Consider the following 57,671-nt stretch of genomic DNA (forward strand, 5'->3'; position numbering starts at 1 on the left):
ATCGTCCGCATCGATTCAACGAGCGTGCGTTGATCATCGTTGTACCCCTTGGGTGCCACCAAACATGCCCTGACACAAGTGTGTCTTTATGGGGAGGCCGCGGGAGGAAGTCAAGAAAAATGTGGCGTGTAGGTTTTGGTCAAACGCTGGCGCGTTCGGCATCTGTGATGAGGTGAGTCCGCACGTTCTTATTGGCTGTCGCTGAGCGAGGGTGCTTCACCTTCCCGCACCGTGGGAGGGTCGGAATCGAGGAACGAGATTCCGGGGAGGGGGCTCTTAGCCGGCGCGCCCTCCCCTCGCTAAGGCTCGACCCTCCCGGAGGGAGGATGAAGCTGCGTTGCCGCGGCGTTGGTCCGCTTGGCTTATTTGTAGGTCAGCCAGGACGAGATCGTTTCGGTCCACGCCCATCCGGACACGGTGCCGACGACGTACAACACGAACGTCGCGTATAGCGCCAACAACCAAGTCGCCTTGGGTCGGCCCATGCGGATCAGACGGGCGCCGTCGTCGGCAGTCGTCCGGGGGCCGATGAAGTAAACCAGGAACGCGGCCGTCGTCAGGATCAGCAACAGTGACAAAATCTGCGACGTCGGTTGTGCGATTTCCGGAGGCATTTGGATCGGTCCAAAAGCCAACGTGTAAGCGAACAATGGCAACCCGAGTGCAAAACCGATGTCGAACACATTGCTGCCCAGGGCGTTGGCCACCGCGTCGTCATAGTCGCCGTCGCGGGCATCACGGATCGACATCACGGTGTCGGGAACACTGGTCGCCATCGACGCAAAAATGACCGCCACGAACACCGACGCCATGCCCAAGCCCTGGAACTGAAACCCAAGAAGCGAGTACCCCGGATTGTCCACGTTGGCCGGGCCACTGCCCAGCCAATGGCAGGCCATCACCAAGACGTAACAGGCGACACCGATCACCGCGACGGACGTCAATAACATCGGCCAAGCGTTCCAGGTTTCGCTGTGGATCCGCTGGGTGTGCTTTTCGCGAATGAAGGCGCGTTCCAGATCCAACAGCGGTCCGCCGGAAATCCAGTAGAAGACTTTACCGATCCATCCGGCGGGTTGATCGTCGTCATCACCCTCAGCTTCGTCCGCGTCGGTTGCCGTGACGTTACCGCTTGGATTGCGACGCATCGATAACAGCATGTACGCCAGGTAAACCAGGTACATCAGGATCAGAATGCCGCCTTGCCACCAATCCAGTGTGGGGCGCGTCAACAGGATCAGAACCGCGACTTCGCAGATCAACAATGCCAATCCGTCACGCAGGATCACTTTGCTGTGAACATCGATGGAGGTGACTTTTCGACCGGCGATCGTGGCACCGATGACCGAAAAAATGCACGCCGCGGGAATGATCATGCCGTTGAACAGGGCGCTGCCGGCGGTGGTTCCCAGCCCGATCGCAAAGCCTTCTTCGTCTTTCAGGAAGAACAATGCGATGAACGTGGTCAGCAATTCAGGGATGGAACTGCTGATCGCATTGATGGTGCCGCCGCGGACGCCTTCGGAAAGGTTGCGTCCCAAGTATTCCGACGCGATTTCGAACCCGTCGCAGGCACGCCAGATGACCAGGCAGGTCAACAGAATCACCAACAGCGGAATGACAATGCCCATGAAGTTCGTTCAGCGATGGTACGAAAAGAGAAACCGCCCACGCGACGTCCGCACGATATCGGCGGAAACGATTGTCGGTAACAATCAAGCGTCGGTGTCTTCTTCCAGTACGGGTGGTTGCACCGGAGCGGTGATGATTTCGGCGATCTGGCCGTTCTTTTGGATTTCGGTTCCACGCCCGCCGCGCGACGTGACGCGGTACTTCGCCGTGCTGATCGTTTTCTTGGCACCACGGTTGGTCACCACGGTCATCAAATCACGGTCCCCCGTGCTGGCCTTGAATCCCAGAACGCGGTCGTCTTTCGCCAAGCGGATCAACGTCACGCCTTTGCCGGGACCGGACAAGTAGTTGATTTCTTCGGCGTCACAGATCATCGCCCGGCATTGTTGTGTGACGGCCAAGACGACTTCGGTTCCGTCGACGACTTGGACATCGATGACGTCCGCACCGGCGGGGACTCGGGCGAACCGGCGACCGGACCGCGTGGATGGTTCGACGAAGTTTTCCAAGCCGAATCGCAGGGCGAACCCGGCACTGGTGGCCGCCAGGGCGTGCGCCGCGGGACAGTAATCGGGATGCTTGGGGTCTTCTTTGACTTCCCCGATCATCCGCGGGTCAAAGGACACCGCGGCGACGATTCGTTCGCCGTCTTTCATCTTGAACAGCTTTTGGATCGGTTCACCGAATCCGGTGGACGCCGGGATGTCGATCAGTCGCGTGGTGTAACAAACGCCCATGGATGAAAACAGACCCAAGGTTGCACGCGTGCTGCCGCCCAGGACGGTCAGCACACTGTCGCCCTGGCGGACGCGACTTTTGGACGGGTCGGCGATCTGTTTTTGTCGTTTGATCCAACCGTCGCGGGTGATCATCACGTGACAATCTTCGGCGACGATGAAATCTTCTTCGGTGTATTCGGCGACTTCGACGTCGGCGTCGATCCGCGTACGCCGTTTGGCGGCGTCATCGCTGGCGTGGTTCTTGATCAGTTCGTTGATCTCATCACGAATGATTTGCCAGCGGCCGGATTGATTGGTGTCGCGTGTGTCTTCCTTCAACAGTTTGCGGATCTGGCGGGCGCGACGATTCTTGTCCTTCAGTTCGTCCAAGATCAGATTGATTTCCAACCGAGCAAGGCGATACAGCTTCAGTTCCAAAATCGCATCGGTCTGTTCCTCATCTAGTCCGCCTTTGGATGCGGGGAACCGCTTCATGATCTTTTGCGCCGCGTCGGCTTTGCCATCGCTGTTGCGGATGATCTTGATGATCGTATCCAAGGCGTCGAAGATCAGCGCGAAGCCTTCCAGGATATGAATCCGTCGCTCCAAGGCTTTCAGTTCGTTGGTTAGCCGTTCGGTGACGACGTCCAAGCGGAACTTCAGGAAGTACCACAAGATCTCTTTCAACGACAGCTTGTCTGGTTGGCCGACTTCCGGGTTGGTGGTCGGGACCAGACAGGTCAAGTTGACGTTGAAGTTGGATTGCAGTTGGGTGTGTTTGTAAAGGTACGCCAAGACCTTGTTTTCGTCGGCGTCCTTCTTCAATTGCAATTCAATGCAAATGTCGGCGGTCGACAGGTCACGCACCTCTTGGACCAACGGCAGCTTGCTGCTGTAGACCAGTTCGCCGATGCGTTCGACCAGGGTGGATTTATTGACACCGAACGGGATCTCGGTGATCTGCAGGATCTTGCCGGCCTTGGTGGTCTTGGCCGGTGCGGCGACGCCGCGCAATTTGATGCTGCCGCCACCGGTCGCGTAGATCTCGCGCAGTTCTTCCTTGGTGTTGATGACTTGGCCGCCGGTTGGGAAATCCGGGCCTTGGATGGCATCGCGGGCGACCAGTTGGTAGTCCTTGATTTCCGGGTCTTTCAACAGTTTCAACAGCGCGCCGCAGACTTCTTTCAGGTTGTGCGGCGGGATGTTGGTGGCCATCCCCACGGCGATGCCCGTCGCGCCGTTGACCAACAGGTTGGGCACGCGGCTGGGCAGGACGACGGGTTCTTCGCGGCTGCCGTCATAGTTGGGTTTGTAGGCGACGGTGCGGCTGGCCAAGTCCGCCAGGATTTCCGACGAAATCGCCGTCATGCGGCATTCGGTGTATCGCATCGCCGCGGCATTGTCGCCGTCGATGCTGCCGAAGTTGCCGCTGCCGTCGATCAGGGGGACACGCATCGCGAACGGCTGGGCCATGCGGACCAAGGCTTCGTAGATGCTGCTGTCGCCGTGGGGGTGAAAGTTACCCATCACGTCGCCGACGACTTTGGCGCATTTGCGGTGCTTGGCGGTCGAATTCAGCCCCTGTTGGCTCATCGTGTACAGGATCCGCCGCTGGACCGGTTTCAGCCCGTCGCGGACATCGGGCAGCGCCCGGCTGGTGATGACCGACAGACTGTAATTCAGATAGCGGGCTTGGGCCGCCTGTCGCAGCGGCGTGCCGATTTGTAGGTCGGCATCATCCGATGGGCCTTGCGCGGTCTGGCTGCGTTTGCTGTTGCGTTGAGATCGACGTTTCGCCACTCGCGAGGGTTCCTGACGGGCGTTGGGGGACGGTCGGTCCGCGGTCGGTCACAGATGCGGGAGATGTGAATCTGTGTCGTTTGCGGGATGGATGCGGTTTATAGCGGTCAGACCCGTTCCGGCGGAACCGCCGATCGGGCAAGTGGTCCGCGTTGCCCCGGCCGGTGGGTGTGGGCAAAGATCGACTGGCAGGGGGGATCACGCGGTCGAATCGGATTCATCGGCTGGGCGGGATTCAGTGCCTGGGGCGGGCCGCCGGGTTTTGTCGATCGCATCGTGCCCGGTTGTAAAGGTCATCGGCGTCACGCGTGATGTCCGAAACAGGTCGATAGTCCGAGACAGACCGGGTCCGATCGATGCCGCAGGAGGCGAGTGTCGGAAGCGGAGCACAGGCTGGTTTGGTGACCTTGGGCTGACAGTCCGTTTAGCGGTTACCGACAAGGAAGGAAAGACGAACGATGGAACGTTCTTGGAAGCATCTCGCTGCGGTCGGCGCGGCGATCGTCGGCTCGATCGGCTGGTCCGCGGTTGCCGTGGCCCAATCGTTTGACGGCCAGATCATTAGCTCGCACGTGGTCAGCGACGAAGTCGTCGGCACCACCGGCTCGGTCGACGGCATGGTCGTCGATGGGGGCGTGGTCGATGGCGGAACAGTCGTCAACGGCTCGATGGCCGGCGGTTCGGTCGCCCAACGCCGCGACTATGGCCAACCCGACCTGTTTTACAACTACTACACCCAGGGCAACGCCAATTCGGCCAACGCCCAGATGTACGTGTCGCCCGTTCCGGTGCCCGCGTTTGTCGGACACACGTTCAACACGTATCAGCCGTGGTATCCCCATCATTACCTGTATTGGCATGTCGACCGTTACCACAACAACTATGACAACGGTCGCGGAATGAATCGCACCAAAGCGGTGTATTACAGCCCGCCCGTCCGCCAAGCGGCCAGTAACTTCTATTGGAACGTGCTGCGGATTCCCCGCTGATGCCGACTTTTGGGTGACCCGGTTCCGAGGTGACCCGTTGCGATTGAGTTGTTCCGTGGTGGCGTCGTCTCGCGAAATCGGGGCGTCCTGCGACGGCGCGGATCGTGACGGCAGGTGCCCGTTGTTGGACCGCATCACCGACCCCAACTACTGTTCACTGAAAGAACCAATACCCACGTGATCTGATCGGGAACCGACCGATGACCAAACGCATTCTTTTCGCCGTCGCCGTGTTGGGCGGTCTGTTCGCCACCAGCGGATCCGCTCAAGCGGGTGATCCGTACGGCATGACGCACATTTGGAAGATGAACCAGGCGGCCAATCGCCCCTGGCACGGCGCGTATCAGTACCAGCAATACGGTCAACCGACCGCGCTGGTCGTTCCGCCGACCGCCCACATGCGTCAGACCTATTCATGGGGCGTCAGCCAAAACCTGATGTACCCGCTGAATCACCAGTTCGGACGTAGTGCCAGCTATCCTGGCGCCGCCGCGCCGGGCCAGTTTTTGAACACGCCCAATTGGCCCAGCCACACCGATCAGTTCGGCATCTACTACGTCCGCGGTCCGTGGCGCTAAGCCGTCCGAACCGTCGCCCTGCCGGTCGGTTGCGACCGGTCCAGTGGTGTGAATGACTTTCAACAGGCGAGCCGTGCCGGAAGAAATTCTGGGACGGCTCGTTTCGGTTCATGCCGGTTGATCGTTATTCCGATGCTTGTTGGGCGGCTTCGATCCGATACATTTCGCGCCACGGCAATTGAATGCCGCCGTCGATCGTCAGGGTGCTGCCGGTGACGTACTGGCTGTGCGGGTGGCACAGAAAGACCACCGCGTGTCCGATTTCGGCGGGTTCGCCCAGCCGTCCGGCCGGCAGCGTTTCGGCCTGCTGTTGAAGCGTTTCTTCGGTGAAGAACTTTCGTTCGCCCGGCGTATTGATCCAACCCGGATGGATCGTGTTGACGCGAATGTTGTGGCTGATCAGTTCGACCGCCGCCGTCTTGGACATCTGGTCGTTGGCCGCCTTGGCCATGTTGTAGGCCATCGAACCGGGCATGCCGCTGTGGGCTTGGGGGCTGCTGATGACAACGATGTTGCCGCCCTGGCCACGTCGGACCATCGATATGGCCGCCGCGCGGGTCGTGTAAAACGCGCCCCACATGCTGACGTCGATGGTTTTTCGAAACCCGTCCAGGTCCGCTTCGATCATCGTTTGGCGATCGCTGTAGGCGGCGTTGCTGACGAAGATGTCCAGGTGGCCCAAGTGATCCAGCGATTGTTTGATCAGCGTTTCGGCACCTTCCTGACTGGCCAGGTCGGCGCCGACCGCATGAGCCGGGACGTCGTGACGCCGGCAGCCTTCAATCGCTTCGGCGGCCTCGGACGCGTGCCGGTGATAGTGAACCACGCATTCGCACCCGGCGGCGGCCAGCTGCTGGACGATGCCCCGGCCGATCCCGCGGGACGAACCGGTGACCAGTGCTTTCTTTCCCTCCAGCGGCCGTGCCGGGTCGATCGCAGGCAATTCGTAGGCGGGCGTGGGCATTTTGACAGAAATCCTGCAAGGCGGGTGATGGCGGCCGGGCGGGGAACAGTCCCGCGTCAAGTCCGAATTATGGCCTTTGCACAGCCTTCGCGACAGCGATCGAGACCCAGAATGCGGTGAAATGGCGACATGAGAATGGAAGGATTGTCGCACCTTGTGAAGGAAATCGTCAAAAATGAAAAAGTTTTGCCGTGAGCCTGTTGATCTGCTTCTTCGTTGGAAGCATTCTTTCACCTGAGGGCAGAAAACTTTCACCGGAGGTCCCGCCGTTTTGGCCACCTTGTCCCAGAATCGCCGCGAAAAGCTTCGCCAGTTGGTCCAGACGCAGGGTTTTGTGTCGTTGGGCGACTTGGCGTCGACGCTGGAGGTCAGCGAATCGACGGTTCGTCGTGACTTGGAATCGCTGGAACAGGCGGGGCAGGCGCGTCGGACCCACGGCGGCGTTTTCTGGACCGGCGAAGGCGACAAGATGCCGGTCTTCGCCAACCGCCGGGATGACCGCTGGGCGGCCAAGCGGGCGATCGGCAAGTTGGCGTCAGAGATGATCGACGACGACGAAACTGTGCTGCTGGACGGTGGCAGCACGACCTACGAGATCGCCCGGCACCTGGTCGGACGACCGTTGCAGGTGGTGACCAACAGTTTGCCGGTGGCTTACCTGCTTTCAGCCAGCGATTCGATCGACTTGATCATGATCGGCGGCTGTGTCCGGGGGCGTACGGCGGTGGCCATCGGGCCATTGGCCGACTTGATGCTAGCGCAAATCAACGTCTCCAAGGCGTTCTTGTCGGTCGCCGGTGTGACCGAACGAGGCTACTTCAACAGCGACATGATGCTGGTCGAAAGCGAAAAACAAATGCTGAAGGCTGCCGACGAAGCGATCGTTGTGGCCGACAGCAGCAAGTTCGGTCGCGTCAGCCTGTCGCGGATGTGCGGATTACAGGACGTGGCCCGAGTGGTCACCGACGATGGCTTGAATTCACAGTGGAAAGGCTGGCTAAAAGCTGCCGGCGTCGAACTAGCCTTGGCTAGTGGCGTTTCACGAAGCGGACAGGACGAATGAACAATCCAACAATCGATCGCAATCAAATCGAGTCGATGGTGCGGGCCGCGATTCGCGGTGCATCCGGAGCGACAGGTCAATGCACCGGAGCCGCCGTGGCGGAACAGCCGCCCGGTTGGGTCGACGGCAAGCCGAACCTGCGTGTCAGCATTTCCGCGCGGCACTGTCACTTGACCGACGAACATGTGGAAACCCTGTTCGGCCCCGGAAGTGTGCTGGAGCCTGAAAAGGATCTGTACCAAGACGGCTTTTATGCGGCCAAGCAGACCGTGATGGTCGTCGGCCCCCGCCGTCGCATGTTGCCCAACGTGCGTGTGCTGGGCCCAACGCGTGGTGCATCGCAAGTGGAATTGGCGTTCACGGATTCCATTTCGCTGGGCATCGACGCGCCGGTTCGCCATAGCGGCAAGATCGACGGCACGCCCGGTTGCGTGCTGGTCGGCCCCGCCGGCACGGTCCAGTTGGACCAGGGTGTCATTCGCGCGGCCCGTCACGTCCACATGAACTTTGCCGACGCCGATCATTTCGGTGTGCAAAACGGCGACATGATGCAACTGATCGTCCGCAGCCCCGACTGTGGCGTCATCTTTGAAGACGTTCTGGTGCGGGCCGATGAGGCGGCCAAGCTGGAGGTCCACATCGATACCGATGAAGGCAATGCCTGTCATTTGGATGCGGCGACCGAAATCAAGCTCGTCCGCCAAGGCGGCGGTGCGTGTGGCTGCGGCGGCTGAGGCCGGCCCGCGGCACCATTGTCGATCCCCGATCGACAACCATCTTTCACCCCTTTTTCCCTCTCGTTTCGTAAGTTCCTGAAGGCAACAACATGGCAAAAATCAGCGAAGCGCTCGGCATGATTGAAACCAAGGGCTTTGTGTCCTTGGTCGAAGCCACCGACGCAATGATGAAGGCGGCCAACGTCCAATTCCTCGGCTGGGACAAGGTCGGTTCCGGCCTGGCCAGCGTGTTCGTCACCGGCGATGTCGCTGCGGTCAAAGCGGCCACCGATGCCGGTGCGAGTGCGGCCGGTCGCGTCGGCGAAGTCGTCAGCGTCCAAGTCATCCCTCGTCCGCATGAAGACCTGGAAAAGGTTTTGAAGCTGCCCGCCGCAGCGAAGAAGTGATTGGAACAACGCCGACGCTGATTGACGGCGTTCCGGCGGTTCACCACGGTTGCCCGGCCCTGTCACAGACGGCAAAGGCAACGCCCTGCCCTTTTCCTAGAACATTCACGCCAACAACAAATTCAGAATCATCATGAATGACGCTATCGGATTGATTGAAACTCGTGGGCTGATCGCCCTGGTCGAAGCCACCGACGCGATGGCCAAAGCCGCCAACGTCGAAATCACCAAACGCATCGATTTGGGTGGCGGCTTGGTCACCACGGTCGTCAGCGGCGACGTCGGCAGCGTTCGCGCCGCGGTCGAAGCCGGTGCAACGGCCGCTTCGCAGATCGGCGAATTGATCAGCAGCCACATCATTCCCCGGCCCAGCGCGGGGTTGACCGACGCTTTTTTCAAGTAGGCCGGGGCGGTCGCGATTTTGAACCGACGATTCGTGCCGGCATTCAAACACATGTCGATGCATCGGAGCCCGGTTCGCTCGGATCTTTCCAACATCCCATTGACGAGACGGTTCCTGTGCTTGTCCTTGTAGCCAACTTGGGTTCGACCAGTTTCAAGTATCGCCTGTTCAATATGGACAGCGGCGATTGCTTGGCCCGTGGTGCTGTTGAACGCATCGGTGACGATGAAAGTCGCTGTAGCGTGACGATCGGTGATTGGTCCGACACGATGGTCATGCCGGTGCCCGATCACGGCGTCGCGGTGGCCGCGTGTTTGCAGCAGTTGACCGATCCCCAGCACGGTGCGATTGCCGAAGCCGGGCAAGTGGCCGCGATCGGTTTCAAAGCCGTTCACGGCGGACGAATGTCGGGCACGTTCGTGGTCGATGACGACGTTTTGGACGCGATGGCGGAAATGAACGCGGCGGCGCCCGCGCACAACCCGCCGTACATCGCGGCGATGAAGTTGTTGCGACAGCGGTTCCCCGACCTGCCTTTGGTGGCGGCGTTTGAAACTGAGTTTCATCGCACGATTCCCGATTCCCGATCGACGTACGCGATTCCCAAACCATGGACCGATGAATTTCAGGTCCGGCGCTGGGGATTCCATGGTGCCAGTCACCAATACATCGCCGAGCGGATGGCGGAACTGTTGCAACGCGACGACGCGAAACTGATTTCCTGTCACCTGGGTGGAAGCAGCAGTTTGACGGCGATTCGTGCCGGCCAAAGCGTCATGACGACGATGGGCATGACGCCCCAAACGGGGCTGCCGCAAAACAATCGGGTCGGCGATTTCGATCCTTTTGCCCTGCCGCTGATCATGCAACGCACCGGCGATTCGCTGGACGTGACGCTGCAGCGGTTGGCCAGCGAAGGCGGATTGCTGGGCATCAGCGGACGCAGCGGTGACATTCGCGACTTGGAACAGGCGGCGGATGCCGGCGACACCGATTCGCAGTTGGCATTGGACGTTTACGTCGAAGAGATTCGCCGGCACCTCGGCGGCATGATGGTCGCGCTGGGTGGCGTCGATGCGATCGTGTTCACCGGTGGGATCGGCGAAAACAGCCGACGCGTTCGTCGCGGTGTTTGTGCCGACTTGGAAAGCTTTGGCATCGTCTTGGATGACGCAATGAACGAATCGGCCGACGACGAAACTCAACTGAGTGCCGACGATTCGAAGACTCAGATTTGGACCGTTCCGACCAATGAAGAATGGATCGTCGCCAAACGTGCGATGAAAGCCTTGGGCCGTCACGCCACTTAACTGTTTCCTCCGTCCCCCGCATCCCCGTGTCACGGAATGTTCATCGCCAAAGTCACCGGTTCGGTCGTCGCAACACAGAAGGTCGGTTCCATGACCGGCCACAAGTTGCTGGTCGTTGAACCCTATCGATTGGAACCGGATCAGCGCAAGTCACTGATCACGACCGGCCGGACGTTCATTGCCGTCGACACGATCGGCGCCGGGGAGAACGATTTTGTGTTGATCACCCAAGGCAGCAGCGCACGTCTGACGCCGGAGACAAAAACTTTGCCCATCGACGCGGTCATCATCGGCATCGTCGACAAGGTGCACATCGACGACCGCGAAGTCAGCGTTGATCGCGACTGACGCGATCGGTCGCTGATGGCGGCGTTCTTGAACCCGACACCACCACGAAACCGAATCCCAAGTTCCTGACATGCAATTCGACGAAAACCTGATCCGCAACGTTGTGTCCCAGGTGCTGGCGGAGGTCGGCCCCATGCCGACCACCGATGGCAGAGTTGCCTTGCGACCCGATTCTGCCCCGGCATCGGCGGGCCAGCACGGCATCTTTTACGACGCCGAATCGGCGGTCGCTGCCGCTCGCGAAGCTTTCGAACAACTGCGACGCGGGACAATGGAAGACCGCAAGCAGATCATCGAAATCATTCGCCGGATCAGCATCGCCCAGTGCGAAGAACTGGGGCTGATGGAGATGGACGAAACCCAGGTGGGACGTCCCGAGCACAAGATCGAAAAGCTTCGCACGCTGGGCGAACGATCGCCGGGTGTGGAGATGTTGGAAACCAAAGCTTTCAGCGGAGACCACGGGCTGGCAATCATCGAACGCGCCCCGTTCGGCGTCATCGCCGCAATTACTCCCGTCACTCACAGTTTGCCCACCATCACGGGCAACGCCGTCAGCATGATTGCCGGAGGCAACGCCGTGGTGGTCAACCCGCACCCGTCGGGCAAACGGGTTGCCGCCGAGGGCGTTCGACGATTCAACGAAGCGATCTATCGCGAAGTCGGCATCGACAATTTGATTTGCGTCATCGCCGAACCGACGTTGGAATCGGCCGATGCGTTGTTCAAGCATCGTGATGTCGCATTGATCTGTGTCACCGGTGGGCCGGCCGTCGGACGTGCGGCCCTGAACAGCGGCAAACGGGCGATCGTCGCCGGACCGGGAAACCCGCCGGTGGTGATCGACGAAACCGCCGACTTGGACAATGCGGCCCGCTGCATCATTCAAGGGGCTTCCTACGACAACAACTTGCTGTGCATTGCGGAAAAGGAAGTCTTCGTCGTCGAAAGCGTTTTCGACGCGATGATGGAAGCGATGCGTCGTGCCGGTGCGGTTCAGCTGAACGCGGCACAAATCGATGCCTTGACCGCGAAGGCCATCACCACCGCCGGTGACGATCATCACCACGTCGCCGCCAAAGAATTGATCGGCAAGAACGCGAGTGTTTTGGCCGCCGCCGCGGGAGTCCAGGTTCCCGATTCGACCGAACTCGTCTTTGGCGAAACGGATGAAAATCATCCCTTTGTCAGCGTCGAACAGATGATGCCGTTCGTGCCATTCGTCCGCGCCCGTGACGTGGACCACGCGATCGCCCTGGCCAAGCACTACGAACACGGCTTCCGTCACACCGCGATCATCCACAGTCGCAACGTTCGCAACATGACCAAGATGGGCCGCGAACTGGACACGACGTTGTACATCAAGAACGGCCCCAGCATGGCTTCGCTGGGATTGGGCGGTGAAGGCTACCTGTCGTTCAGCATCGCCGGTCCGACCGGCGAAGGCGTCACGAACCCGAACACGTTCACCCGCGAACGCCGCTGCAGCATGATCGACGAACTTCGCGTCATCTGATCAAGCCGTTTCACGCCATCCTGAATTTACCACCAATATGCAAACCGCCAACGTTCTCGGATCGACCCACGCGACGATCAAGCATTCCAGCTTGACCGGTCGTCGTTTGGTCATCGTCCAGCCGTTGGGAGTGGGCGGCGACAGCGACGGCCCGCCGCTGTTGGTGGTCGATTCGTTGGGGACGCGCAAAGGCGATCGCGTGATCATTTGCAGCGACGGCAGCTATGCCCGCGAAGTGACCGGCCACGAACAGACACCGGCTCGCTGGACCGTGATGGGGATCTGCGATGACTGATTCCCATGTCACCACGATCGACGAAGCCTTCATTCAACGGGTCGCCCAATTGGTGATTCGTCGTTTGGCCCAAATGCAATTGGCCAACATGACGGCGCCGGTTGCGGACGCGGCACGCCCCGCCCCGCCGCCACAAGCATCATGCGACGAAAAGGTCGTCACCGATGAAGCGGTGGCCGGTCGACCGGTGGGAACCACATTGGTCATCCGAAGCGACGCGATCGTGACACCGCTGGCCAAAGACACCGCACGGCAACGTCAGATTCGGCTGGTCCGCGGCGACCAGCCCGACGGGAATAAAGCAAAGGCGACGTCATGAAGCTGGCACGAACCATCGGCACCGTCACGCTTTCGCGATCGCATCCGGCGATGAAGGCCGCACGGCTTCGCTGTGTGGAGATCGTCGATTCGGTCCAGCGAATCGAAACGCAGCCCCTGGGTGGCGACACCGTGGTGGCTTGGGATTTATGTGGCTGTGGCGACGGCGATTTGGTCGCCCTGGCCGAAGGCCCCGAAGCCGCCCAGCCGTTTCGGCCCGACGTCAAACCGCTGGACGCATCGATCGTCGCAATCCTGGACGAAGTCGATTTGTAAACGCACACCAAGACCAATCAAGAATCACTGACCACTGAGTTTCACCAACCCCCGGCACCTGTCATGCAAAACGTTCACAAAATCAAGCAAGACATTTGCGACATCGGTCGTCGCATCTACAACCGCCAATTCGCCGCGGCCAACGACGGCAACATCACGGTGCGTATCAGCGAGAACGAAGTGCTGTGTACTCCGACCTTGCACTGCAAGGGCTTTTTGAAGCCCGATGACATTGCAACGGTCGACATGACAGGCAAGCAGATCTCTGGTCGCAAAAAGCGGTCCAGCGAAGCGTTGTTGCACATCGAGATCTATAAGAACCGCCCGGATATCAAGAGCGTTGTGCACTGTCACCCGCCACACGCCACCGCGTTTGCCATCGCTCGCGAACCGATCCCACAGTGCATCTTGCCGGAAGTCGAAGTCTTCCTGGGTGACGTTCCGATCACCAAGTATGAAACGCCCGGTGGTCAAGAGTTTGCCGACACGATCATCCCGTTCGTTAGCAAGACCAACGTGATCATCTTGGCGAACCACGGCACGGTCAGCTACGGCGAAACGGTCGAACAGGCGTACTGGTGGACGGAGATTCTGGATTCCTATTGCCGGATGTTGATGCTGGCCAAGCAACTGGGCAACGTTTCGTTCTTGACCGCCGGCAAGAGCCAAGAACTGTTGGATCTGAAGGGCAAATGGGGATTCTCCGATCCACGGAACACCGACGAGTACAAAGACTGTGACATCTGTGCCAATGACATCTTCCGTGAGTCGTGGGCGGCATCCGACGTCCAGCGTCGCGCGTTCCCCGCACCGCCGCCGATCAAGGAAACCACCAAGCAAGTCGCCGATGCCAACGGCATGGACGAAGACCAGTTGGTGCAACTGATCACCAACGAAGTTGTCCGCCAGTTGCAGTCGGCTTCCTAGTCACATTCACGGTCCTGCCGCGCGGCCACCGGTTGCGTCGTGGCATCGTTCATCTGCCCGCGGCGGCGCACGCCATCCGCGGCCTCTGTCGAATCCATTCATCCCTTTGATTCCCCCACAGCGTATCCATGAAAGTTTCGATTATCGGTGGCGGCGGTTTGGTCGGTTCCTGCGCCGCGTATGCTTTGCAATGCGGCGGCCTGGCCAGCGAAATCGCTTTGTTGGACGTCAACCAAGAATTGGCGGTTGGTCAGGCGCTGGACCTGCAGCACGGCGGCCCTAGCGTGGCGGATCAACGGATCGCTGGCGGAGGCTACGAGCACATTCCCGACAGTGACATCATCTGCATCACCGCGGGCTTGCGTCGAAAGCCCGACGAATCGCGTTTGGATCTGATCAATCGCAACACCGATTTGTTCGTTCAGATCGTTCGCGATGTGAAGGCGGCCGGTCCCAAGTCGTCGGCCATCGTGTTGGTCGTCAGCAATCCGGTGGACATCCTGACCTACGTCGCCGCCCAAATGCTGGACCTGCCCGAATCACAAGTCATCGGGCTGGGCACGCAACTGGACACGATCCGATTCTGCAGTCTGATCGCAGAAGAATTGAACGCACCGCCGACCCAGACTCGGGCGCTGATTTTGGGTGAACACGGCGAATCCATGGTGCCGATTTGGAGTAGTGCGACGATCGCCGGATTGCCGCTGGACAAGTACCCGGGGTGGAACCCCACGTTGGCGAACAAGTTGTTCACACGCACCCGGGGCAGCGGCGCGGAAGTGATCAAAAGAAAAGGTGGCGCGGGATTCGCAGTGGGGATTGCCATCCGTGACTGCATCGATGCGGTCATTTTGAATCAAAACCGCGTCATGCCGGTGAGCAGCATTCAAAATGGTTGTTACGGTATACGTGATGTCGCTCTTTCGGTGCCGACGGTCCTGGGACGTCAGGGTGTGGTCGATCGGATGGAGATCGATCTTTGGCCGAAAGAAGTCCAGGGCTTGCGACAAAGCGGCGCGTCATTAAGAAAGACGCTCGAATTGGTGATGCAACGGGTAGCCTAGGCAGTTTGGTGAACTAGGCTTGCATGGGTACACCGATGTACAGAAGTCCGTGCTTCGGGACGGGGTGCGCAGGAGTCTAGAGAGGATGCAATTAACGGCTGCGTTCCTGTTCTTTCCTCGCACTCCCTCCCGAAGCACGTACTTGGGCCGAACACCGTTCAGCGATTTTGTAGCCCTTCATCAAAAGAACGTTAAGGGTTAACGATCGGACTCTTCGGCTAACCGCAGCCCTTCGGAAATATCATGATTCGATGCGCCATCAAATGGAATGCGCACGAAAGGGCTTGCGGGGATTTTTCTTCGTCCGCCATGCTGGCGGGCTTGTGGTGTCACCGATCCGATTAGATCTGGTTATCGCCGGTCGGTGCGATGTCGACGCCGGGGTTGGCCGGGGCCAGCTTGGCTCGTGGCTTTTCGGCAACGGTGCCGGGCACCAACCACGGTCCGGTGGCGTTTTCTTTGATCAACCGGATCAGTTCTTCGTTGTCGATCGATTCGACTTCTAGCAATCGCTGGGTGACCGCTTCCAGGACTTCGCGGCGTTGTTCCAGGATATCACGGGTGTGTGAAAGTGCGTCTTCGATGATTCGCGAGACTTCCTTGTCGATCATCTTGGACATTTCATCGCTGTGGCTGGATTGATAGCCGTCGTTGCCGCCACCGGCCAGGAACGGTGACCGGGTGCTGCGTCGCAGGTTGATGCGTCCCAACCGGCTCATGCCGTAATCCATGACCATGCTGCGGGCGATTTCGGTGCAGCGTTCCAGGTCGTTTTGGGCGCCGGTGCTGATGTCTTGAAAGATCATTTCCTCGGTCAGTGTTCCGGCCAACAACACCCGCATCTGACTTTCCAATTCGCTCTTGGTCATCAGATAGCGTTCCGATTCGGGACGTTGCATCGTGTATCCCAGGGCGGCCAATCCGCGGGGGATGATACTGACCTTGTGAACCGGATCGGTGTTGGGCAACGCGGCGGCGACCAACGCGTGGCCGGCTTCGTGATAAGCGACGCGGATTTTTTCGTCCTCGTTCATCACCCGCTTCTTCTTTTCCAGTCCAGCGGTGACGCGTTCAACAGCCTCGTTGAACTGTTCCAGTCCCACGGCCGACTTTCCGGCTCGGGCGGCCAGCAGCGCGGCTTCGTTGACCAGGTTGGCCAAGTCGGCACCGACGAAGCCTGGGGTGATCGACGCGATTTCTTTCAGTTCGACGCTGTCATCCAGGCGGACTGATTTGACATGGACTTTCAAGATTTCTTCGCGACCAGCGACGTCGGGGCGATCGACCAAGACGTGGCGGTCGAAACGGCCGGGACGCAACAGAGCCGGGTCCAAGGTTTCGGGCCGGTTGGTCGCCGCGACGACGATCACGCCGCTGTTGGAATCGAAGCCATCCATTTCGACCAGCAGCGCGTTTAGCGTCTGTTCGCGTTCATCGTGCCCGCCGACGATGTTTCCGCTGCGGCTTTTACCCAGGGCGTCCAATTCGTCGATGAAAATGATGCACGGCGCGCGGTTGGTGGCTTGGCTGAACATATCGCGGACGCGGGCGGCACCGACGCCGACGTACATTTCCACGAAATCGCTGCCGGACAGGCTGAAGAACGGTGCTCCGGCTTCGCCCGCGATCGCCCGAGCCAACAGGGTTTTGCCGGTTCCGGGAGGCCCGACCAGCAGCACGCCTTTGGGAATGCGTCCGCCCAGGGCCTGGTATTTTTCGCTGTTCTTTAGAAAGTCGACGACCTCGCGGACTTCTTCGACGGCTTCGTCGATCCCCGCGACGTCTTCGAACGAAATCGGCAACTCTTCTTCGCCGTACAATTTGCCCTTGCTGCGTGAAAACTGCATCGGCGACCCCACCCCGCTGACGCGTCGCAGCATCATGATGCCCATCACGATGAGCACGCCCAGGATCAACAGTTGAGGCCACTGGTTTTCCAGGAAACGGCTGGGGCGTTCGGTCGTCCAAACGACGCCGCTGTCGTTCAGCAAGGAGATCAGTCGTGCCTGTTCTTCGTCGCTGTCCAGGGTCCGGTTGGTGACGAAGTCGACCCGCTTGGCTTGGCTTTGGGTATCACTGCCGTCGGCACCCAGGGACCGGTACAGCACCGTGCCGGTGATTTCTTCGTCGGCCACGTTGATTTCACGCAGCTGGCTGTATTCGACCAAGTCGCCGCTGGGGCGTTTGGCTTGGATCGAAATCGGTCCATCCTGCGATTCCTGGCCGGCATCGACCGGCGGGGCGACTTGCTTGCTGAGCAGTTCCATCAGATCGCGATAACTCATCTGATGCTGCGAATTACCGAACAGCATCGCGCTCAGCAGGATGGCCCCGGTGACCGTCAGCAGAACCAGCCAGACGTTGGATTGGTTCTTGCGATCGTTCTTTCCGCGGCGTTTGTCGTCGGCCATGGCGTGCTACTCTGGGGCGATGCGATCAAGAGGTTCAGAATCGGTGGAGACGCCGGGGGCGGCGGTCGGTCTTCATTTTGATCCGGCATTGTTTGCCTGGACGGCCCGATCGGCAAGCGATACCGCCGTCACGGATTTTTAGTGGACGGTCGTAGCGGTCTTGGCGATCGTTCATGATGGTGTCGGCAACTTCCGCGCCGCAAAGCGTTCGTTCACCGATCACGGCGAAAGTTTGCCCGGCGGTGGACGTTCGGTCGATCGGAAACGACCGCGATCGCACTGCATTTTCAACCCGCCCAGACTTCCCCGTAAGGATCGATGGCTTTTTCAGAACCTGATTCCGCCACGATGATCGACGCGACGCAATGCGAAGCCTCCGATCCGCCCGCCCGCCGGGTCTGCATCTTGGGGGCCACCGGCAGCATCGGCCGTTCCACCATGGAGGTCGTGGCTCATTTACGCAAAGTCGACCCGGAATACCGTTGGCAAGTCTGGGCGGCATCGGGTCATCGAAACCTGGACACCTTGGCCGAAGTCGCCTTGTCGGCCGATCCGGTGCCTCGCCGCCTGGTCGCCTCGTGTGCCCAGACGCACGCCCGTGTTAGTGGTAATGGCGAATCGCCGCTTGCACGATTCAGCGGTGAGATTCTGGCCGGCCCTGACGCATTGGTACGTGTCGCCACGGACCCCGAGGTGGACGTCTTGGTCGCGGCCATCGTCGGACGTGCGGGGCTGGAGAGCACTTTGGCGGCGGTCCAGGAAGGCAAGCGTGTTGCGTTGGCAAACAAGGAAACGCTGGTCGTCGCCGGGCCGATCGTTCGCCAAGCGGCCCAGAAAAGTGGAGCCGAATTGTTGCCGGTCGACAGCGAACATTCCGCCTTGTTTCAATGCTTGGGAGACCGCCCCGACGACGTCGAAAAGCTGATCCTGACCGCCAGCGGTGGCCCTTTCCGCGACTGGTCGATCGAACAAATGCGGCAGGCCAGTGTCCAGGCGGCACTGAATCATCCGACGTGGGACATGGGGGCCAAAATCACAATCGATTCGGCCACGATGATGAACAAGGCGTTGGAAATCATCGAAGCCCGGTGGTTGTTCGATGTGCCCGCCGAGACGATCGAAGTCGTGGTGCACCCCCAGTCGATCGTGCATTCGCTGGTGGAATTTCGCGACCACAGCGTGATCAGCCAGTGGAGCCCACCGGATATGCGGCTGCCGATTCAGTACGCGCTGACCTATCCGCGTCGGTTGCCGGGCGTTGCCAAGCGTTGGAGCCGGCAACAACCCTGTCAGCTGGAGATGTTGCCGGCCGACCGAGAACGCTTCCCTGCTCTGGACTTGGGCTTCGAAGTCGCTCGGGTCGGGGGGACCGCCGGGGCGGTGGTCAATGCGGCCAATGAGGTGGCGGTCGGTCTGTTCTTGGACGGCCAAATTCGCTTTACTGACATCGTCAAGAGTTGTCACCAAGTCCTTCAGCATCACCAGTTTGACGCGACGCCGACGCTGGCCGATCTGGTTCAAATCGACCAGTGGGCCCGTCAGGAAACGTTGCGGTTTGCCGATGGTCTGTGAATCGGATCAAGCGGTTGCCGGGCCGGTGGTTGGCGGGGGCCGGATCGACCGTGGGTGATTTCCGTTCCGAACAAGGGACGGATGCCGGAACCGTGGTTCGATTCGCCGACGTGGTTCCGCTGGCCCTGTGGTCCAAGCCGAAACCGCGGGGCCCGCAGCCCCGTAGTGACGAGGCCCTGACACACAATGCTTTGACACACGAATTGAATACCGTGAAACCAATCCCAGGAAATCGACCGGCCGTCGACGAAAGGACCGTGCAATCGGACTGTTCCCCCGCCGGGCAATGATGCGATTCGTCGTCCCGCCGCTATCGTGATTTCCGTTCCCATCCCCCCCACGATCCAAATGGATGCCCGTTTCCGGTCTGTCGCCGGCCTAGTGATTTGGCGACAAGACGGACCGAAACGGATCCCGCCGTCGGCGATACCGCGGCACGGAGACTTTGATGTTTTCATTTACAGGAATAAGCGTGACCGAACTTTGCGATGCTTGGTCTTTGATGCTGGCTGCCGGCGAAGATCCCGGATTTGTGGCCGGTCTGTTGGCCCAGGTTTGGTTGTGGGTCAAAGTCGCGATCGGGATCGGGCTGGTGATCTTCGTGCACGAGCTTGGTCACTTTCTGGCGGCCAAGTTCTTTGGTGTGAAGTGCGAAAAGTTCTATGTCGGTTTTGACGTCCCGATTCAATTGGGACCGATCAAGTTGCCCCGAACGCTGGGCAAGTTCCAGTACGGTGAAACGGAGTACGGCATCGGAATCTTGCCGCTGGGCGGCTATGTCAAAATGTTGGGCCAGGATGACGATCCACGGAACGCGGAAAAGGAAGCCGAACGAATCAAAGTCGACGGCGATGATGAAGCGACCGAACCACAATTTGATCCCCGCAGTTATCCGGCCAAGCCGGTTTGGCAGCGGATGATCATCATCAGTGCCGGCGTGATCGTGAACGTCATCACGGGCATCTTGTTTGCCGCGATGGCCTACGGCTTTGGTGTTCCCTACACGCCCGCGGTGGTCGGTGGCGTGACGCCCGGTGGCGCGGCCTGGACCGCGGGGGTTCGCCCCGGCGGTGAAGTGGTCGCGGTGGCGGATTTGCGATCCGAAGACCAGCTGCATTTCAACGAAATGAAGTTGGAGATCATGGAACAATCGTTCGATGACCCCGATCAAGCCGTCGGCGTTCAGATCCGCTATGGCGATGACGTCAACGAATACAAGTTGGTGCCCCAACCCTACCCCGACGACCCCGACATGCGGATGATCGGGATCAGCAACGCATCGTCGGCTCAGTTGATGCCCGGCCAATCCGTCTATCCCGGTTCAGTCGCCGCCGACGTGATCGACGATGACTTGGCCGGCGCGACGGTCGTCGCAATCGATGGCCAGACTGTCGATTCGGAAAGCGTCGCTCCGGCGACCTTGATCGATCAATTGCTGCTGCGTCGCGCCGACCAGGACGTGAAGTTGACGTTGCAACCGGTCGGCGACGATTCACCCCGCGATGTGGTTTTGGCTCCGCAACCGATGCGTGGGGTTGGCGTCTCGTTCCGTCCCGGGCCGATCACCGCGGTTCGAAAGGACAGCCCAGCGGAAAAGGCGGGCGTAAAAGTGGGCGACGTGATCACCGCGGTCGACGGGAACGAAAACGTCGACGCCTATGACTTGGTGTTGCGATCGTCCTTGGATTCGGTCATCGAAACGCCGATCAGTCTGACGGTGGTTCGCGGCCAGGGTGCCGCCGAAGAAACCTTGGAATTCGAATTGCAGGCCGACGCCGATGCGGCCGGTTTGTCACCCATTTCGCCGGCCGCCAGCGACATCGCCAGCGGATCGCTGGGCATTGCGTTTCGGCCACGCCCGTTCGTCGCATCGGCCGATCAAACGGATGCCGATGAACAACTAAAACCGGGCGACGAATTGAAGGAGGTCCGTGTGCAGTGGGCCGATGGCAAGGTCCCTGAATCGGTTCAGCAACAGTTGTCCGACGAAGCGTTGTTGCGACTGACCGAAGGCTGGGAATTCGGTAGCCCCAGTTCGCTGAACAGTTTCGTCACCCTGGTCCAGTGGTTACCCGAAGGTACGCGTTTCCAAGCGTTCGCCAAAACCGCACAGGACAGCCGAGTCATTGAAACGGAATTGGTCGTCGGCCCCACCGATCTGTTTTGGCATGAACGCGGGTTGGTGTTTCAGCCCACCGCCGGTGTTCAACGTGCCCATGGTATCGCCAGCGCGTTTCAGTTAGGGCTGCGTGAAGGCGGTCGACGCTTGAAAGACGTGTTCGGTTTCCTGGGCTTGCTGGTGCAAGGCAAGGTCAAAGCAAAGTATGTCGGCGGTCCCATCCGTATCGTTCAGATGGCCGGTGCCCAGGCGGAACAAGGCATTTCCAAACAGCTGTTGTTCCTGACGATGCTAAGCATGAACTTGGCTATTCTGAACTTCCTGCCGATCCCCGCGCTTGATGGCGGCCACATGATGTTTTTGACGGCCGAACTGATTCGCGGCAAACGTGTCGACGAACAGTTGGAAATGAAGCTGACTTTGGCCGGGGTCTTGGCGATCCTGGCATTGATGATATTTGTCTTTGCCAACGACATCATCCAAAGCAGCTGATCGCAGGGCGGCAGAAATAGCCCCACGCAAAAGATCGGCCGCGCACCTGTCGTGGCGGCCGATCCAATCCAGATGTTGACGAAATCGACGGTCGCTTACAGCTGATCGTTCAGATAGTCCAAGCGCCGCTGGGCTTGGTCCGATTTGCCGACTTTGTAACCCACCCGGAGCTTCGCGTCGGATCCGTCTTGGCGATTCAGAAAGTCGCGAACGTAGACGGCTGTGTTCAGGATCGATGATGCTTCCGGGTTGTTGTCCGCCGACGCCAAAGCGTCACGCAGTGTCGGCCAGGGATTGAAATTGTCGTCGACGATGGCCAAAAATTCCGCGGCCCTTGTTTGCACCAGCGGCTGATCGGAATTCAGCAACGGTCGGGCGTCGTCGGCCAGCGATGACGCCGTCTTGCCGAACTGGGATGCCGCCGTCAGCGCCCAGTAAGCCTGCCATGGGTTGTCACCGGCCATGCGCTGCTCAAGCAACGGCTGTGCTTTGTCAAAGGGTTGCAGGGCCAAATTGGCGGTGTCCAACAACGACGCGATTTCCGACCGGTGTTCTTGGCCGAACGGAACCGGTGCGTCCATCGCCTGTTCATACAAGACCGCTTCGGGCATCAGGCTCAGATCGGGCATCGATGTCAAACGCTGCATCAGTCGCGATCGCATTTCGGTCAGCTTGGTTTGGTGCTTCGGCGATGCAGCCAAGTTTTGGACCTCGTGCGGATCTTGGCTCAGGTCGAACAACAACTCTGCAGGTTTGGCAGCGAAAAACTGCGACTGGACATCGTTCAGTTTTCCGGCCTGGTGCAATTGACGCCACTGGGTGAACGCCATTTGTTTGTAGCGATAGTTGTTTTGCAATCCGTCGGGAAGATAGCCTTCGAAGCAACGCATGTATTTCCAGTCGCCGACACGCAGCGTCCGCACCATTTCGTATTTTTCGTCAAAGCGGTCGGCGTAACCGAAGGCTTCGTCGCGCCGGTCGACGGCGGCTGCATCAACATCCGGGCCCAAGAACGGTTTGCCGTCGATCGAATCGGGAACGTCGACGCCGGCCAATGCCAAGACCGTCGCGCCGAAATCGACAAATTCGACAAAGCCGTCGGTGCGGGTGCCCATGGCGCGTCCGGCCATTGATTTGACGTTGTCACCGACACGAACCACCAGCGGCACATGTAGACCCGATTCATAGGCATAGCCTTTGGAACGTGGCAGGACACCGCCGTGATCACCGAAGTAAAAGACGAAGGTGTTTTCCAGTTCTCCCGCCGTCTTCAATTCCTCCAGCACGCCACCGACAAGGTCGTCGATGATCATCATCCGGTCGTGATAACGGGCGCGGGTGTAGCGAAACAGGTCCGTGTCGGGAAAGTACGGTTGCAGGCGAACCGCGTCGGATGACGTCTGATTCGGCTTTTGCATGTCGGACTTGCTGAAGTGCAGGCGGCTTTCATGCGAATCCGTAAACGTCTGGACGTGAAAAAAGGGCGTCTGGGCGTTGGGGCGGTTCTTCCAACTGGCGTTGCGTCCCGATTGGTCCCACGGCTCGGCGCGTCGCTGGGCGTTGTAATCTTCTTTTGCGTTATTGGTCGTGAAATAGCCCGCCGCACGCAAATAGGCAGGAAACATTTCGACGTCCGTCGGCAACTGTGCCAACTTGCTGCGGCGATGGTACTGCGTTCCGATACGGGGGCCGTAACAGCACGTGATCAGCGTGGTTCTGGCGACGCTGCAAACCGGAGCGTTGGAAAACGCACGGTCGAACGTGATGCCATGCTGGGCCATCGATTCGATGTGGGGGGCCGGTGCGCCGTCATCGTCGAAGTGCCGCAAGTAGTGTTTGGAGTTGTCCTCGGACATAATCCAAACGATGTTTGGGCGAGACGATTCTGCCCCAGCGGGTCGCGACGTGATCCCCAGAGTGATCCATCCGCATGCAAGACAGACAGTCAAACGAGTCAGTGAGGCAACGATCCGAGATGAACGATCCATGGTGTCGGTTGGTGATGTTGGGTGAACGGGTGGCAAGACGGGGATGTCCGAAACGTCGGACGTATTGTAACTGTCGTTCCGAAACGACGTCGCGTCGAGCGATTTCGCGGTCACTCGGCCGCCGCGTTTGGCCGGCCGGAATGTCGATCGTCATGGTGCTGGCCACTGCTGGTGCCACCACGTCGATGGGCCAAGACGACCAGACCGCGGTGGAAGACAAGCAACAGCCACCGGAATTGTCGCTGCGCAGTCTGTTTCACCCCGACGATAAGCACGACTACGACGGCAAAATGCCCGTTTATCGTTGGGTCAAAGCGGGGCCCGGCACCGATAGCGACAGCCGTCTGATCGTTCGCCGCAAAGACGAATGGAAGATTTGTTCGGACGATGGGACCGAATCACCGTGGGAATATCCCCAACGTTTGCGTGAACGAATCGCCCAGATCGATGCCGCCACCGACAAACAGATCGACTCCGCGGTCGACCAAGCCGTAAGGTCGACCTCCTATGTCGGCCAGACCGTCTTGGTGCGGGTCGGTGGATCGCTGGCCGTTGTGGATCCACAAGGCGAAACGCGTTTGCTGACTCGCGATGCAACGTCTTGGAACGACGCAACATTGGATCAAAGTCATCGCCGTGTCGCTTTCACTCAGGATGGCGATTTGTTCGTCGTCGATGTGTCCAGTGGGCGATCCCACCGGATGACCGACGACGCGTCGGAGACGATCTTAGATGGCCGATTGGATTGGACTTACCAAGAAGAGATCTTCGGTCGCGGGAACTATAAAGGGTTTCGGTTCAGTCCCGATGGAAATTGGCTGGCGATGTTGCGGATCCACATTGATTCGATCCAGCCCTACACGCTGGGCGATTCGCGGACCCAGCGCGGATCGGGTTTGGTCCGGCGGTACAGCAAAGCGGGTGATCCGATTCCCCATGCGGAGCTGTATCTGTGGGATTTGCGGGAAATGGATCGCGGGGTTTGGCCGCCGCCACGTTTGCTGGCCAAATCGACCGAGCAGGATCCTCAGATCATCACCGGCATGTGGTGGCACCCATATTCCCAGTGTTTCGTCTACAGCATTAGCAATCGGCTGCAGACGTGGCGCGAACTGCGGTATGTCGATCACCGGTACCTGTTCGGTGGGACCCAGAACCAGAAACGCTGGCTACGCGAAGAAAGCCCCGCGTGGGTTGAACCGCCGGAGAAGCCTGGGTTCCTGGCCGACGGCGGAATCATCTGGAAAAGCAATCTGCCCACCGGCAGGGCGCGTCTGTTTCGCCTGGCCTTGGGCGGCAAAACGGTGACGCCCCTGACGCCACAAGCAATGAACGTCAACGAATTCAAAGTGGATCCCAGCGGGCGTTCGTTGTGGTTGACCGCCGGTGAAGACGGCGCGACTTGGCACCAGGATATCTATCACGCTGAATTGGCTTCGCGGGGCGATGCGGAAGATCCCAGCACGGGCCAGAGTTCTGACGATCAGGGGCCGACGCCGCATCGCTTGACCGACGGTAACGGATGGTACGACTTCAAAGCGGATGCTCGGGGAAAACGCGTGGTCGTCAGGCACAGCACGGCCCAGCGTCCGGCGTCTTTATCGCTGTGGTCGCTGGCTGACACGGCCGGCCCGGTCACCAGGGTTACCTTGCACGAAAGCCAATTGAATTTGCCCGGCGATTGGATTCGTCCCGAGCTTTTTCAAATCGAAACCGACGATGGTGTGAAATTGCCGGCTCAGCTGAAACGTTCGCCCGCCGCGACGGATGCTCAGCCGGGACCGGTCGTCATCGAGGTTTATGGCGGCCCCAGGGCACCGATCGTTCGCGACCGATGGGCGGGCAATCGTTCGCTGTATCACGAATTGCTCGCTCGCGACGGCATCAGCGTGCTGATGGTCGACAACCGGGCCAGCGGTGGACGCGGGATTGCCGACACCTGGGCGGTCCGCGGCCGATTGGGCCAGGTCGAATTCGCCGACGTCCAGGCGGCGGTCGATTGGTTGAAGCAACAAGCGTGGGTGGATTCCGACCGTTTGGCGATTCGAGGCTGGAGTTTTGGAGGGTTTCTGACCCTGTACAGCATGATCCACAGTTCGGATTTTGCCGCGGGAATCGCCGGTGGATCGGTAACCGATTGGCGTGAATACGATTCGTTTTACACCGAACGGTACATGGGGCTGCCGGACGAAAACGACGACGGCTACACCCAGCACGGTTTGTTGGACAAAGCGGACCAGTTGACCGGCCGCGTGCTGCTGATTCACGGCGAGGTCGACGACAACGTGCATCCGTCGAACACCATGCGGATGGCTCACGCCCTACAAAAGGCGGGCAAACAGTTCGATTTGATGATCTACCCGGGGGCCGCACACAGCGTGCACGATCCCCACCAAAGTTGGCACCTGAACCGGCTGACCGACGGGTTTTTGCGGCGACATTTGCGGCCCGGGCGGAAATGACGGCTCGGGGTATAAGACGAACGGCCCGATCGGCCAAAAATCGACCGCAAAGCCCTATCGGTCGACGCGACCGGTCGCTATCTTACGCGACTCGAAATTCAGCAAAATTGTGGAGTCAACGAACATGTACGCCATCTTTACCGACGGCGGCCGTCAATATCGCGTCGAACCCGGCATGGAATTGGACGTCGATTACCGTGAAATTGCCGAAGGCGAAACGCTGACCTTTGACAAGGTGCTGGCCGTCGGCGGTGACGACGGGTTGAAGCTGGGCGCGCCGACGGTCGACGGTGCCAAAGTGACCGCTTCGGTCCTGGGAACGCACAAGGACAAGAAGATCTACGTCCAAAAGTTCCGTCGTCGTAAGAACAGCCGTCGTCGTACCGGCCACCGCCAAGTTCACACGCGGATCAAGGTCGAAGAAATCTCCGCCTGATCGACCCTTCATGATTGCCGGGCCGGTCCACGCTGTGTTGGTCCCGCCCGGTGGTCAGACTCTTTGACGCCGTTGATTTTCCGGCGTTCTGGTTGCGTGGTGGGAATGGCTTTCTTGGCCCTTTCCCAGCCCTAAGGTTTTTCGCTGATCGCGATCAGATATTCTTGGCGTTTGCCGTCCTCCTGGATGCCGCTGCGGATGTACAGCGTGTCGTCCACCGCGACCGGGCTGGCAAAGATCGATTCGCCGGTCTGGTTCTGGGCTCGCATTTCGAATCGATCTGGATTCGCCGCCAACACGTACACCTCGCCCCGTTCGCTGGCCACCAGCAGTTCGTCCCCCACCAGCAATGGCGATGCACTGATGCCGCCGCCGAACAGTCGTTCTTTCCACATCTCGCGGCCGTCGTGGGTCCGCCAGCAGTACGCCACGCCGCTGTCAGCGACCGCATAGACATAACCGTCGTTGGCCAGCAGCGATTGTTCGTAGCACATCACGCGGTTGGACCACAGTTCGCGATGTTCGCCGGCGGCATTGATGCACCAGGTCCCCGGCGTCGGGTTGCCGCCGCTGACCAGCAAACGGCGATCGTCCCAAACGATCGTTCCGCAGATCGCTTCGGTCGTCGTTGGAACGCTCCACCGGCGTTGACCCGTGACCGGATCGTACGCATCCATCGTTTCGGCACCGGCGATGACCAGCAAACGTTCGCCGGCGATCGGTGCGACGATGGCGGAAGCAAAGTTCAGGTTGATCGGGCGTTCGATCTTCCAGGCCGGTTTGCCCGTGTCCAAGTCCAAGGCGTAGATGCCGCTGGCGTCGCCATCGAATTCCGCGGCAACGATCAGCAATTCGCCTTCGATGATCGGGCTGGCACCGTAGCCGAATTCGAACGCTTGGGGTGCGAAATCGCAGACGCGGCGCTGCCAGACTTGTCGGCCTTGCAGCGTCACCGCCGTGACGTGGATCGCATTGCGATTGTGGAAGCTGACATAAATGTGCTGGCCGTCTGACGCGGGGCTGGGGGACGCACCAGAATTGTTCGAATGCATTTGGATCGGGCCGACGTTTCGGTGAATCGCCCACTTGTTCAGGATCCTGCCCGTGTTGCGATCCAGTCGAACCAGGGCCTGGACATCAGCCGATGGGTCGTGGGTGGTCAGGTATATCCAGTCGCCGACAACGATCGGTGTGCTGTGTCCACGGCCGTCGATGGCGGTTTTCCATTGAATGTTCTGGCCCGTTTGGACGTTCCACCGCAGTGGCAAGGTCCAGTCCTGTTGCGCATGGTTATCGCTGGTCGGGCCACGCCACTGCAGCCAGTCGGTCGCCCGAGTGTCCGTCGCGAACAATCCACCCAGAATCGCCAGTCCCCACCCCAGCGCGGATGCGCCCCATCGAAAGTGCTTTTGCATCACGCCAACCTGAACCCTGTGCCGAAGAGAAGTCGATAAGTCCTATCACGGTAGCGGACAATCAACTTCGGGAACAACAAGTGTCGGTTAGGTCGGATGGTCAGCCGGTCGGGGGAATCGGCGCAACCGCCTCGTTTCGTGACGGTTCGGGGGCCAATCAGCAAGAGCCGCCGCTTAGAAGAAGCGTTTCAGGTGTTCATCCGATGGTTTGGGCGTGACCAAAGAAACGACGATCATGGTGACCAGCGAACTGGCAACCATCACGACGACCGGCATGATTTCATACCGCTGATCGCCCAGCGGCAATTCGAGGTGGAATTCACGCAGACCGCCCGGCGTTTGCAGGCCGTTCCAGAACAGGATGCACCAGCTGATGATCGCCGCAAAGATGCCGCTGATGGCTCCCGCGGCGCTCAGGCCGCGCCAGTACAGGGCCGCGAAGACGATCGGGAATAGGGCGCTAAAACCGCTGAAGCACCAGACGCCGAGTGCGAACACGCTGGTCGGATTACCCAGACTTAACAAATACGTCACCGCAACGATCGCGATGATGAACACGCGTGTCAGGAACACTTGTTCCTTGTCGCTGACATCGCCCTTGTAATGACAGTAAACGTCGTTGCTAAAGATCGTGCCGATGCACAAAAACTGGCTGTCCAAACTGGACATGATCGCGGCCAGGATTCCCGCCGCCAGCAAACCGCCAAGCATCTGGCCGGTTTGGGTTTTCACCAGGAATGCCAGGATCGCGTTCGGGTTGCTTGGCAGCGGCGGTTTGGCGGGGATCAAATTGCCGGTCGCCCAGATTCCGACCAAGACGCAGGGGACCCAAACGATCATGATGAACAACGGGTGACAAACGACCGGCACCTTGAACGAATTGGCGCTCTTGGCCGTCATCCAGTGCTGAAACAAGTGTGGGAACATGCCCACCGACAGTGGAATCAACAGGTACGTGAAGAACTTGGTCTGGCTCATCTCGATCCGCGTGACTTTATTCAGCGGAACCGATTCTCCCAGGGCCTGCAGGTTAGCCAAGAAGCTGTCCTGACCGCCCAGTCGGTTGGCGATGACGTAGAACGTCACGACGCCCAAGACCATGAAAACCAGGGTTTGAAACGTGTTGGCCCAGGTGGTGCCACGCATGCCACCAAAGAACACGTAAACCAGCACGACCATGCAGATCACCAGTGACCCCAGCCACGGCGGAATTCCACCATGCAGGGCTCGATTGATTTCGCCGGACGCATCGGTCGCCGGGAACCATTCGGGTGAAAGACCCGCGGTCAGCGATTGGACCACCGAACCGGCGCTGATCACACCGACCAGCAAATAGGGAATGATGAGTCCGACCAAGATCGGGAACAGCAACAGGCCGACGAAATCGCTGTTCAAGCGATCGCGAAAGTATTCAATCTGGGTTGTGTAATTGTGCCGACGGGCCAGTTTCCAAACTTTCACCCCGATCAGAAAAAAGCACAGCGAATGGACGATGCCGCTGCTGCTGGCCAGCATCCCATAAACGCCGATGCCCTCCTTGAAAGCTTCGCCGCTGCTGCCGACCAACGCGAACGCGGTCATCGTGGTCCCGAACAGACTCATCAACAGCAAGAACGGGCCGATCGAATGGCTGGCGACCTGGTAATCTTCACGCGTGCCTTTGAACAGGCGGCTGGAGAACACGCCCAGCAATAGCAGCAGACTCAGATAGCAGATGATGATGATCAGCTGAGGCAATCCCTGGTGCATCAGTGGGTTCCTCCGTCTTGATCCGTGTGGCCGGTCAATTCATCCGCATCATCCAGTGGCCAAGCGATCTTGGTTGCCAAAAACCAAGTCGCCGATGCCGCCATTGAAATGCAGGCGTGGTACAGCAATCCGATCGGCATGAACCCCAAAACCAACGTGTCGTCGTCCCAAAACCAATTGTCTTGATGGATGATCAACAGCAAAACCACCAGGGCTGCGATGATCCACGGGCCTTTGGACGTTGGTCCGGAAGAATCCGGGCCCGAAGGCTGAGGGGAAGAATCCGCCATTGACTGACACCGTTGGGGATACCGGGGCGAGGGATGCAGAGGAAGGAACAGCAGTGTAGTTGAGTCGTCAGGGCGGCGAAATTAGGCTTCAGCGATGCAGAATTGGGAATCCCTGTTGACCGTCGCCGTCGTGATCGGCTTGATGGCCGGTTTGGCGCTTCGCGTCGCCGCCGCCGAGTTGTTGGCGTTGGCTGCGTTGGCGGTCCTGGTCGTCGCGGGCAGTTTGGTTCCCGGCGCGGCCCTGCCCACCCCGGCCGAAGCTTTCCAGGGATTCGGCAGTGAAAGTCTGGTCACGATCGCGTTGCTGTTTGTGGTCGTGGCGGGACTGGAACTGACCGGCGGTGCGGAATTGGCGACCGGTTGGTTTCTGAACGGGGCACGAAAACCCGTCGACGCTCGGATGCGTTTGCTGGTTCCCGTCGCCGTGGTCAGCGGTTTTCTGAACAACACGCCGGTGGTTGCCGGCATGCTGCCAGTGGTCAATGACCTTTCGAAGAAGATTGGCGACAGCAGCAGCCGATTCTTGATGCCGATGTCCTATGCCGCGATTCTGGGTGGGATGTGCACGCTGATCGGCACCAGCACCAACATGGTGATCCGCGATTTGTATGTCGGCCAAACCGGACAACCGTTGGGATTCTTCACGCCGGCTTGGATCGGTGTTCCCGCCACGGTGGTGGGACTGGTGTACTTAATCTTTGGCAGCCGACTGTTGCCCGACCGAAAGCCCGGCGTCAGCCTGGCCGATGACCCGCAGCAATACACCGTCGAAATGCAGGTCGAACGCGGCGGCAATTTGGTCGGCAAAACGATTGAACAGGCTGGATTGCGTCGGCTGCCCGGTTTGTACGTGGCGGAAATTCAGCGTGTCGATGAACAGGGCGAAAGCCGGATCGTCGCCGCACGGCCCGGCGAACGGTTGTGGGCCGACGACGTTTTGATTTTGGTCGGTGCTTTGGAAAGCGTTGTTGATCTGAAAAAAATCCGCGGCCTGATCACGCCCGACGACCAGGCCCGCAAGCTACAGGTCCCCGCTTGGCGACGGACGTTGGTCGAAGCGGTGGTCAGTCCGCGTTGCAGTTCGCTGGGGAAATCGATTCGCGAAAGTCGTTTCCGATCGCGCTACAACGCCGCCGTGGTTGCCGTCGCACGTGGCGGGAAGCGGGTGGAAGGCAAGCTGGGGGATATTCGCCTGGAAGTCGGCGACGTGCTGTTGCTGGAAGCTTCGCCGTCGTTTCTGCATCGCCAACAGACTTCACGCGATTTTTATTTGGTCAGCCAGGTCGAACAGGGGGCCGTTCGGCGACCGGAACGTGCTTGGACTGCAATCACCATTGTCTTGCTGATGGTGTTTGCCGCCGCATTCACCGCGGTGCCAATTTCGGTGGCGGCTTTGGTGGCCGCGGTGGCCACCGTCGCCACGCGGTGTTGTCGGTCCGATGAGGCCCGCCGCAGCGTGGATTGGGCCATCCTGATCGTGATCGGCGCGGCCATCGGCATCGGGTCGGCCCTAGAAAAAAGCGGGGCGGCCAAGGCGATCGCCGACGGTTTGCTGTCGTTGGCCGGCCGGCACCCTTATTATTGCTTGGCTGCGGTCTACTTGGCCACGATGATCTGCACCGAATTTGTGACCAATGTCGCCGCAGCCACGCTGATGTTCTACATCGCCACGCAGACAGCCGCGAACCTGAACGTCGACGAAACACCCTTTGTGATTGCCGTGATGATCGCCGCTTCCGCCAGCTTTCTGACCCCATTCGGTTATCAAACCAATGCGATGGTTTATGGCGTGGGCGGGTATCGGTTCGGCGACTACGTGCGGTTCGGTTTGCCGTTGACCCTGATCGTTTTTGCCGTTGCGATGGTGGTGATCCCCCGCGTGTTTCCGTTCTGATCGATTCAACGCCCCACCCGCCGTTTTCTTTCTGTGACGTTCAAACCCGAAAGCCCCAAGCTGGGCGCCGCAAAGACCGCGGAACCGAATGACGATGCGCCCGAGGTCCGTCGCGATCTGGGATCGATCCGTTTGGAAACGCCCGATGAATTGCCCATCGCGCAGTATCGCGGGCAGATCATCGAACTGTTGCAGTCACGACAGGTCATCGTGGTCTGTGGGGAAACGGGCAGTGGGAAATCGACCCAGTTGCCCAAGTTTTGTGTCGAAGCCGGGCTCGGACAACGAGGACGCATCGGCCACACCCAACCACGACGGCTGGCGGCACGCAGCATCGCCGACCGTCTGAGCGAAGAATTGGGGGCCCAGCTTGGCAAGCAAGTGGGCTATCAGATCCGGTTCGGCGACAAAACTTCCGACGAAACGATCATCAAGCTGATGACCGATGGGATTCTGTTGGCGGAAACGCAATCCGATCGACAACTGCGTCAATACGAAGCGATCATCATCGACGAGGCACACGAACGGTCGCTGAACATCGATTTCTTGTTGGGGTACCTGCGTCGGCTGATCGACCGACGCGATGATTTGAAACTGATCATTACCTCGGCAACCATCGACGCGGATCGATTCGCGCAACACTTCGCCGACGCCGATGGTCCGGCGCCGATTTTGAACGTCCAAGGTCGCGGCTATCCCGTTGAAATTCGCTACTTGCCTTGGGAACAGGTGAACGAAGACGACGCCAACCAAGACTTGGGGCAACATGTCATTGCGGCACTGGAAATGTTGTCACGATCCGGTGGCGGTGACACGCTGGTGTTTTTGCCGACCGAACGAGACATTCGCGAGGTGTCGCACCAAGTCGCCGGACACTATCGTCGTTTGGGACTGGCCCAGCGGTATGACCTGTTGCCGCTGTACGCGCGACTGCCGGCCGCACAGCAGCAACAGATCTTTCACCCCTCCGGTGCAAAGCGTCGTGTGATCTTTGCGACCAATGTTGCCGAGTCGTCGTTGACGGTGCCGGGCATCCACTTTGTCATCGATTCGGGCACCGCTCGGATCAGCCGTTACAGTCAGCGGACCAAGGTCCAGCGATTGCCGATCGAACCGATCAGCCGGGCCAGTGCCGATCAACGGGCCGGTCGCTGTGGCCGGATCGGCCCGGGGATCTGCATTCGGCTGTACAGCGAAGATGACTATGACAACCGTGATGCGTTCACGACCCCCGAAATTCGACGAACCAATCTGGCGTCGGTTGTTCTGAAAACCAAAACCCTGCGGCTGGGCAATCTGGAAGACTTTCCGCTGTTGGACCCTCCCCGGCCCGATGCGATTCGACAAGGCATCCGTACGCTGCAAGAACTCAATGCGATTGATTCGTCTCAAGAATTGACCGACATCGGTTGGGAACTGGGACGGATGCCGGTGGACCCTCGCGTCGGACGCATTTTACTGGCCGCGACCCAATCCAGTGTCTTGCCGGAAGTCTTGCCGATCGTCGCGGCGATGGAGATTCAGGATCCTCGCGAACGTCCACCGGAAAAGCGGCAAGCCGCCGACGAGTGCCACGCCCAGTTTGCGGATCCCCAAAGTGATTTCTTGGCCGACCTGCGGCTTTGGAAACAGTTCGGTCAGTGGCGCGACAATCTCAGTCGCAATCAGTTGCAACGCACCCTGCGAAAGAATTTTCTTTCGCCATCGCGGATGCGCGAATGGGCCGACGTGTACCGACAATTGCGGGAAATGGCGTTGACGTTACAGAAACGCCAGGGCAACCGATCGTCGATCGGCAAGATTCGCTGGGATGACCATCCCGATCGCGTGATCGACGAGGATCGGTCCGCGGGGGTTCACCAAACGTTGCTGTCCGGTTTGCTATCGGGGGTGGCCAAAGTCGGGGACAAGAACGAATACACCGGCGCGGGCAACTTGAAATTGTTCTTGTGGCCGGGAAGCCATGTCTTCGACGCCAAACCGAAATGGATCATGGCCGCCGAATTGGTGGAAACATCGCGGCAATACGCTCGCATGGTTGCACGGATCCAGCCCGTTTGGATCGAACAAGTCGGCGCACACTTGTTGAAGCATTCCTACAGCGATCCGCATTGGAGCCAGAAATCAAACGGGGCGTTCTGTTATCAGCAGTCCACGCTGTTCGGCTTGCCGATCGTCGTCCGCCGCCGCGTCCCGCTGCCACCGATCGACCGATCCACCGCTCGAGATTTGTTGATCCGCAACGGCTTGGTCGATGGTGAACTGACCACCAATGCATCCTTCGTCCGTCACAACCGACGTTTGTGTGATGCGATCGCGGTGTTGGCCGCCAAAACCCGACGCCGTGATTTGGTCGTCGATCCGTTCGCGGTGCAATCTTTTTACGCGAGGGTTCTGCCGGACGACGTTTGTGACCGCGGACGTTTGGAGAAGCACGACCGTTTGATGACGCCGCCGCAGTGGGCGTCGCAGCTAAAGAATTCCGAAGACGTTTCACGTTGGCTGCAGCAGGAACCACCCGCCGATCCGGATCACGAAACGGTGCAACAGTGTCCGACGCCGTACATGCGGGTCAGCGACTTGGTTCAAAGCGAAAGCGAATTGATCACTCAGCAAGACTTTCCCGATCAATTGCAGGTTGGTGCCACAACGCTGCCGTTGACCTATCGATTCTTGCCCGGTGACCAGCGGGACGGCGTCGCGGTGCGGGTTCATCAGGACGCCCTGCCCCAAATCAGCGATGACCGTTTGGGATGGCTCGTCCCCGGTTTGTTGCAGCCCAAGTTGATCGCGATGATCAAGTCTCTTCCCAAACGCATTCGGCGAAACTTGGTGCCCGCCGCCGATATCGCCAAACAGGTCGCCGACGAATTGATGCCGGTGTATGGCCAAACGCCATTCATGACGGCGGTTTGCCAAGCGTTTTCAAAGCACGCCGAAATGCCGGTCCAGCCCACGGATTTCCAGGCCGAGAAGCTGGACGGTCATCTGGATTTTTTAGTCGAAGTCGTCGATGACGATGGCAAACCGATCGCCGCCGACCGCAGCGCCGATCGGCTGCAACGTCAGATTTCGCCACGCGCCGCATCGCCGCAAGCGGCTGTGGAATCCGAACAGGAATCGGATTGGGCGCGGAAGTCGATGACCGTCTTTGACATTGAACAATTGCCCGTCGAAGTCATCCGGCGGCGTGGTGGCGTGCATGTGGCGCAGTATCCAGCCATCGTGGATCGTGGCGATCATGCCGCCACCGGCGTTTATCCCGATCGGCAAACCGCGATGCGGCAGCACGCCGGTGGATTGGTGCGTCTGTATGCCTTGGCCGAAAGAAAGGAGATCCGCAGCCAGGTGCGGTGGTTGCCCGCATTGGAAGACGCCAAATTGCGATTGGGTTCGCTGATTTCCGCCGACCAGATGGAATCACAATTAACAGACCTGATCGCCCGAGTCGCTTTTGTTGAAAGCCAAGCCGAAGTCCGCAGCCAAACCGAGTTTGATGCCAGGCGTCGTGATCGTGGCGAACGCATCGGTCGCGCCACCCAGCAGGTGGCGCCCTGGCTTGCCACGCTGTCGGAAGCCTATTTCGAAATCCGGCGTGAATTGGAATCAGCACCGACCAACCAGCAAGCGATGCTGAATGATGTTCGCAGTCAGTTACGCTGGCTTGCACCGGAGCGATTCATGGCCATCATTCCGTGGGCACATCTGCAGCACTATCCACGGTATTTTCGTGCGATCGCCTATCGGATCGAAAAGAACCGCAGTGGTGCCGCCGCCCGTGATGACGAAGGGCGAAAAGTCGTCAGTGACTTGTGGGATCGGTGGTTGCAAACCCTGCCGCCGGAACACCAGCAGGCCGACTTGCACGTCGACAATGAATTTCGCTGGATGGTCGAAGAACTGCGGGTCAGTCTGTTCGCACAACCGCTGGGCACCGCGATTAAGATTTCGCCGCAGCGTTGTGACAAATGGCTTCGCAAAACATCCGCCTAGACTCGTCCCGCGATTTCTGGCGGCTCTACGGCGTTGGATTGTCGACGATGGATCTCAGTCATCGGACTGGATCTCCCCCGCGGCGATCGAGGCCATCGCTCGGTGGATCTCCAGGTCTCGTGAATAACTGATCAGCCGGACCGATCCGTCGGCAAACGCCGCGTTCCAGCCGGCGGGGTGCGCGCTGCCGAAATCATGACAGGAAAGGCAGTTGTCGGGTTTGTCACGGACGGGTTGTCGGGCGGCGTACCGCACGTAGGAGTGTGCCGACGTCCGCATCTGGTTCCAGCCGACCATCGGGGATCGATCACCGAAATCGATTCCGCTGTGATATTCCAACAGATCCATCGCCTTTTCGCCCGCGTAGTACGTCTGGCTCAGGCCGTCCAAGACGTCTCGGAAACGGGTCCGTTTTCCCAACGTCCAAACACCCACTCGGATGTTGTCGATCAGTTTCTCGGATTCCCCGTTGGCGTCTGCGGCGCCCCCACACATGGCGTAATCGTTTCTCGCCGCGGCGGGCCCAAAACGTTGTTGATAGCGGGAGTCCAACGGATAGGCGGTCGCCGATCGCCGACTGGGACAGTGCAGCGTTTCGACTGCGATCTGGACCGAATCAATGATCTGGGCATCCGGACGGTCGATGGGACGTGTGTTCAGATCGCCCGTCAATTCGAACAAGTGATTCTGTTCCAACGAAGGCAACGATTGGCTGATCCAGTTAGCACCATCCAAATCCGGGTTGTACCGGTGTCGGTCCTGATAATCCACGAAGTACGGGGGGCGTTCCCCTGCGTAGCCCGGCAGATACCGAAATTGTGATTGGTAGTTATGCCCGGCCAGGACGATCTGTTTCAGATGGTTTTGGCACTGGACCAGTCGCGCCGCCTCACGGGCCGACTGGATGGCGGGCGACAGCAAGGCGACAAGCACACCAATGATGGCGATCACAACCAGCAATTCGATCAGCGTGAATGCTTTGCGAGCGTTTTTCATGACTGTTCACCGCTCCAAGGTCCGACTCGACCCGGTCCCGTGTGGTCCAGGTCGGGTCGAGGAAATAGGGGGGCTGCGACCGGGGAAATCGTGGTCAGAATCCTTGCCAAGATTTTCGCCGTCGAATCGAAGTTCCGGCGGATGGGCAAAATGGCTAGGATTGACGCCGGTTATGCTCCGCCGGTGTGCTCGTTCCGCAGCGGGCCGACTGCAAATTTGTCCGTGGTTTCGGTCGCGTTATCAACCTTCAATTCCCGCAATTTTGTTTTTGAGCCTCGTGGCTGGTCTATGAATCGTCGAAACAAGAACCGCCCGTCCGGACAACGCGATGACCAAACCGGCGGAAATCAGCCCGATGGCAACGAAGCCGTAGGCGATGAGGTGAAGCTGAGCCCCGCGGCCGCGCGGGCACAGGAAATCCGCACAGGGGCCCAGCGTGAAACTGTCGAAGCTTTCGTCGTCGCATTCATTCTAGCGTTGCTGTTTCGTGCGTTTTTGGCCGAAGCATTCGTGATTCCCACCGGATCGATGGCTCCGACCCTGATGGGGGCGCACAAGGAAATCGATTGCGACCGGTGTGGCCAGAGGTTTCGGATCGGTGCCAGTTGGGAACAACGGGGACCTGTCACGGAAAACGTGGTCGTCGGCGGCGTGTGCCCGAATTGTCGTCATGCCAATTCGCTGGATCTGCGAAACGAGGCCAATGACGCGACTTTCAGCGGCGATCGGATTCTGGTCAGCAAGTTTTCCTATGCGCTAAGCGATCCGGAACGCTGGGACGTCATCGTGTTCAAGTTTCCGGGCAATCCGAAACAAAACTACATCAAACGGTTGGTGGGTTTGCCCGAGGAAACCGTGACGCTGCGTCACGGTGACGTGTACGCACGGCCGACCGGATCACAGGACGCGGACCAGATTCTTCGCAAACCGGATCGGACGCTGTTGTCGATGCGGCACTTGGTTTACGACAGCGATCATCAGTCGCCGGAATTGATCCAAGCAGATTACCCTAGCCGGTTTCAACCCTGGCGTCCGGGGGCGACGCAGCCACCGCAAGATTCCTGGCAGGTTTCGCGGGACGACGATGGCATGACGGCACGTTTGGATACGGCACCCGCGTCGGGAACCCAGTGGCTGCGCTACTACCATCGCTGGCCATCGCAATCGCAGTGGGACCAAGCCGATCAGGGGCTTAGCCTGGCATCGGTCGATCCCTATAGCAGCCGGGCGATCACGGATTTCTATCAATACAATTCGTTTGCCATTGTCGAAGCGGGAGCGATCTATAACACCAAGCCTGCGACGTTCCGCGGAAACGGCCTGTCACGCATGTTGGGTGGCGGTTATGGCGGCGGCGAATTTCGCGATGACTTTCAATCCGGCGGCGATTTGGAACAGTTCAGTCGCTGCCAATTCGGCACCTATCAAACCGGCACCGACGGCATGCACTGGGTCGGTGATCTGATGATCCAGACCGACATCGAAACCGATGCTGATGCGAAGACGGCCACCTTGGAATTGGTCGAAAGCGGTGTCCAGTTTCGATGCGACATCGATCTGTCCGATGGGACGGCCAAACTGTCGATCCTTCGCGATGGACAATCGTTCGCTTTTGATGACGACGTTGCGACGCCGTCCGCTTCGACCGACGTTCGCGCCGGCGGCCGACACCAAATTCGATTCAGCAATTTTGATGACCAACTGTTGTTGTGGGTCGACGGGGACTTGGTTTCCTTTGATTCGCCGACCAGCTATGCGGGATTGTCGATTGTTCCGTTTGACCAACGACGTCCGCGATTCGATGGCCCCGGGAATCCGCTGGACGCCGCGCCCGCGGCGATCGGTGTCGATGGGGCGGCAACGGTCCACCAAGTTCGCATTGATCGCGACAAATACTATGTGGCAACGACCGACAGTCGTGGCGGCGTCCACGATTACGACTTGCGTTTGGTCAGCGAAGTCGGCGGCGCGATGGACATGTCGGGCTGGGGACCGCAGTTGCAGGCCCGGTTGGCCGATCGTGAAAGCTGGGAAACCTTGTCCATTTGGAACGCACGACGAAGTGCCGAATTCGTCATGGAAAAAGACCAGTTCTTTCCCATGGGTGACAACAGCCCGGAAAGTCTGGACGCGCGGTGCTGGGCTGGCACGAAAGAATTCGGTCAGCCTCGCAGCGTGGACGAAGACGCTTACTTGTATTCCGAAGCCCACTACGTGCCTCGCGACTTGTTGGTCGGCAAAGCATTGTTGGTCTTTTGGCCACACCCGTGGAACCGCCCCATTCCGTTCACGCCAAATTTCAAACGCATGAAATTGATCCGCTAGCCGCATTGCCGCGGCGCGGGAAGGAATCCGCATTGATGAACGTTTTTCAATCAGTCGATCAAGCGATGGATCGTGAATCGATGGTCTTGCAGGCGGTCGATCTGCAGAAGACCTATGGCCGAAGGCGTGTGGTCGACGGCGTGAATCTGCAAGTCGGCCAGGCCGAAATCGTCGGTCTGCTGGGACCCAACGGTGCCGGCAAATCGACCAGTTTTCGGATGATCTGTGGCATGGTCGAACCGGATCGTGGCAACGTGTATCTGGGCGGTCAGGACGTGACCGATTGGCCGATGTTCCGCCGCGCGCGTGACGGGCGCATGGGCTATCTGCCCCAAGAACCCAGCGTTTTTAAAAAGCTGACGGTCGAACAGAACATCTCGTCGTTGTTGGAATTGTTGGGCGCGGATCGGGCCACGCGTCGCCAACGCACCGATGAATTGCTGCAGGAATTCAACATCACCCACATCCGCAAAAGCAAAGCGGCGGGGCTGTCCGGTGGCGAACGTCGACGTTTGGAGATTGCCCGTTGTTTGGTTTCGGATCCGACCATCGTGATGTTGGACGAACCGTTTGCCGGAATCGACCCTGTCACCGTTCAGTCGATCCAGGGTGTGATTCGTCAGTTGCGAGATTCCGGGATCAGCGTCTTGATCACCGACCACGCGGCGCGGGAAATCTTAAGCGTTGTGGATCGATGCTATGTGATTTACAAGGGCCAAGTGTTGATCGACGGATCGCCCGATGAGGTCAAGCGGCATCCCAAGGTCCGCGAAGAATATTTGGGTGATTTGGATGGGTCCGCCAGCAACGCGGCCACTGTCCTGGGCGACGCCAGTCCGCTTGCGAACGCTTCGGAGGCTCCGGTTGCACAAGAAGCATGGACGCCGGCGGCCTTTGATGATCCGGATGCCTCACCGTCGGTCCAGCGTGTCGATGGCGGACACCCAACGACCACGCCCGCGGCACGTCAGGCAAGACGATTGCGGCGTGTTACCGATGTGTGACCTGTCGATCAAACGGTGCGCGAAGATTGGGCTGTTCGCGGTCCCCGGTGGACTTCTTGGTCAGACATTCAAAGTCTTGTGATTGGACGTGGTCCGCTAGATACGCGCGACGTATTGACTGCTAAGCCGACGGATCAAACGACGCATTTCTAAAACGCTGATCGTACTAATGACTCGGTGCGCCGGTAAACCACTTTGCGCGATGACCGTGTCGATGGAGGTGCTCTCCGGTGCAATCGCCTGTAGCACGGAACGTTCGATGTCATTCAGCTGCAATTCCGCCCCACTGCGGATCGTCGTTTGTTCGTCGGTGGTCACGGGGTTGGACATGGGGCCGATCGCTTCCAACACGTCGTCAACGGTTTGCACCAAAACCGCCCCATCGCGGATCAATTGATTGCATCCACGCGAGGTGCGACTGGTTACCGGACCCGGAAGGGCCAAGACGTCGCGGTTCAGTTCGTACGCCTGGCGTGCGGTGATCAAGGATCCGCTGCGGTCCGGGGCTTCGATCACCAAAGTGGCCAATGACATGGCGGCGATCAGCCGATTCCGCTGGGGGAAATGACCGCTGCGTGGTTTGGCATAAGGCGGCTGTTCGCTGATGACCGCGCCGCTTTGGCTGCACCGGTCGGCCAAGGGTTTGTTTTCGGCAGGGTAAACTTCGCCCAGACCGCCGCCCAAGACTGCCATGGTTCGGCCGCCTCCGTCCAAACAGCCACGGTGGGCCGCGGTGTCGATGCCACGCGCCAATCCGCTGACCACGGTGATGCCCGCTTTGGCCAACCCGTAAGCCAAACGCTCGGCTTGTTTCAACCCATACGTTGTCGCATGCCGCGTCCCCACGATCGCAACCGAAAGCTGGTCCTGGTCCACCCAATCGCCTCGCAGGAACAACAGCGGCGGGGCATCGTCCAAGTCCTTCAACCCCATCGGGTAATCGGCATCGGTGTCGCGGACCAGACGAACGCCTTGGTCATCGCACCACCGCAGCACTTCGTCCGCGCAAACGTGATCGCCGGCCGTACGAATCGTGTGGACCAGCTTGCGTCCAACATTGGGGACGCAAGCCAATGCTTCCCCGTCCGCCGAGAGGACTTTGGTGGCGGTGCCGAAACGTTCCAATAATCGCGCCAATGTCCGTGGTCCCAGGCCGGGCAACAGCACCAGTTGCAACAGATCACGCAAAGATGCACTGGCGGGGGCTGCCGGCGATTGATCCGTATCGACTATTGATTCATCCATCGAACGTGCATTCCTTTCGGCGTGTCAGACCCGCGACATGCCATCGCCCAGTGACGGCACTTCGATTGCCAACCGCGATCTTACCCCAAACACGGTGGGGTGAGTGAGCCGTCGGGCTGTGCCGGCACAATGATTCGTAGGGATCTTTGGGCGGGACTTTCATGACGGTGTTTCGCGAAATCGCGGTCGCTATCACCCCATGACACGCGCGATCGCGTGCCGCGGTCCGCATCAATCATCGATCGGGATGTCGACCAGCAACTGCATCACGACCAAATCGACCCAACGCTTATTCAGATAGCCGACTTCCTTTTGGATGCCCACCGTTTCAAAGCCGTGACGTTGGTGAAACGCCACGCTACGCTGGTTATCCGCGATGATCCGTGCCATCACGTGATGGACGCCATGGCGTCGACAATGATCAAAGATCGCGTTTTGCAGCGGATCGGCGATGCCACGTCCTTGGGCGGCCGGCAAAAGATAGATGGCCGATTCGCACGTGTGCCGAAACCCCTCACGCTGGCTGATCGGTCGTAATGTGGTCCAGCCGATCACCGTCGCGTCATCGTCGACCGCGACATACCAACCGCCCGGTGGCTTTGGCGGGATCCAACGCCGAACCACGCTTTCGGTCCAGCGGATCGTGTCAAACGTTGATCCGCCGGCCGAAACATAGTGGTTATAGATCTCTGCGATTTCGCTGGCGTCATCGACACAGGCCGGGCGAATCTTCATGGGCCATGTCGCCGATCAGTGAACGCGTTGCCCTGGCAGAGCGCCGTCGTCGACTCCTAGGACGAAGACGTCCGCGCCACCGGGGCCGGCCGCGGTCACCATGCCTTCGCTCAGCCCGAATCGCATCTTACGCGGTTTCAAATTGGCGACCATGACGACCAAACGACCGACCAGCTTTTCCGGTTCGTAGGCGGCTTTGATGCCGGCGAAGACTTGACGCGTTTCGTCACCGCCAAGCCCCAGGGTCAACTTCAGCAATTTATTCGCTTCGGGAACCTGTTCGGCCGACAAAACACGAGCGACCCGCAAGTCCACTTTGGCGAAGTCGTCGATGGTGATTTCATCGGCAATCGGTTCGTCCTGCAGCGGCTGGTCGGAATCGCCAAACGGATTGACGGGCTTTTCGTCAGCGGCCGATTCTTGTTTTCCTTCGTCGATCATCTTTTGCAAATCCTCTACTTGGACGCGGTTCATCATGCGTTGAAATTTGTTGACCGGGGAACCGACCAACGGCGTTTGCGATTGTTCCCACGACGTGATCGGATCATTCAGCAATTCGCCACACTGCTGTGCCAGCTTCGGCAACACGGGGGACAAATAGATGGCCAATTGGCGGAACAGGTTCAGGGCAACCGTGCAAACGTCACGAAGCTCGTCTTCCCGCTCCGGATCCTTTTTCATCTCCCACGGCTTGGCATGTTCGACGAACGGATTGGCGGCGTCGGCCAATTCCATGATCAAACGCATGGCTTTGGCGTATTCACATTGTTCATAGGCATCGGCAATGTCCTTGCCCTTCGCCGCGGCGGCTTGGAACAACCCACCATCATCGGGATACGTTTTGCTAAGGCCCAGTTTGGCGGCGAACTTGCCAACGCGGCTGGCCAGATTAACGACTTTGCCGACCAAGTCGCTGTTGACCTTTTCCGCAAACTCATCCAACCCCAAGTCCAAATCTTCGACCCGCGACGTCAGTTTCGTTGCATAGAAGTAACGCAGGTAACTGGGGTCCAAGTGTTTCAAGTAGGTTTCCGCCGCGACCAACGTTCCGTCGCGTTTGGACATCTTTTTGCCGTCCACGTTCAAAAAGCCGTGGATATGCACTTTGGTCGGCAGACTGAATCCCGCCGTCTTTAGCATCCCCGGCCAAAACAGTGTGTGAAAGTAAGTGATGTCTTTGCCGATGAAGTGATGCACTTCACAGTCGTCGCTTTGCCACCAATCGGCCAGCGTTTCGTTGTTGGCCGCACACCACTGGGCGGTCGACGCGATGTAACCGATCGGGGCGTCGAACCAGACGTACCAGTAGTTGCCTGGTGCGTCGGGGATCTCAAACCCGAAATAGGGTGCCGGACGACTGATGTCCCAGTCCTTCAGTCCCGCCGACAGAAAGTAGCCTTTCAGGTAGTTCGCCGTTTCGCTTTGCAAGGCATCGGCCGAATCAACCCAGTCGTTCAAGAAGTCGTGCAGCTTTTCCAATTCCACGAACAGGTGCGTCGCTTCCTTCAGCACCGGCGTCGCACCGCTGAGGGTGCTTTTGGGATCGATCAATTCGGTGGGCGAATAGGTGTGGCCGTTGTTGCAGTTGTCCCCCGCCTGATCCTCCAGCCCACACACTGGACAAGTGCCACGCACGAAGCGATCGGCCAGAAACGTCTCCGCCTCGGGGTCGTACAGTTGTTCGATGCTGCGTTCGGCGATCAGCCCGGCCTTGCGAAGGGATTCCCAGAACTGATGGCAAAGCTGGCGGTTTTCTTCGCTGTGGGTGCTGCCGTAATGGTCAAACCGAATGTCAAAGCCGGCGAAGTCGCGTTGGTGAGCCTCGCTCATGCTGGCAATCAACGCTTCTTCGCTGCGTCCTTCGGCCTTCGCCCGGATCATGATCGCCGTGCCGTGGGTGTCGTCGGCGCACATGTAAATCGCGCGGTTGCCCATCAGCTTTTGAAAGCGGACCCAGATATCGGTCTGGATGTATTCGACCAAGTGCCCGATGTGAATCGGACCGTTGGCATAGGGCAACGCGCTGGTGACCAACAGACGTCGTGTCATGACAAGTTTGGGCGTTGTGGTGGAAATGAATGGGAAGATCTGGGCACGGAACCGGCGGATTGTAGCGATCCAGAGACAAAGCGACGACGTGTCTTGTGCGGCGTTCATCCGGCTTGGTCGATGCAACCCAGCCCTCGCACTGGCCGCGGGTGTCGTTGCATGCAATGCCTTCCAAGGCGGGGGATGACGGTGGCGTTCGCAAACCGGTCGATCGGGGAAAAGATCGAAAAACAATCCGTGAAACTGGAAAAAAACTCAAGTCACGCTCATTGCCCTTGTGGCGATCGACGGACATCAGGCAGGATCGCCTCGGTGCCGATCCCACCGGTCAGGATGACCACATCATGGTGCGGATTCGGGTACGCCGACCTCGAATCGCGTCGTTTCGCCGAAACTCGTGCGGACGACACGCCGTCCAATGCGTCCAGGGAGGGACGACCTTGACTGGTATCAAGTTCGCGCTAGCGTCCGTCGCTATTTCTTGGTTGTCGATGCTGTCGGTATCGGCCAACGCCATCTTGGTGGAATTCACGTCCAAGCAGTGCCAGCACTGTGAAACGATGAAGCCCGTGCTGGCACAACTGGAACGATCGGGCGTTGCGATCCGCCGCGTCGACGTGTCCAGCGAACCGCATTTGGTCCGCCGCTACGGCGTCCGCCAAACGCCAACCTATCTGGTCATCGCCGACGGCAAAGAAGTCACACGCTTGGTCGGCAGCCACAGCATCGACGAACTTCGTCAAGCCTTGCAAACCAATCCCGGTGGACCCCACATCCCAACCGGTTCCCAGCAATCCGCCGCACCGCCACGGGCGGCTGAATTCGCCGACACTCCTCGAACGCGTCTGGCTGCGGCCGGTCCGGGGGCAACAAACCCGCCACGCTTGGCCGCCTTCGGACGGTCCGACGTTCGACCGCAAAACGTGCCATCCGTTGCCACAGCCGGCAACACGATGTCCGAAACCATGCCGAACGTCACGATGGCCGATGCGGTGGAACGTGCTCGCGCCGCAACGGTTCGATTACGTGTTTATGACGGCCATGGCTTTGGCGTTGGCACCGGAACGATCATCGATTCGCACGGTGCGGAATCGCTGGTCATGACCTGCGGTCACCTGTTCCGCGATACCGACGGCGAAGGCCGGATCGAAGTTGATCTGTTCGTCGGCGGCGAAACCAAAACCGTGCCCGGCCAATTGGTCGACTATGACGCAGAAGATCGTGACATCGCCGTGGTGGCGATCCAGCCGGGGATCAACATCCAACCGGTCAAGGTCATCAAGCACAGCCAAAAGGTCACCACCGGACAAGCCGCTTTCAGTTTCGGATGCGACCGTGGTGCCGATCCCTCGCGGCGTGATACCCGCATCACCGGGGTCGACAAGTACAACCAACATTTGGGTGTCAGCAATCTGGAAATCGACGGTGCACCGATCGACGGTCGCAGCGGTGGTGGATTGTTCGACCAGAACGGATGTTTGATCGGCGTCTGCAACGCAGCGGACTACAAAAGTGATGTCGGCATCTATACCGGACCGGGCTCGATTCACTGGCAATTGGAACGCGTGAATCTGACACATCTGGCCCAAGGCGATGCCGGCACGGCGGTCGCCCCAACGAATCAATTTTCCGCGACCGTACCAGCCGGTGGTTCACCGGCCGCCGAACCACCGGTCCGGTTGGCGGCACTGGATGCACCGGCAGGAGGATTTGACGCGGGCATTGTTCAGCCGTCGGCCCTGGCAAGTCCGGCCGGCCAAGACCGTCGCGAAGTGATCGTGATCATTCGCGATCCCGACCAACCCGACACCCAGCCGCGTGTGTTGACCATTCGCCAACCCAGCGAAGCGCTGATGAATTCTTTGATGACGCACTGATCGGCTGATCGACCATCTACAATCGCCACAGCAACGTGGCGATGCCGTCGCCACCGATCTTGCCGTCACGAAGCCATTTGTCATCCCAGGGGGACCGCAACGTTGCAACACGTTGATGTCAAAGTTCACGAAGAAATCGCAACGATCGTTTTGGACCGGCCCCAAGTTCGAAACGCGCTCAGTCCCGGGCTATTGGAAGACCTGAACCAAGCGTTTTCCGATGTTCATCAAGAAAAACGCGTCAGGGCGGTCGTGCTGACCGGCGCCGGATCCGATTTTTGTAGCGGATTGGACCTGGGGGTTTTGAAAGAGATCAACGAGCTTCCTGAATCGGAATCTCTGGCCCAGTCGCACCAGTATTGGCGTCAATGGGCCGAGTCGATTGAAGTCGTCTTGCGCTTTCCAAAACCGGTGGTCGCCGCGGTCGACGGTCTGGCCGCTGGTGCCGGTCTATCGCTGGCTTTGGCAAGTGACTTGATGGTGCTCAGCCACGGGGCGACCCTGTCGGCGCCGGCAATCCGTCACGGTTTGGTCGGCGGCATCACGGCATCTCTTTTGGCGTTTCGCCACGGCGGGGCGCTCGCTTCGCAGATGGCGTTATCGGGCGATGCCATAAATGCCGAAGCCGCCGTTGCCCGCGGCATCGCCTGCCATGCGGTGGATTCCGAACAAATCTGGGTGGCCGCTTGCGACTGGGCGCGGCGTTGCACCCAGGGGCCTGCCGCCGCGATCCAAGCCACCAAACGTGTGATCAATGAATCGATCGGTGAAGCACTGATCAGCCAGATTTCCGCTGCCGCCGCCGCCGGTGCTGCCGGTTGCAGCCACGAAACCGCCGCCCAGGGAATCCAAGCCTTTGTCGAAAAAACGGACCCTCAGTGGCATGGTTGATGCATGCAGGCGGGGGGCGTAACGACGAACAAGATGACGCGATGATGCGTCTAGATGGACCATGGATAAGGTTCGTTTTGATCCCGCGAACACGAGGCCCATGGTGATGCACCCCCCAACCGGCCCGCTTTGCCGTCGCCAGGATCGATTCGGCCACCTATGATGACCGCCACAGCAAGCTTACATCAGCATGAATGAGTCATGTTCGCCATCCTGCATGCAAGATCGGGTCCCGACAAAGATCGAAATTACACCCTCGATCCGTCCCGACCTGCGCATATCGGACGTGGCACCAGCTGTGAAATCTTGCTGACCGATCCGATGAGTTCGCGGTTCCATGCCGTCGTTTTTTTCGAAGACGGGAATTGGCATCTTCGCGACACCAGCAGCCGAAACGGTACCCTGGTCAATGGCCAGAAAGCGGACACCGCTCGGCTGCTGGACAAGTCGATCATCACGATCGGCGAAACGGATCTGCAATTGGTCGAAGGCGACGCGGAAGATGTCGAAGAATCATCGATCAAACAAACCTGGGTTGCCGATCCCGATGATCTGAAAGAACGCTTGCAGGATCGGGAGGTCGATCCGATCAACAAGCTGGCACAGACGGAATACCTACTGGATTTGTACCAGTTAAGTCTGAATCTGATGTCGGGTTCCAGTGGCGTCGACACCATCGAAACGGTGCTGGAACTGTTGCGCGATCGCACCGCCGCATCGGGTGTCACCCTGTATCACGAAACACACGAAGGACGGCTGGTTCCGCAATCCAGCTATCCCAAGGATTCGCACAAACGCCTGCAACTTAGCCGACGGCTGATCCGACGCATTCAACGCAGCAGCGATCCGATGTGGATCGATCGCGAATACGATCCGAAGGTGCGTGGCGAAATCAAGGCGGCCGACGGCAAGCCATGGTCGGATGTGATTGTTTGTCCGCTGTCCATCGACGACAACGCGATCGGAATGCTGGCGATGTTCCGTGATGAATCGGCGTTCGATCACCAGCATTATGATTTCGTCGTGGCGGCATCGCGGTTATTGGCGATCGGTTTGGTCCAATATCAAAAGACACATTCGTTGGCGGTCGAACGCGCCCACTTGGCCGAACGCAATGCCGAAGGCCCCGAGTTGATTGGTCAGTGTGACGCAATGACTCGGTTGAAAGAACGAATCACCCGGGTCGGTCGCGCCAGCGGATCGGTGTTGATCCGCGGCGAATCAGGCAGCGGAAAAGAACTGGTCGCGCGGGCGGTTCATCGCGCCAGCCCGCGTGCCGATCGACCGATGTTGACGGTCAACTGTGCCGCGATTCCACAGGATCTGATTGAAAGCCAGTTGTTCGGTCACAAGAAGGGTTCCTTCACCGGCGCCGATACCGATCACGTCGGTTGGTTCGAACAAGCCCACACCGGAACGCTGTTTTTGGACGAAATCGGCGAACTGACTTTGGAAGGTCAAGCGAAGCTGTTGCGAATCTTGGAAGGCCATCCGTTCTTGCCCGTCGGTGCGACCGAACAAGTGTTGGTGGATGTGCGGGTGATCGCGGCGACCAATCGCGACTTGGCTGAATTTGTCCGCGAAGGCCATTTCCGCGAAGACCTGTTTTATCGACTCAGCGTTTTTGAATTGTTCGTCCCACCGCTGCGTGAACGCGAAAGTGATCTGGATCTGTTGATCGATCACTTCTTGGCCCATTTCTGTCGCCAGCATGGTCGGCTGAAATTACGTTTGTCCGAAGACGCACGCGACCGGATGCACGAATACCCCTGGCCTGGGAACGTCCGGCAATTAAGGAACGTCATTGATAGTGCGGTTGTGATGGCGGACGATCCGATGATCCAAGCCGACGATTTAGGGCTGCGCGACGCGGGGATCAGCCGCTTGGACACGCTGCGTATCGACGAATGGGAACGGCGATTGATCCGACAAGCTTTGGAAAAAAGCGAAGGCAGCGTTCCCAAGGCCGCCAAAATGTTGGGAATCAGTCGTGCGACGGCTTATCGAAAAATTGCCGAGTATGACATCCAAAAATAGCCGGCCAATCCAAAGGTAGCCGGCCTGTGAAGATGGCTGCGAAGCTGAAAAACGTTCCCACCCGGTCTGTCGACGATTCCCCGTTCCGCTGGGCGGTCGATGGTTCCGAATGGCTGCTGTTGACCCTGCTGATCTTTGGATTCAGCGGCGATTTGCCCCCGATGGTCAACGAAGCCCATTACCTGGTCAAAGCAAAGAACTTTTGGAATCCGGATTGGTGCTCGGGCGACCTGTTCGCCGCATCGGGCAAGGCACATGCCACTTTCTATTGGGTGTTCGGTTGGCTGACCAAGTTCTTCAGCCTGGAAACGACGGCCTGGATCGCGAGGTGGATCGGATGGGCACTATTGGCCGCCGGGCTTCAACGGTTGTGCCGCGCGGTGTTCGGCCGACCTTGGTTTGCATGGACCGTCTTGGTTCTGTGGGCCGTCGGAATTGAACGCGCGAACTTGGCCGGCGAATGGGTGTTCGGTGGCACCGAGGCAAAGATCCCTGCTTACGGTTTGCTGCTGTTTGGGATCACCGCGATGGTGCGGCAACAGTGGAATCGCTGTTGGATATTCATGGGCGCATCGTCGGCGTTCCACGTTTTGGTCGGCGGATGGAGCGTGTTGTCGGCGATGCTGGTTTGGGGGCTGACGCAGCGACCGATTTGGCATCGCCCCCTGGCATCGATGTCGATTCCCCTGCCGCGCATTTTCCAGCCGGGGTTGTTCATCGGTGGTTTGGTAGCCTTGGCGGGGTTGGTTCCGGCGCTTTGGCTGACGATTCACCAACCACAGGAATTGTCCGTTCAAGCGGCGAAGATCTACGTCTACGTTCGTCTGCCCCACCATTTACTGTCCAGCAGTTTTCCCGCCCACTGGTTTACGCGGCATTTAGGGCTGATCGCAATCGCCGCGGTGATGACATGGATCTACGATCGACGTTTGCGATTTTCCGATGGAAACCAATCGCATGCCAATGGTGTGATCCGACGTCTGTCGATATTCACGTCGGGAACCGTATTGATCGCATTGATCGGCTGGTTCGTGGATGTGGCGCCCTGGTTTGGATCCGATTTCAAAGCAAGCGTGCTGCGATACTATTGGTTTCGCATGACCGATGTGATGGTGCCACTGCAGTTAGGTGTGGCGACCACCGGTGTGATGGTGTCATCGCTGCGGGCAAGCGACGAAGCCGGCGGTGGGATGATCAGTCGACGCCGTCCAGCAACGTTGATCGCACTGATATTGATCACCATTGCGATCGTGCTGGCAACGCAGACGACGTATCGGCGGGTTGCGCTGGGGGTTCCGCCGTCGGCCAGCAATCGATTGTTGGGCTATGACCCGCACGCTCCGGTTCATGTGCAACGCAAAGTCTTTGCGGATTGGCTGAAGGTTTGTGACTTCATCCGCTACAGCACCGACACGGGCGAAGTGTTTTTGACGCCGCGGCATCAGCAGACGTTCAAGTGGTACGCCCAGCGGGGCGAGGTGGTGAACTTTAAAGACGTTCCACAGGATGCGGAATCATTGATCCAGTGGGAACAACGGTTTCGCGATGTCTTTCCTCAGCGGCTTGGCACCATGCGAGTCACGATCCAGTATTCCAAGCTACGTGAGTATCGCCGGAAATACGGCGTGCGTTACATGTTGGTCGACCGCCGCGTCTGCGGGCAACACTTGCCATTGGTCCAGGTGTATCCACGCGATCCGGAAACCAATGACACCTACGCGATCTACGAATTACCGCCGCTGTGATCACGACCGTGATGGCAAAGCAGTCAATCTTCGAACAATGCTTCGAATTGATCTTCGGACAAACGCGTCAAACGCTGGTACAAACGATCCGTTTTCGTCGATTGCTGTCCATCGGCTAGCGTCTGCCAGATCGATTGCCGCATGTCCGGTTTGGCAACGACAGGGTCTAAAATCAAAGCGTCGACTGAATCATCCGCGTCGCCAGAAACTTTCAAGAGCAAACCGGCGCGCAACGCGCGGGCACGGCGGACTTTGGCTGACAGTCGACGTTCCAAGCGGATCGGGTTGATATCGACGCTCTCGCCATCTTCGTTGGTGGATAGCTCGTCCAAGGTGGCACGGACGTCGGCTTCGACGGCTTTTCGGATCTCGTTTCCGGTGATCGTGCGGTCACGATCTTGATCCAGCGAAGCCAAAAACAGTGCGTCCGCCGATGCGACCTGTTCGGCTGTCTGCCGAGGTGCTCCGCCACCGTGCCGACCGCGGCCGCCACCATGACCACCACCACCGTGATGGCTATGGCCGCCACCGCCTTGTCGCATCGATCCTCCCGACGCGCCGCCACCCCGTTGTCCGCCACCGGATCGCAGTTCTTTCCAGGCAGTTTGGTATTCCTCAAAGCTGACCTCGCCGTCGGACGACGCCGGATGAGAACTCATGTAAGCGTTGATCTCGTCGCCTTTCCAAAGGCCGTCTCGGTCTCTATCCATCGAATCGAAACGTGCTCTCAACGACGCCTCGTCTGTGGGAGGTCCGCCGCCGCGATTCCCACCGGAACCACCGCCGCGGTTGCCACCCCCACGATTGCGACCGGATGCTTGGCCACGTCCCGACGATGACGAATCGCCGGGTTTGCCGTAACCGAGGGGCCGAACTTGTCTGACCAAATCGATCAAACGAATGCCCTGCTCTGCGTCACCGCCAGCCTCCGCGATTGCGGACGTCAGGTGGTGTGCGATCTCATCAATGGCTGATTCGGCAGCGTCCTGATTCCGCGTCGTTTGCTGCTTCGCGACGGTTTCTGGGGCGGAACCCTGTGCACACGCGATGGTCGCACCCGCGATCAGCCCTAAAGCGATCAAGGTGGCAATCAACTTGGTGACGGAACTCCAGGAACGAAACATCGGTGAAAGAATTTGCAGTGTGTCCGGGGCCGTGATGAGTGTCATGGTGCACCAAGGGATAAACGCCGCAGCAAGAAAGAAGTATCGGTCAGAAATGGGACAGAAATCAGCGATGGGAGGTAGCGATGTGTTCGGTCGCTGCGGCAGACGACGATCCATGACCTCCGCCACCACGTCGGGAGCCACCCTGGGTCAGGTTGTCGTGCATTCCGACAACGATCACCGACGTGAAAACCAGGCTGGCGATCAAAAAACCGCCGCCCAGCCATCGGGTGCGTTTGACTTGCCACCACATGAACAAACCCGAGATGCCCCAAAACACCATCGACACAAACATCGCGTCGACGACCAAAGCCCAGACCCAGCGGATGTCCATCTGCGGGGTGTACATGCGTGCCAAATGCATTCGACGCATCAGATTCATCGTGTCCATCGATGGGCGCGCGTCTTGCCGGATGGAACTGATCGAATTGTTGCCAAGGTTGTAAGTCACCAAACAGGGAACCCCGTCCGCTTCGGCCGCAAAGACCAAGTTGGGGGCGCGACGTCCGCCGAAGGCTTCACCCGATGAGAGTCCCAAATGGTCCAGCAGACCGGGAATGGCTTGGCGGACTTCCTCCATCGGATTATCGGAAAGCTCCGCACGTTGAATCGCCGCCATCGGATTCGGTTTGGCCGCGGGCTTGGAGTCGTCAGCCGCTTGCACCGGAGTGCTGCGGATTTCGCCAGTGCCGGTCACCGGATTGACGCTGATGTCATGCGTGGCCTCGTCGCTATTGACGGTGTACGTCAGAAAGCCGCTGTAGGCCGGACGCTTTTCCGCGGACAACATGATTTCCGGGCCACCGTAAAGAAATGATTCCAGATTCATTTCTTCAATCACCGCTTCGGCCAAATCATCGGCCGACGGAAGGACAACGCCGGGGCCGTCGGCTTTGGCCGGAACCACCGAAAACTTGGTGACTTCGCCGTCACGGAAATATCGCGGATGGTTAAAGAACCAGCCGCTGAAGCCGTACAGCAAAACGAATGGAAACATGAAGATTCCACTGTAAAGATGGACGCGCCGCATTCCCATCACGAGCGACTTGCCGATCTTTTGCCCCAGCGTCTTCCTCTTTGGTGTGCGGCGAGGAGTCTGGTCGGCGTTGTCCTGTGCCTCGGCGACAACGCAATCAACCTTTGGCGAAGTCGACCGAGTCGGTGGGTTATCTAAAGTCGCTGACATGGTTGACTGACGGATTTGTGAAAACGGGATGACTGGAAGAAAACACAACCGATTGGTGGTAAACGGTGTGGAGTAATCGTCACTGTGAACCGGGCTATTGCGCCGCCACCACTTCACGGCCGTTGCGGGTCCACATCGCTCGATAGGCGTCCAGATCGACATGCTCTGATAACAGCGTGACGCTTCCGTCACAATTTGCGACCATCACGCCGCCCGGGTGATTGCTGCGTGGGCCTCTCGCGATGAATGCACGTATGCCCAAGTCGGGATATCGGGAATTGGGAGTGTGCCAGCCATTGATCGCGGCACCACCACTGCCGAACGAAGAGATCCAGACACTGCCGCGGCGTGTGTCCCAGCTGTTGTGAGTGGTGATGAAAGCGTTGGCTTCTTGGGACATGACTTGATCACGGAAGTTCATCATGTCCGTCACGCTGCGGCCCTGCCCACCAGCGATCAGCGAACGAGAATGGTTCGGATCGACTACGGTCGGTGCCTCGGTTCCCGGACCCATCAACGTTTCGGCAAACATGATGGTGTTGCTGGTTCCGTCGATCACGTCGCGGAATCCGGTGCGAGCACCGACCCATGTGATTCCGTCGGTGGGCTGGCCATAGTCGACGTAACTGTCGGTACCCGAGCCGACGTTGACAAAGTAGTTCACACCCGCAGCATCTATCACGATCGATGGGCCACGTCGGGCCGGCTGGACGACTTGCTTGACAACCTCGGTGGTGTCACCTGGGCAATTCAAAAACGGAATCGCAATTTTCGCCGTTTCATCATGCGGCGAATTGAACCCGTCGGTCGATCGCCCCAACGGAATGCGATAATCGATCAGGTCGGCCACCTGACTCTGTTCGGCATAGGGCAACAGCTGGGCGTGCAGCGACCAACCATTGTTGATGTTCTGGCCGATCCCGGGAAAACGCTTGAATGCCGAATGATAGTTCTGCATCGCCAAGCCGAGCTGTCGGATGTTGTTCCCGCAGCTCATCCGCCGCGATGCTTCCCGGGCCGACTGAACCGCGGGCAGAAGCAGGCTGACCAAGATGCCGATGACCGCAATGACCACCAACAGTTCCACCAAGGTGAATCCAGATCGAGGTGGACGTCCGCCATTGGATTTGGTCAACGGGCGGGCAACAAAAAATAGACGGCGGCGCATCTTGGGTGGTCCTTTCCTGGCGTAAGACAACGTTCAAAGCTTCTGCCGACGTCCGAAAAATCGGATCGGCGGCAGCTTGCGCGTCGCTTGCTGGGACCGTTTGCAAGTTGCAGGAGAAAGAAGCCGGCCCAATCGCGACCGGATCCACCGCAACCCCCATACTCCACTGGCTGGCTAGCGTCTGACCAAATTCTTGATAATAGTTCTCAATAGCACAATGCTTAAACGCAGGAAACGATGCAAGAAATTTCAGCAGCGAAAAGCACGTTTTTTGCCGGTCCAACCCGAGCGTTTTGCGGTACGTTCCGGCGTGGGGACGCAAAGGCTGCATTCCGCGCCGGCCCTCAGGCTCTGCTGGGAACTCGGCTGGCACGCTATCGGGCCCACGCCGGCGTGCCGAACCAGTCGTGCATTTCTTTCTCGAACGGTGCGACGACGTCGCGTGGTTCGGCGATCCAGCCCCGGTCCCCCGTTTCGGTCATCCATATCTGCAAGGCGGTCCGCATGCGAATCAGCGTTTCGCGATGCTCGGCGATGTCTGATTCGGCCAGATTGTTGATCTCATGGGGGTCGGCTTGTGTGTCATACAACGACTCGGCCGGCATCGGTTTCATCAGTTCTGCTGCGGGGCCGATCAACAGACCCTGTTGATGCAGGTCACGCATCAGTGGCTTGACCAAGAAGCATTTTTCTTTGTAGCGATTCAGTGTTGCGAACCCCGTTCCCGGGGTCAGGTTGCGGATGTAGTGATACCGTCCGTCGTGAACGCTGCGTTGCGTGATCTCGGTTTCATCAATTCGGTCTCGCGCACTGAACGCATAGCGACGTTCCGGTTGGTCGATCGAGCCAAACAGTGGACGGCCCTGCATGACGATGGGTGGTTTGATGCCGGCGATGGACAGCGTGGTCGCCGTCAGGTCGATCAAGCTGACCACTTCGTCGCGTTGTTGTCCTGCTGCAAATCCAATCGGGGGCTCGTGGTTGGCCGCCCATTGGATGACCAGCGGGACTCGGATACCCGAGTCCCAGACCCAGTGGATGCCCCGGGCTTCCAATCGACCGTTGTCGCCAAAGAAAATCACGACCGTGTCATCTTCCATGCCATCGGTCCGCAAGCGATCCAAGATCTTCCCGATACGAATGTCTGCACCGGAGACGCTGTTCAGGTAGCGGGCCCATTCTTGACGGACGACGGGATGATCTGGGTAATAGGGAGGCGGGCTGACATTCTGCTCGGTTGCGACTTTCGGATGCCACTGTTCACCGACCCAGACGACGCGATCCTTTTCGGCTGATCGACGATCGTAGATGTCGTATTCGGCCTCGGGCAAATTGATCATCGCGAAGAACGGTTGATGCGACTTCAGCGTGTCCCAATTTTCGGTGTGATACAGCGGGCCTTCTGCGGTGAAATTCAAATCCAGTTTGCCGGTGCCGACCACGGCATCACCGATGTTGGTGATATTCGCGGTGTAGTAACCCGCATCGCTTAATCGATGGGTGATCGGCCGGACGCCTTCGGGCAATCGAAATCCGTCGTCGCGATGCGACCGCATGTGATGGGTGTCCGTGGTCGTTTGGTACATCCCGGTCATGAACGCACTGCGACTGGGGGCACAGACCGGTGACGTGGAAAACGCATTGACATAGCGGACTCCCCTGTCGGCCATTGCGTCGACGTTCGGTGTTTGGACGTTCTTGGCGCCGTAGCACTGGAAATCCAAACCAAAGTTTTCGCCCACGATCCACAGGATGTTGGGTCTTCGCTGTGGCATTTCGGCACACAACGGTTGCCCTGCCCCGCCCAGGCAAAGCCACCAGAGACCCGCTGCCGCGGCACATGGCAAAATCAATCGATGGTTCCGGTGACGGGTGACTGGGTTCACGGTGGGCTCCGGCAACGTGGTGGCATAGAAAACGAAACAAGCGGCACGGTTTGTTTTACAATGACCGGCATCACCGTGTGGCTGTCGTTGGCGAACGTTCGCCTGCCGATTCGCACCGTTGACCCGCCCAATCCCACCGGATTAATTCTTTCCCGCCCCCTTTTTTGCGTTCTGGCCCGCCATGAAAAACGATTCGTCCCACCTGAGTACCAATCGCCGTCAATTCACCAAGACATCCGCCGGCTTGTTGGCCGCGGGAACCGCCGCACTGGCGTTTCCCAGACGTGCAATGGCCGATGCAAATTCAAAGATGCGGATCGGTTTCGTGGGTGTCGGAGGTCGTGGTTTCGGAGCCCATGTCAAAAGCTTGACGAAGCTGGCAAAAGAAGGCGCACCGATCGAATTGGTTGCCGTTTGCGACGTCTACAACGTCAACCGTGAAAAGGCTGCGAAATACATTCAGTCCAACTTGGGCAACGAACCGGCCCAGCACGTCGATTTTCGCGACATGTACGCTAAGGAAAACTTGGACGCCGTCTGCATCGGTACGCCGGATCACTGGCATGCCAAGCAAGCGATCGAAGCCATGCAGGCGGGCATCAATGTGTACTGTGAAAAACCGATGGTCAAAAAGGTTGAAGAAGCCATCGACTTGGTCAAGGTTTGGCGAAAGACCGGCGTCGTCATGCAAGTCGGTGTCCAGTCGACCAGCTTACCCGTTTGGGATCACGCCAATCGATTGATCCGTGCCGGCCAGCTTGGCAAGGTTTTGATGTATCAGACCGAATACTTCCGCAACTCGGATCTCGGTCAGTGGCGGTACTATGAATTGACCAAGGAAATGAATCCCAGCAATATCGACTGGCGACGGTTCCTGGGGGTGGACGATGGCTTGTCCGAAGAAGTGCCATTTGACCGCGCGGTTTATCGCCAATGGCGTCGATTCTGGCCATTCGGCAGCGGCATGTTCACCGATCTGTTCGTTCACCGAACGACGACGATGTTGAAGGCGACCGGGCTGCGATATCCGGCGCGTGTGACTGGTTCGGGCGGGATCTATCTGGAATATGACGGCCGCGACGTTCCCGACGTGTCAACGGTCGTGGCGGAATTTAACGAGGGCGTTCAAGGCTTGGTCACTGCGACCATGGCGTCATCAGAAACGCCGATCAAGCAAGTCATTCGCGGTCACCATGGATCGTTCGTGTTTGGCAA

The 57,671-nt window shown here is 58.9% G+C and carries 43 protein-coding genes (1 of these 43 running past the window's edge); 27 read left to right on the forward strand and 16 right to left on the reverse strand.

The genetic code is table 11. The features are described 5' to 3' along the window. Positions 1-362: 362 nt before the first annotated feature. Together HFP54_RS18450 and HFP54_RS18455 are read right to left on the reverse strand one after the other, a co-directional pair. Positions 363-1,631: a sodium:calcium antiporter gene (locus HFP54_RS18450; RefSeq protein WP_168566321.1), complete on the reverse strand. Its 1,269-nt coding sequence runs from the start codon at positions 1,629-1,631 to the stop codon at positions 363-365. An 84-nt stretch (positions 1,632-1,715) separates the two neighbouring features. Next, a complete protein-coding gene (locus HFP54_RS18455; RefSeq protein ID WP_146415894.1) occupies positions 1,716-4,151 on the reverse strand; it encodes a DNA gyrase/topoisomerase IV subunit A in 2,436 nt (811 codons plus the stop codon). Between the two features lie 458 nt (positions 4,152-4,609). Here HFP54_RS18455 and HFP54_RS18460 point away from each other — a divergent pair, with 458 nt between their 5' ends. Together HFP54_RS18460 and HFP54_RS18465 are read left to right on the forward strand one after the other, a co-directional pair. After that, positions 4,610-5,140 (forward strand): hypothetical protein, encoded by a 531-nt coding sequence (locus HFP54_RS18460; protein ID WP_197138301.1) that lies wholly within the window; start codon positions 4,610-4,612, stop codon positions 5,138-5,140. Between the two features lie 200 nt (positions 5,141-5,340). Continuing rightward, positions 5,341-5,718: a hypothetical protein gene (locus HFP54_RS18465; protein WP_145293280.1), complete on the forward strand. Its 378-nt coding sequence runs from the start codon at positions 5,341-5,343 to the stop codon at positions 5,716-5,718. A gap of 124 nt (positions 5,719-5,842) precedes the next feature. On the opposite strand, the gene HFP54_RS18470 is transcribed toward HFP54_RS18465, so the two are convergent. Further along, the gene (locus tag HFP54_RS18470) at positions 5,843-6,682 is read right to left on the reverse strand and encodes an SDR family NAD(P)-dependent oxidoreductase (RefSeq protein ID WP_168566322.1); all 840 of its coding nucleotides are present in this window, start codon (positions 6,680-6,682) and stop codon (positions 5,843-5,845) included. 271 nt (positions 6,683-6,953) lie between these two features. On the opposite strand from HFP54_RS18470, the gene HFP54_RS18475 reads away from it, so the two are divergent. From HFP54_RS18475 to HFP54_RS18530, 12 genes are all read left to right on the forward strand, one after another. Then, positions 6,954-7,745 carry a DeoR/GlpR family DNA-binding transcription regulator gene (locus tag HFP54_RS18475; RefSeq protein WP_231131262.1) on the forward strand — a complete coding sequence of 264 codons (792 nt, stop codon included), beginning with the start codon at positions 6,954-6,956 and terminating at the stop codon, positions 7,743-7,745. Then, positions 7,742-8,479: a phosphate propanoyltransferase gene (gene pduL, locus HFP54_RS18480; RefSeq protein WP_168566323.1), complete on the forward strand. Its 738-nt coding sequence runs from the start codon at positions 7,742-7,744 to the stop codon at positions 8,477-8,479. Before HFP54_RS18475 ends, pduL begins: the two co-directional genes overlap by 4 nt. Positions 8,480-8,571: 92 nt before the next feature. Further along, positions 8,572-8,868: a BMC domain-containing protein gene (locus HFP54_RS18485; protein ID WP_145293288.1), complete on the forward strand. Its 297-nt coding sequence runs from the start codon at positions 8,572-8,574 to the stop codon at positions 8,866-8,868. A gap of 133 nt (positions 8,869-9,001) precedes the next feature. Then, the gene (locus HFP54_RS18490) at positions 9,002-9,271 is read left to right on the forward strand and encodes a BMC domain-containing protein (RefSeq protein WP_146415891.1); all 270 of its coding nucleotides are present in this window, start codon (positions 9,002-9,004) and stop codon (positions 9,269-9,271) included. A 116-nt stretch (positions 9,272-9,387) separates the two neighbouring features. Continuing rightward, positions 9,388-10,581 (forward strand): acetate/propionate family kinase, encoded by a 1,194-nt coding sequence (locus HFP54_RS18495; RefSeq protein ID WP_168566324.1) that lies wholly within the window; start codon positions 9,388-9,390, stop codon positions 10,579-10,581. 36 nt (positions 10,582-10,617) lie between these two features. After that, the gene (locus HFP54_RS18500) at positions 10,618-10,929 is read left to right on the forward strand and encodes a EutN/CcmL family microcompartment protein (protein WP_146415889.1); all 312 of its coding nucleotides are present in this window, start codon (positions 10,618-10,620) and stop codon (positions 10,927-10,929) included. Positions 10,930-10,999: 70 nt separating this feature from the next. Then, complete coding sequence (locus tag HFP54_RS18505) at positions 11,000-12,445, forward strand: aldehyde dehydrogenase family protein (RefSeq protein WP_168566325.1); 1,446 nt, start codon at positions 11,000-11,002, stop codon at positions 12,443-12,445. Between the two features lie 37 nt (positions 12,446-12,482). Next, complete coding sequence (locus tag HFP54_RS18510) at positions 12,483-12,740, forward strand: EutN/CcmL family microcompartment protein (RefSeq protein WP_168566326.1); 258 nt, start codon at positions 12,483-12,485, stop codon at positions 12,738-12,740. Beyond that, positions 12,733-13,059: a hypothetical protein gene (locus tag HFP54_RS18515; RefSeq protein WP_146415886.1), complete on the forward strand. Its 327-nt coding sequence runs from the start codon at positions 12,733-12,735 to the stop codon at positions 13,057-13,059. Before HFP54_RS18510 ends, HFP54_RS18515 begins: the two co-directional genes overlap by 8 nt. Beyond that, a complete protein-coding gene (locus HFP54_RS18520) occupies positions 13,056-13,334 on the forward strand; it encodes a EutN/CcmL family microcompartment protein (protein WP_145293303.1) in 279 nt (92 codons plus the stop codon). The genes HFP54_RS18515 and HFP54_RS18520 overlap by 4 nt, the downstream gene beginning before the upstream one ends. Before the next feature lie 63 nt (positions 13,335-13,397). After that, positions 13,398-14,261 (forward strand): class II aldolase/adducin family protein, encoded by an 864-nt coding sequence (locus HFP54_RS18525; RefSeq protein ID WP_168566327.1) that lies wholly within the window; start codon positions 13,398-13,400, stop codon positions 14,259-14,261. A gap of 128 nt (positions 14,262-14,389) precedes the next feature. Next, positions 14,390-15,325 carry a lactate/malate dehydrogenase family protein gene (locus HFP54_RS18530; protein WP_146415883.1) on the forward strand — a complete coding sequence of 312 codons (936 nt, stop codon included), beginning with the start codon at positions 14,390-14,392 and terminating at the stop codon, positions 15,323-15,325. 341 nt (positions 15,326-15,666) lie between these two features. Here HFP54_RS18530 and ftsH read toward each other — a convergent pair whose 3' ends face one another. Beyond that, positions 15,667-17,736: an ATP-dependent zinc metalloprotease FtsH gene (gene ftsH, locus HFP54_RS18535; RefSeq protein ID WP_146415882.1), complete on the reverse strand. Its 2,070-nt coding sequence runs from the start codon at positions 17,734-17,736 to the stop codon at positions 15,667-15,669. A 318-nt stretch (positions 17,737-18,054) separates the two neighbouring features. On the opposite strand from ftsH, the gene dxr reads away from it, so the two are divergent. Both dxr and HFP54_RS18545 read left to right on the forward strand, forming a co-directional pair. Then, a complete protein-coding gene (dxr, locus tag HFP54_RS18540) occupies positions 18,055-19,308 on the forward strand; it encodes a 1-deoxy-D-xylulose-5-phosphate reductoisomerase (RefSeq protein ID WP_235952040.1) in 1,254 nt (417 codons plus the stop codon). A gap of 448 nt (positions 19,309-19,756) precedes the next feature. Further along, positions 19,757-21,919, forward strand: a complete 2,163-nt coding sequence (locus HFP54_RS18545) for a site-2 protease family protein (protein ID WP_168566328.1) — start codon at positions 19,757-19,759, stop codon at positions 21,917-21,919. 95 nt (positions 21,920-22,014) lie between these two features. On the opposite strand, the gene HFP54_RS18550 is transcribed toward HFP54_RS18545, so the two are convergent. Then, positions 22,015-23,907, reverse strand: a complete 1,893-nt coding sequence (locus tag HFP54_RS18550) for a sulfatase family protein (RefSeq protein ID WP_168566329.1) — start codon at positions 23,905-23,907, stop codon at positions 22,015-22,017. Positions 23,908-24,047: 140 nt separating this feature from the next. Here HFP54_RS18550 and HFP54_RS18555 point away from each other — a divergent pair, with 140 nt between their 5' ends. Further along, positions 24,048-26,369 (forward strand): S9 family peptidase, encoded by a 2,322-nt coding sequence (locus tag HFP54_RS18555; protein WP_168566330.1) that lies wholly within the window; start codon positions 24,048-24,050, stop codon positions 26,367-26,369. Between the two features lie 124 nt (positions 26,370-26,493). Continuing rightward, the gene (gene rplU, locus HFP54_RS18560; RefSeq protein WP_145293317.1) at positions 26,494-26,805 is read left to right on the forward strand and encodes a 50S ribosomal protein L21; all 312 of its coding nucleotides are present in this window, start codon (positions 26,494-26,496) and stop codon (positions 26,803-26,805) included. A 131-nt stretch (positions 26,806-26,936) separates the two neighbouring features. Here rplU and HFP54_RS18565 read toward each other — a convergent pair whose 3' ends face one another. The 3 genes from HFP54_RS18565 to HFP54_RS18575 all read right to left on the reverse strand — a co-directional run bounded on the left by HFP54_RS18565 (position 26,937) and on the right by HFP54_RS18575 (position 30,259). Further along, on the reverse strand, positions 26,937-28,220 hold the full coding sequence (locus HFP54_RS18565; protein ID WP_168566331.1) for a BamB-related PQQ repeat family beta-propellar protein: 1,284 nt from the start codon (positions 28,218-28,220) through the stop codon (positions 26,937-26,939). Between the two features lie 174 nt (positions 28,221-28,394). Continuing rightward, positions 28,395-29,969 carry a sodium:solute symporter family protein gene (locus tag HFP54_RS18570; protein ID WP_168566332.1) on the reverse strand — a complete coding sequence of 525 codons (1,575 nt, stop codon included), beginning with the start codon at positions 29,967-29,969 and terminating at the stop codon, positions 28,395-28,397. Next, positions 29,969-30,259, reverse strand: a complete 291-nt coding sequence (locus HFP54_RS18575) for a DUF3311 domain-containing protein (protein WP_168566333.1) — start codon at positions 30,257-30,259, stop codon at positions 29,969-29,971. The genes HFP54_RS18570 and HFP54_RS18575 overlap by 1 nt, the downstream gene beginning before the upstream one ends. Positions 30,260-30,353: 94 nt before the next feature. Between HFP54_RS18575 and HFP54_RS18580 the strand changes: the two genes are divergently transcribed. Beyond that, positions 30,354-32,153, forward strand: coding sequence for an SLC13 family permease (locus tag HFP54_RS18580; protein WP_168566334.1), 1,800 nt, complete (start codon positions 30,354-30,356; stop codon positions 32,151-32,153). Between the two features lie 33 nt (positions 32,154-32,186). Continuing rightward, positions 32,187-36,146 (forward strand): ATP-dependent RNA helicase HrpA, encoded by a 3,960-nt coding sequence (gene hrpA, locus HFP54_RS18585; RefSeq protein ID WP_315853933.1) that lies wholly within the window; start codon positions 32,187-32,189, stop codon positions 36,144-36,146. A 54-nt stretch (positions 36,147-36,200) separates the two neighbouring features. On the opposite strand, the gene HFP54_RS18590 is transcribed toward hrpA, so the two are convergent. Further along, positions 36,201-37,142, reverse strand: a complete 942-nt coding sequence (locus tag HFP54_RS18590; protein ID WP_146415874.1) for a DUF1559 domain-containing protein — start codon at positions 37,140-37,142, stop codon at positions 36,201-36,203. Positions 37,143-37,430: 288 nt separating this feature from the next. Between HFP54_RS18590 and lepB the strand changes: the two genes are divergently transcribed. Together lepB and lptB are read left to right on the forward strand one after the other, a co-directional pair. After that, positions 37,431-39,467, forward strand: coding sequence for a signal peptidase I (lepB, locus tag HFP54_RS18595; protein WP_168566335.1), 2,037 nt, complete (start codon positions 37,431-37,433; stop codon positions 39,465-39,467). Positions 39,468-39,502: 35 nt separating this feature from the next. Continuing rightward, entirely contained in the window at positions 39,503-40,471 is a 969-nt protein-coding gene (gene lptB / locus HFP54_RS18600) for an LPS export ABC transporter ATP-binding protein (RefSeq protein ID WP_168566336.1), read from the forward strand. Between the two features lie 96 nt (positions 40,472-40,567). Here lptB and dprA read toward each other — a convergent pair whose 3' ends face one another. From dprA to metG, 3 genes are all read right to left on the reverse strand, one after another. Beyond that, on the reverse strand, positions 40,568-41,716 hold the full coding sequence (gene dprA, locus HFP54_RS18605) for a DNA-processing protein DprA (RefSeq protein ID WP_168566337.1): 1,149 nt from the start codon (positions 41,714-41,716) through the stop codon (positions 40,568-40,570). A 231-nt stretch (positions 41,717-41,947) separates the two neighbouring features. After that, positions 41,948-42,451 (reverse strand): GNAT family N-acetyltransferase, encoded by a 504-nt coding sequence (locus tag HFP54_RS18610; protein WP_146415870.1) that lies wholly within the window; start codon positions 42,449-42,451, stop codon positions 41,948-41,950. Between the two features lie 15 nt (positions 42,452-42,466). After that, complete coding sequence (metG, locus tag HFP54_RS18615) at positions 42,467-44,500, reverse strand: methionine--tRNA ligase (RefSeq protein ID WP_168566338.1); 2,034 nt, start codon at positions 44,498-44,500, stop codon at positions 42,467-42,469. A 440-nt stretch (positions 44,501-44,940) separates the two neighbouring features. Here metG and HFP54_RS18620 point away from each other — a divergent pair, with 440 nt between their 5' ends. The 4 genes from HFP54_RS18620 to HFP54_RS18635 all read left to right on the forward strand — a co-directional run bounded on the left by HFP54_RS18620 (position 44,941) and on the right by HFP54_RS18635 (position 51,050). Continuing rightward, a complete protein-coding gene (locus HFP54_RS18620) occupies positions 44,941-46,377 on the forward strand; it encodes a trypsin-like peptidase domain-containing protein (protein ID WP_197138298.1) in 1,437 nt (478 codons plus the stop codon). A 102-nt stretch (positions 46,378-46,479) separates the two neighbouring features. Beyond that, positions 46,480-47,268, forward strand: coding sequence for an enoyl-CoA hydratase/isomerase family protein (locus HFP54_RS18625; RefSeq protein ID WP_168566339.1), 789 nt, complete (start codon positions 46,480-46,482; stop codon positions 47,266-47,268). A gap of 201 nt (positions 47,269-47,469) precedes the next feature. Then, positions 47,470-49,305: a sigma 54-interacting transcriptional regulator gene (locus tag HFP54_RS18630; protein WP_146415867.1), complete on the forward strand. Its 1,836-nt coding sequence runs from the start codon at positions 47,470-47,472 to the stop codon at positions 49,303-49,305. 32 nt (positions 49,306-49,337) lie between these two features. Then, complete coding sequence (locus tag HFP54_RS18635; protein ID WP_315853939.1) at positions 49,338-51,050, forward strand: DUF6798 domain-containing protein; 1,713 nt, start codon at positions 49,338-49,340, stop codon at positions 51,048-51,050. 23 nt (positions 51,051-51,073) lie between these two features. Here HFP54_RS18635 and HFP54_RS18640 read toward each other — a convergent pair whose 3' ends face one another. From HFP54_RS18640 to HFP54_RS18655, 4 genes are all read right to left on the reverse strand, one after another. Next, positions 51,074-52,219 carry a hypothetical protein gene (locus tag HFP54_RS18640; protein ID WP_168566341.1) on the reverse strand — a complete coding sequence of 382 codons (1,146 nt, stop codon included), beginning with the start codon at positions 52,217-52,219 and terminating at the stop codon, positions 51,074-51,076. Positions 52,220-52,280: 61 nt separating this feature from the next. Beyond that, on the reverse strand, positions 52,281-53,402 hold the full coding sequence (locus tag HFP54_RS18645) for a PepSY domain-containing protein (RefSeq protein WP_168566342.1): 1,122 nt from the start codon (positions 53,400-53,402) through the stop codon (positions 52,281-52,283). A gap of 94 nt (positions 53,403-53,496) precedes the next feature. After that, positions 53,497-54,537, reverse strand: coding sequence for a DUF1559 domain-containing protein (locus HFP54_RS18650; RefSeq protein ID WP_168566343.1), 1,041 nt, complete (start codon positions 54,535-54,537; stop codon positions 53,497-53,499). Positions 54,538-54,944: 407 nt separating this feature from the next. Continuing rightward, positions 54,945-56,345 (reverse strand): sulfatase family protein, encoded by a 1,401-nt coding sequence (locus HFP54_RS18655; RefSeq protein WP_168566344.1) that lies wholly within the window; start codon positions 56,343-56,345, stop codon positions 54,945-54,947. A gap of 292 nt (positions 56,346-56,637) precedes the next feature. Between HFP54_RS18655 and HFP54_RS18660 the strand changes: the two genes are divergently transcribed. After that, on the forward strand, positions 56,638-57,671 hold the 5' portion of the coding sequence (locus HFP54_RS18660; RefSeq protein WP_168566345.1) for a Gfo/Idh/MocA family protein. It continues 466 nt past the right edge of the window; the window shows 1,034 of its 1,500 coding nt (coding positions 1-1,034); the start codon lies at positions 56,638-56,640; the stop codon falls past the right edge of the window.

This window comes from Crateriforma spongiae (assembly GCF_012290005.1).
GTDB lineage: Bacteria > Planctomycetota > Planctomycetia > Pirellulales > Pirellulaceae > Crateriforma > Crateriforma spongiae.

Bases quoted from the DNA above. Each gene is read 5' to 3' on its own strand.
- HFP54_RS18450 (WP_168566321.1), bottom strand. From the start codon at position 1,631: ATGGGCATTGTCATTCCGCTGTTGGTGATTCTGTTGACCTGCCTGGTC.
- HFP54_RS18460 (WP_197138301.1), top strand. From the start codon at position 4,610: ATGGAACGTTCTTGGAAGCATCTCGCTGCGGTCGGCGCGGCGATCGTC.
- HFP54_RS18465 (WP_145293280.1), top strand. From the start codon at position 5,341: ATGACCAAACGCATTCTTTTCGCCGTCGCCGTGTTGGGCGGTCTGTTC.
- HFP54_RS18470 (WP_168566322.1), bottom strand. From the start codon at position 6,682: ATGCCCACGCCCGCCTACGAATTGCCTGCGATCGACCCGGCACGGCCG.
- pduL (WP_168566323.1), top strand. From the start codon at position 7,742: ATGAACAATCCAACAATCGATCGCAATCAAATCGAGTCGATGGTGCGG.
- HFP54_RS18485 (WP_145293288.1), top strand. From the start codon at position 8,572: ATGGCAAAAATCAGCGAAGCGCTCGGCATGATTGAAACCAAGGGCTTT.
- HFP54_RS18490 (WP_146415891.1), top strand. From the start codon at position 9,002: ATGAATGACGCTATCGGATTGATTGAAACTCGTGGGCTGATCGCCCTG.
- HFP54_RS18500 (WP_146415889.1), top strand. From the start codon at position 10,618: ATGTTCATCGCCAAAGTCACCGGTTCGGTCGTCGCAACACAGAAGGTC.
- HFP54_RS18505 (WP_168566325.1), top strand. From the start codon at position 11,000: ATGCAATTCGACGAAAACCTGATCCGCAACGTTGTGTCCCAGGTGCTG.
- HFP54_RS18510 (WP_168566326.1), top strand. From the start codon at position 12,483: ATGCAAACCGCCAACGTTCTCGGATCGACCCACGCGACGATCAAGCAT.
- HFP54_RS18515 (WP_146415886.1), top strand. From the start codon at position 12,733: ATGACTGATTCCCATGTCACCACGATCGACGAAGCCTTCATTCAACGG.
- HFP54_RS18520 (WP_145293303.1), top strand. From the start codon at position 13,056: ATGAAGCTGGCACGAACCATCGGCACCGTCACGCTTTCGCGATCGCAT.
- HFP54_RS18525 (WP_168566327.1), top strand. From the start codon at position 13,398: ATGCAAAACGTTCACAAAATCAAGCAAGACATTTGCGACATCGGTCGT.
- HFP54_RS18530 (WP_146415883.1), top strand. From the start codon at position 14,390: ATGAAAGTTTCGATTATCGGTGGCGGCGGTTTGGTCGGTTCCTGCGCC.
- ftsH (WP_146415882.1), bottom strand. From the start codon at position 17,736: ATGGCCGACGACAAACGCCGCGGAAAGAACGATCGCAAGAACCAATCC.
- dxr (WP_235952040.1), top strand. From the start codon at position 18,055: ATGGCTTTTTCAGAACCTGATTCCGCCACGATGATCGACGCGACGCAA.
- HFP54_RS18545 (WP_168566328.1), top strand. From the start codon at position 19,757: ATGTTTTCATTTACAGGAATAAGCGTGACCGAACTTTGCGATGCTTGG.
- HFP54_RS18550 (WP_168566329.1), bottom strand. From the start codon at position 23,907: ATGGATCGTTCATCTCGGATCGTTGCCTCACTGACTCGTTTGACTGTC.
- HFP54_RS18555 (WP_168566330.1), top strand. From the start codon at position 24,048: ATGTCGATCGTCATGGTGCTGGCCACTGCTGGTGCCACCACGTCGATG.
- rplU (WP_145293317.1), top strand. From the start codon at position 26,494: ATGTACGCCATCTTTACCGACGGCGGCCGTCAATATCGCGTCGAACCC.
- HFP54_RS18565 (WP_168566331.1), bottom strand. From the start codon at position 28,220: ATGCAAAAGCACTTTCGATGGGGCGCATCCGCGCTGGGGTGGGGACTG.
- HFP54_RS18570 (WP_168566332.1), bottom strand. From the start codon at position 29,969: ATGCACCAGGGATTGCCTCAGCTGATCATCATCATCTGCTATCTGAGT.
- HFP54_RS18575 (WP_168566333.1), bottom strand. From the start codon at position 30,259: ATGGCGGATTCTTCCCCTCAGCCTTCGGGCCCGGATTCTTCCGGACCA.
- HFP54_RS18580 (WP_168566334.1), top strand. From the start codon at position 30,354: ATGCAGAATTGGGAATCCCTGTTGACCGTCGCCGTCGTGATCGGCTTG.
- HFP54_RS18590 (WP_146415874.1), bottom strand. From the start codon at position 37,142: ATGAAAAACGCTCGCAAAGCATTCACGCTGATCGAATTGCTGGTTGTG.
- lepB (WP_168566335.1), top strand. From the start codon at position 37,431: ATGAATCGTCGAAACAAGAACCGCCCGTCCGGACAACGCGATGACCAA.
- lptB (WP_168566336.1), top strand. From the start codon at position 39,503: ATGAACGTTTTTCAATCAGTCGATCAAGCGATGGATCGTGAATCGATG.
- dprA (WP_168566337.1), bottom strand. From the start codon at position 41,716: ATGGATGAATCAATAGTCGATACGGATCAATCGCCGGCAGCCCCCGCC.
- HFP54_RS18610 (WP_146415870.1), bottom strand. From the start codon at position 42,451: ATGAAGATTCGCCCGGCCTGTGTCGATGACGCCAGCGAAATCGCAGAG.
- metG (WP_168566338.1), bottom strand. From the start codon at position 44,500: ATGACACGACGTCTGTTGGTCACCAGCGCGTTGCCCTATGCCAACGGT.
- HFP54_RS18630 (WP_146415867.1), top strand. From the start codon at position 47,470: ATGTTCGCCATCCTGCATGCAAGATCGGGTCCCGACAAAGATCGAAAT.
- HFP54_RS18635 (WP_315853939.1), top strand. From the start codon at position 49,338: ATGGCTGCGAAGCTGAAAAACGTTCCCACCCGGTCTGTCGACGATTCC.
- HFP54_RS18640 (WP_168566341.1), bottom strand. From the start codon at position 52,219: ATGACACTCATCACGGCCCCGGACACACTGCAAATTCTTTCACCGATG.
- HFP54_RS18645 (WP_168566342.1), bottom strand. From the start codon at position 53,402: ATGTCAGCGACTTTAGATAACCCACCGACTCGGTCGACTTCGCCAAAG.
- HFP54_RS18655 (WP_168566344.1), bottom strand. From the start codon at position 56,345: ATGCCACAGCGAAGACCCAACATCCTGTGGATCGTGGGCGAAAACTTT.